This window comes from Armatimonadota bacterium, assembly GCA_031081675.1.
In the GTDB taxonomy this organism is placed as follows: domain Bacteria; phylum Sysuimicrobiota; class Sysuimicrobiia; order Sysuimicrobiales; family Kaftiobacteriaceae; genus Calidihabitans; species Calidihabitans tengchongensis.
The window spans coordinates 1-57,671 of the sequence record JAVHLZ010000013.1; the positions used below are offsets into that span (position 1 = coordinate 1).

Genomic DNA, 57,671 nt, shown 5'->3' on the forward strand with positions numbered 1-57,671 from the left:
CCCTAGCGCCGGGGGGGATCGACGAAGGACAGCTTCGTCAGAATCCCCTGGCCCTTCTGGAACACCCACCGGTCGAAGGCGGCGGGGCGGTACGCCATGATCACGTCCGGATAGAAGAGGACGTGCACAGGCAGATCCCGGGCGATCAGGCGTTGCATCTGCGCCACCAGGGCCTTCTGCCGGTCGGGATCCACCGTGACCAGCAGCTCCTCGCCCAGCCGGTCCAGTTCAGGGTTCTTGTACCCCCCGATGTTGATCGTCCCGATCCGGCAGTCGGAGTGGAAGAGGTCCACCAGGGCCGTGGGCCGGGTCATCACCGGGGCCGACCAGCCGAACATGGCCAGATCGAACCGCCGCCCCTTGCACACGTCGAACTCGGGCCAGACCTGATCGATCACCGAGGCATCGTCGGCCACACGCACATCCACGGCGATGCCGATGTCCTTCAGCCAGGTGCGCACCAGCTCCGCGCCGCGGATGCGGATGGGGTTCTCGGCCTGGGCCAGCAGGGTAAAGCGCAGGGGCGTCCCCTGGGGGGTTTCCCGGACGCCGTCGTTGTTCCGGTCCCGGTAGCCGGCTTCGTTGAGCAACGCCACCGCCCGGGCCTTGCTGGGCTCGAACGTCAGCCCCGGCGCGTAGAAGGGCGACGCCGGGTGGATGTAGCCGGGAGAACCGACCACCGCGTAGCCCAGCATCAACAGGCGGACCATCAGGGAGGTGTTGATGGCGTTGGCGATGGCCCGCCGCAGGCGGACGTCACCCAGCACCGGGTGCTCCACGTTGAACTGCAACAGGGTGGAGGCATAGCCCGGGCCGCGGACGACCTTAAGCCCTGGCTGCCGCTCGAACTGGACGACCAATTCGGGGGTGAGGGTCCGCACGTTGGCGTCGATCTCGCCGGCCTGCAGGGCGGTGAAGGAGACGGTGGCGTCGCGCACGATGGGCAGGACCAGCTCCCGGACCTTGACGGGCCCGGCGAAGTACTGGGGGGTGGCCACCAGCCGGTAGAACTGACCCGCCCGGACTTCCTCCACCCGGAACGGCCCGCTACCCACCGTGTTGGTGAACGCCCGTGCCGCCGCCACCGTGGTGACCGGCTCCCAGATGTGCCGGGGCAGGATGGGCACATCCGCCAGGGTGCGCAGCCGGAATCCGGCGTCGGGGGTCTTCAACCGGAAGACCACCGTCTGAGGGGTCGGCGCCTCGACGGCCTCCAGGTTGCGGGTCGCGGGCGTCCAGCGCGAGTGGGGGACCTTCTGCACGTACTCGAATGTGAACTTGACATCGTCGGAGGTCAGCGGACGGCCGTCGTGCCAGCGGATGTTGGGGTGCAGGGTGAGCGTCCAGGTGCGTCCATCGGGCGACACCCGTACGTCCCGGGCCAGCCAGGGGATGGGCTCGTTGTTCGCGTCGGGGTAAAACAGCGGGTCGTACACCAGCGTCATGAGGTTCCACCCCGGGTACCCGCTCTGGTAGGTGTAGGGGTTCAGATACCCTTCGTCCCTGGTGATCGCGATGCGCACCGTTCCGGTCTGCGCCAGACCCGCCCCCACCGCCGTCGTCAGCGCGGTGGCCAGGATGGCGGCCGCGCTCAGCACACGCTTCATGCACTGCCCTCCTTTTCCGCTTGCCCGATCCGCCCGAGCACTCCCCTACAGGGCGCACACCTTTCGCTGCGCGCCGTGACCAACGCTCCGGATGCCTGGGATTGCAGCGGGGACACGCGGAAATTTTGTGGCTAGGTTCGATCCGTCCTCGCGCCGTTCCTCCGCCGCCGGCGGCGGTCGTCCGGGTAATCGCATTGGATGAGGTACGCTAGAATTTCTCCGGGCAGAACGTACCGACCGCCGGCCGAACCGCGTCAGCCGGGAGCGCCGAGGGGTCGGGGTCCGCGCGCTTCTCCTCCGGGGCGAGAAGTTGGAGACTCTATCTCAAGCTCAGGGCCGACGGGCGACGTCGAGCAGGACAATGCGGTGAGTGGCCTCCCGCCCGGCGAACACCACCATCGTCGCGACCAGGCGGTCGCCCTCCCGGTTCCAGGCGGCGTCGGCGACGATCGTGCGGCCCCCCGCGTACTCGGGGGCGGTGGGCTCGTTGAAGTACGTCAGACGCCGCTGCCTCCCGTCGTCCCGGTCCATCAGCCAGTAGTCCGTGCGCAGCGTCCGGCCGTACTGGGAGAACTCCCGTGGCGGGATGGGGTACCCGCGGTTGGTCATCCACACGAGGGTGCGGCCGTCGGGGGAGAGCTGGGCATGCTCGTCCCACTCCCCCGGCGTGTTGGTCAGGTTGGTCAGGCGCCCGGTGGCGATATCCATGGTCCAGATATCCAGGTCAAAGGGGTGTCCCCGACCGATGCTGACCGAAAAGATGATGGTGCCACCGTCCGGGGTAAACCCGTGGCTTTCATAGAAGGTCTCGGCGTCCCCGCGGGGCCGCAGCGTCCGCTCGCCAGACAGGCGCGCACCACGGCCGTCGATAACCAGCTCCGCCAGCTTGAGGGCCCACACCTTGCGCCTCCCCTCCTGCACCCGCGCCGCCCACAGGACCCGGCGGCCGTCGGGCGAGATGTGGGCGTGCAGGCTCGCCTCGCCGGCACGCACGCGGGTCAGCTGCCAGGCGCGCCGGCCGTCGCGGGTGATCAGCCAGAGGTTATTGTTCAGGCCCGCTCCGCCTTGAGTGAGGTGCGCCTCCAGGCGCTCTCCGACGGGCAGATCCAGGCTCGGGTCCTGGGACTGGAATAGGATGTACTCGCCTCCGGGGTGCCACGCGGGAAGGTCGTTGTGCTTCTGAGGGACCTGCGGGTGGCCGCAGGTGAGGCAGACCCGCTCCGAACCGTCCGGACGCAGGAGCCAGATGTCGGCGTAGCCGTCGGACCCGAAGATGCCGGCGGCGATCCACCCGTGGGCGTGCGACCAGTCCACCCGTCCGCCCACGCGGTCCACGAGCACGGTGACCGCCCGCAGCTCCCGGGAGCCCGGCGGGTAGGCGGCCGCCTGCACCGCAGCCCACACCGTCACGGCGAGGATCCCTCCCGCGACGACGATGGCTCGCCGGGCCACTCGCCTGCCCCCTTTCTGCGGGGAATGTGCCCGGGGCAGGGGTCGGGCAGTCCGCGGCCCCCTACCCGTACCCTCTCTCCGCGGGGAAGAGGCATGCTCCGTCTACGGATCGTGCCTCTGCGCGTCCACGGGTCCGCAGGAGTCGAGGCGGGGACAGGGAAGGTGTGTGTCAATGCGCTCCGCCCTGCGGTGGGTGGATCTCTTCGCCGCCGCCCTCACGGCCTGGACCGGCATTCACGCCCTGCGTGCGTTCCTGTCCATGATCGTCTGGAACATCGGCCAGGATCGTGCGCCCACCCAGCTGGGGGCCATCGCACTGGGGTTCTGGACCGTGGGGTTGATGGCCTGGCCGGTCGCGCGCCGGCTGGGGGGCCGCCGGCCGGAGGTCCGCTTCGCGCTGATCTTCGGGATGCTGTATGCGCTGAACCAGTCTGTCGCCCATCCCTCCCTCACCCCGGCGCTGAGTGTGGCGGCGTGGGTCGCCTGGCTGTGGCTGTTTCCGTCGGTCGTCGCCGCGCTGGGTGGGCGCGGCACCGCCTCCGCGGTCCTGCCGGGTCTGTTGCTGGGGGTGGCGGCCCAGGTGGCGGTGCAGGCCGCGTTGCAGGGACTGGACCTGCCGGTCCTGCGGGGCCCCACGGCGGGGGGGGTGGCCTTGCTGCTGGCCGCGGCGCTGTACGGCAGTGTCCTCCCGCTGACCCCGGCCTCCGGCACGGAGAACCTGCCGGGGTGGGGCCTCGCAGCCCTGGGGCCCTATCTGGTCCTGCAGCTGACCCTCCTGGCGAATCCGGGGTGGGTGGCCGTTCTGGCAGGGTGGGACATGCTCCGGACGGCCACACTCATCCTCCTGGGCCTGGTGGCGGCCTGCGTGGCCGCAGCCTGGGATGCGCCGGCGTCCATCCGCGCGGTGGCGGCGGTCGCTGCGGTTGCGGCCCTCCTGCGGCCGGGCTGGCTGGCCGGGCCAGGGGTGTGGCTGGTCCCTGCGGTCCAGATGCTGCTGGTCATCTCGCTGGCGGGGGCGCTGGCGTCCCGGCCGACCGGCTCGGGCCCATCGGCTCGGCGTGCGAGTCACGGTACGGCCTCCGTGTACGGGTGGACGGCCGTGGCGGCCGTCCTGATCTTTGCGCTGTTGTTTTCCTTCTACTCCCACTACACGTGGCCACAGCTGTGGGCGGTCATGGCGGCAGTGGCCGTGGTCCCGACCTTCCTGCGCACGCGTGGTGCCGCGGTGGGCGCGCTGCGGGCGGCGGCTGCGGGAGGTGTTGTCGGAACCCTCGGTCTGATCGTCTGCGCGGCGGGGATCGCGCAGGCCCGCGCCGCGGGAGACCTGGCGGCTAGGGACCGCCCGGCGCCGCCCATTCTCAGCGTGGCCACCTACAACATCCACCAGGCGTTCACCTACCGGGGGGTGCCGGACCCCGAGGGCATCGCCCGGGTCATCGAAAGCCTGGACGCCGACCTGGTGGGCCTGCAGGAGGTCGGACGCGGCTGGAACGTCAACGGCGGCCCGGACCTGGTGGCGTGGCTGCGCTGGCGGTTGCCCCAGTACCGGGTGGTGTACGCGCCCATGCTGGGAGATCTGGTGGGCCATGTCATCCTCAGCCGCTACCCGATCTCGGACTACGGGTGGAGAGCCTACCCGCGGCGGACCAGCCCGCTGGCCTACGGCCTGACGTGGGTGGTGGTGCCGACGGCTGCCGGCGACCTGCTGTTTGTCACCACGCACTTCTCGCCCTATGCGGCCTACGCAGCAGACCGAGAAGCCCAGGCCGCCGACCTGCTGACGTTCTGGCAGGGACGGCCACGCGCGGTGATCGCCGGGGACTTCAACGCCACGCCGTCGGAGGCCACCATCCGGCGCCTGCTGGACGCGGGACTGCGCGAGCTGACCGTTCCCCACGGCCTGGGAGAGGCCTTCACCTTCGCGTCGGGCCGGCCCTACGAGCGCATCGACTACCTCTTTGCCAGCTCCGACGTGACGTCGGTGTCCGCGTCCATCCCCCAGACCACGGCCTCGGACCACCTCCCGGTGGTCGCGCAGGTGCGGCTGCGGTAGGAGGGATCCGGGGATAGCGAGGACGGAGGAGCGGTCTCGCCAGCGTCCCCCAAACGTGCGACCCTCACCTCTGCGATCCCTCCGGCGCGAAACGATGGACAGGGGTCTGACCCCAAAATTTCGGCGCGTCGAGCCGTCGGGTGGCGTGGCTGCCTCTGCCAGGACCTCACCCGGAGGGGAGAGGGAATGTGGGAGAACAGAGAAGGTGCGAAGAAGGCGTGATCCGCCATGGGTCTGAGTCACCCCAGAACCTCGAGGGTCTGACCCGGTGAACGGAAGAGGCGAAAGGGTGGCGGCGCATGGAGGCCATCTGGCAGTGGGGGCTGGCCGTGATCGTGTGGCTGCAACAGTACCGGTCGCCGGTGCTGGATGCGGCGATGCGGGGATTCACCTTCATAGGCGACGAGGAGTTCTACCTGGCCCTGCTGCCTTTCCTGGCCTGGTGCGTGGACTTCGGAATGGGCATGCGCGTCGGCGCGATTTTCCTGCTGTCGGTGATGGTCAACAGTGTCCTCAAGGACGCGCTGATGCAGCCGCGGCCGCCTGATCTCAAGCCCTCCGTGAAGCTGGTGGAGGCGGATGGATACGGCCTGCCCAGCGGCCACGCCCAGGCGGCGGCGGCCGTGTGGGGCACGCTGGGAGCGTGGGCCCGGACGAGGTGGGCGTGGGGGCTGGCCGCCACCATGGCGGTGCTGGTGGGCGTGTCGCGGGTCTATCTGGGCGTGCACTTCCCCACCGACGTGCTGGCCGGGTGGACGCTCGGGTCCCTCCTGGCCGCCGCCGTGCCGGCCGTTCTCCCCGCGATCCTGCCGCCGGTCCGCCGGATGGGGCCGCTGGGGCAGGTGACCGCTGCGGTGGTGCTGCCGGCGGTGGCGGCGGGGCTTCACCCGACACACGATTCGGTGGCCGCGGCGGGCGCGCTCGCGGGTCTGGGGGCGGGTCTTTCTCTGATGCGGAGATCCGCGGCCTTCAGCGCCCGAGGACCGTGGGGGCAGCGCATGCTGCGGTATGCCGTCGGCGCGACCGTGGCACTGGGCATCTACTTCGGCCTGCGCACCGTCCTGCCGGGCGAGCCCTCTCCCACCTTCTTCATCTTCCGCTTCCTCCGGTATGGCCTTGTGGGGCTGTGGGTGTCCTTCGGCGGGCCGTGGGTGTTCGGGAAAGTGGGGCTGGCCGGGCGAGGGGGGGCGACCCACTAGCTCCTGCCCGCACTCCCTCCCCGGGTCACAGGGCGAGGGGCATGCCGATCTGCGGCAGGCGGACCGGCGGGTGACCCCCCAGCAGGTGGGCGAACAGATCGGGCCGGGTGGTGTGCACCGGGATCACCTGGGCGGGGGCGATCTCCCGGACGAGGTCCACAAGCTCCGGCCCGCTGATGTGACCCGACGAGTGGTACGGCGACGGCGCGTCTCCCACCCCCAGCGGGCGCAGGTGAAACCGATCCAACCAGTTCCGCAGGCGGCCGAGTTCGAACAGCTGCTCCTCGTTATGGGGCTCGCTGGCCGAATAGATCCACACCCCACCGGACGGATCGATGTCGATCAACTCGGTAACCTCGAAAAAGGAGAAGCACAGGATGAACTCGCCCGGCCGCGCACCCACATCGGCGGCGGTTACCTGGGCGGGAAACCACTCGCGCACGAGTTCCACCCACCGATCGGGCCGCAGCAGGCGGCGGCGATAGACGACCAGGGCGGGCTCACTGGCCGGGGTGGGAATGGCCGGGTCCACGGCGCGCATCGCCCACAGGAGATAGGCGTCCTTGTCGGTGATCGCCAGGCGCCGCCCGGTGTGGCGGGCGATGTCCAAGAACGCCAGCAGTCGCTCCACGTTGCGGGGCCCGAAGTCGGCGACCACCAGCTCGCCGGAGGCTCCCTCCACCGCGGCCAGGGCGGCCTCGAACGCCTCCTGCTCGCTGGCACCGGGGCCGCGGTCGATGTTGGTCCCTTCGCAAACCAGCGCCACCGGCTGCAGGGCCCGGGCCTCCTGGACAAAGGCGTCGGTCACAGTTCGGAGGCGGCCGTGGCGGCGCAGGTCGCCGGTGTACACCACCCATCCGGCCGACGTCTGCACAGCGCACGCGGCGGCGCCGTAGATGGAGTGGTCCACCGGGAACACGCGCACCGGCATGCCGCCGGCGTCGGCGGCGGGCTCCAGCCGCTGGGGTGGGAAGTACCGGCCCCGGTCGGCGGCCGGAGAGAGGTTCCAGAAGTCGTAGGGGTCTGGCGGGACGGCGTCGGCCACCCGGTACGGACGGCGGACATAGGCGAAATCCTTGGGCGGGGCCGTCCCGATGGTGCCCTCGTCGTCGGCGATTCGCGGCACCGCGTAGGCCATCTCGCCCTCAAACTGGTGGGCGGCGGCATCCTGGATGGCCTTGACCAGATAGGCGGTCATGGCGGTGCAGATGATGGGGATGGCGGGGTCCAGAAACGAGATGTATCCGCAGTGGTCCACGTGGGCGTGGGACAGCAGGACGGCGGCCGCCGACAGCTCGCGGTAATGGGCAAAGCGCCGCGCCCGCTCCCACACGCGGCCCGCGGGATCCACCATGTCGGAGCGGTAGATCCCGCGCAGAGGAGGCAACAGGCCCATGTGGACCAGGTCCACCAGGCCCGCCCGGGAACGGGGCTGCAGGAACTCCTCAAAATAGCGGGCGCGGGTATCAAACGGTGTGCCGAAGTCCAGAAAGACACCCCTGCCGCCGTCTTCCACGAAGATCTTGTTGCCCCCGATGGCGGCGGCGCCGTCGTAGACGGTCACGGTGGCGGGCATCTGCTCACCTGATGAGTTCCGCGGCCGCGGACAGGGAGCCTTCCTTCGCCGTCCGCGTGGCGCCGATATCGGGGGGCGGAACCTAGCCGTGGCGGTCCTTCCACCGGCGCGCCAGGGCCCGTTCGTCGCCGCGGCGCTCGTAGCCCGCAGACGCGGGGAGATCGGCGCCCAGGTGCCAGCGGACTGTCTCGTCCAGCCACCGCGCCAGGGGCGTGGGACGGAAGCCCAGCTCGCTGCGAATGCGGGTGGTGTCCAGGACGAACCGGTGAGTGAACGGTGGGCGGTACCACGGGGCCTCCCGCCTCAGGACGTCTTCCGGGACCGCGACAACGGGATCGGGAACTCCGCACACTCCGGCGGCCAGCCGGACGAACTCCTCCAGGGCCACGATTTCGTCGGAGGCGACGTTGTAGGTCCGGCCGAAGGCCACGGGGTTGCCGGCGGCCAGCGCCAGGGCGGCGGCCACATCCCGACTGTAGGCCTGGCGCCAGATGGGCACCGGATAGCGGAGGGGAACCAGCACGGGCCCGCCATCGGCGATCCGCTGGTACCAGAACCAGCCCCGCAGGGTGGGGTCCCGCGGCCCTTGTACGATGGGCGGCCGGATGACGGTGAACGGGACGACCCGCTGATCCTGCAGGGCCTGCTCGCACTCCCGCTTGCCCTCGGCGTAGGCGCCGTCTCCCCGCCGGGAGAGGTCGGCGGCCTCTTCGGGGAGAGGACGAAATGCTTCGGGAGGCTCCAGATCGGGATACACGGCCCCGCTGCTGGTAAGCACATAGTGGCCGGCGCCCTCGCCCAAGGCCTCGAGCACGGCCTCCACGTCGCGGCGCTCGAACGCGATGTTGTCCATGACCACGTCGAACCGCCGCCCCCGCAGGGAGGCGGCCACAGCCCCGCGGTCCCGGCGGTCGCCACGGATGTGCTGCACCTGCTCCCAGAACGGGGGACGTCGCTGGCCGCGGCTGAAGACCGTAACGCGGTCGCCCCGGTCGAGCAATCGCTCCACCAGATCCCAGCCGAAGAACTGGGTACCCCCGATGATCAGGATGTCCATCGCGCCCCTCGCGGAACCGGCGCCGGCCGGCGGCCAATCCGGCCAGGACAGCGACGGATCGTCAGAAGGCGTCCGGCCGGACGGCGCGGTAGACTGCCTTCAGGCGCTCGAGGGAGAACTCCGGCGACCGGCAGGCTTCGATGATCCGCTGCTCTTCGGCGGCCAGGCGCCGGGCCGCCTCGGGAACCAGCGCAGCCAGCTCCGCGGGAATCACCACCACCCCGTGCTGGTCGCCGTGCAGCAGGTCGCCGGGCTGGATCCACACGCCGCCCACCTTCACCGGCACCCCGAAGTCCACCAGGTGCACGTTGGCGTGGGAGACACAAACGTGGGCGGCACACAGCTGAAACCCCCGCGCGCGTACTTCGTCCAGGTCGCGCACGGCCCCGTCGGTTACCACGCCCACGCATCCCAAAGCCTGGTGGATGGTGGCCTGGACCTCCCCCCAGAACGCCCCCTGGCCCTGCGGACGGTCCAGGTCGTGCATGACGACCACCCTCGGCGCCGGCAGGCTCGACAGATAGTCCCACCAGGCGAAGGTGCTGATCCGGCGGTCGGGCGCGGCCGGGCGCTCCGCCCGGATGAGGGCGGTTACCGCATAGCCCACCACCGGACCCAGATCGGCGAACAGCGCCCGGATCCCGGGGGCCAGGTAGCCCGACTCCCGGGGACGGATGCGGAACGTTTCGACGGCATTGGCCACCGTGGGACTGGACAGCGCCCGCAGGGCGTCGATCTGGTCGGCAGACAACATGGGGGACCTCCTGCGCGATGGCGTCGGCAGAAAACCTTTGGACGCGGGCACCGCCGACTCCTGGAACGATTCCAGGCAGCCGGGAGACGCGGGAAGGCGCGGGCGCAAGCCGCAGCGTCAGTCAGAACCGGGCAGGCTCGCGGGGAGCTCGACGGGAACCATCCTCTGGAGTCGTGCGAGCCTGGGGAGGCGGTCTGATCGTGAAGGGCATGGGCGTGGCGGCGGCGCTGGTGCTGGCGCTGGCCGCACCGGTTGAAGCGTTTGTCGTGCAGACCGGCGATGTGGTGACCATCTCAACCAGCCTGGCCGACGACCTCTACGCCGCCGGCACGGCGGTGTCGGTCACCGGCACCGTGGATGGAGACGTGGTGGCGGCGGGACAGAGGGTGGAGGTCATCGGCCGTGTGACCGGCGGAGTGCTGGCCGCGGCCCGGGAGGTCCGCCTGGACGGGCAGGTGGGCCGCGCCGTGCGGGCGGTAGCTCAGACCATGTCTTTGACCGGGACGGTGGGCGCCGACGCTGTAGTGGCCGCGGCGACGGTGACCGTGACGGAGGGGACGAGGGTCGGGCGGGACCTGGTGGTCGCGGGTGAAGACATCCAGGTGGCCGGAGAGGTGAGCCGCTACCTGCGGGCGGCGGGGGGGACCGTCGTCGTCGCCGGCCGGGTCGGCAAGGGCCTGCGGGTGGACGCCCGGCGCCTGACGATCATGCCCACCGCCGTGATCGGCGGCGACGTGCGCTATTCGGCGGACGCGGAGGCCGACATCAGACCCGGGGCGCGGATCAGCGGCTCGGTTCAGCGCGTTCCTCCCCCACCTCGCCGCCCGGTCCGGGTGCTGGGCCTGCCGGTTTGCCAGGCCCTGCGCGTGTGGGAGGGGCTGGGACTGCTGGTCCTGGGACTGGTGGCGGCGGTCGTCGCCCCGCAGGCGGTGCGAGACGGCGGGCGGGCGGCGATGCACAGGCTTCCGGCCAACCTGGCCGCGGGGGTGGCGCTGCTGGTCGTGATCCCCGTCCTCGCGATCGCGCTGGCCGTCTCCATCGTGGGGATCCCCCTGGCAGCCATCCTGGTCCTGCTGCTGGCGGCGGTCGCGTATGGAGCGCAGCCGGTGGTCGCTGCGGGCGTGGGGCAGGTGGTGCTGGCCCTGTTGCGGCGGACCCGGCCGCCGGCGCTGCCCCTGGCCGTGCTGCTGGGTACGGTGATCCTCACCGCGCTTTACGCCCTTCCCTACGGGTGGATCGTCCGCCTCACCGTGGCTGCGACTGGCGCAGGGACGGTGGGACTGGCGGCGTGGCGGGCGCGACGCTGACGGGGCCGACCGCGGAGCCGAGTCCGACCGCTCGCGCGCCTCCCGTCGCGGATTCCCTCCATCTTGTGACTTGCGTGAGATGGCGCCGGATTGATTTGTTTGTAGGGTTGGCTACCTCATCGGGTGACTGTCACCGGTGCACGGCACAGTGAGCGCTCGCCCGGTCGACTTGCGGTCGGGCCGTCATGTCACCCGTTGTAGCGTCCCCTATACGTGTGACTTGCCCGATGCCCCCAGGGATGGTTTCTTAGCAGTTCCCTGACCCCGGAGAGTGACTGTCACCGTGTTGTCGCATTCGAAGACCGAGCAGGCCCCCACTCCAGGATGGCCGTCACGTCGCCTCTTTGCGGGGTCCCCTCTTTCTGCGACTTGCCCTGGGCGAGCAAGAATAGTGTGTCAGGTGACTGTCACCTGTCACCTCACTGGCTCGAAGCGGTTGCGCCCCCTCGCCCGCACGGGAAGAGGGAATGCTGTGACGCCCTCTCCGCGGGCGCGGAGAAACCTGCGCCGGCAGGCTGAGCCTGGCACCGAGGGAGAGGGAAAAGCGGTGCCAGGACTCAGGGGCGGCCGCGGGCGCGCTCGCGGGCATCTGCGGCGCGCTCCAGACCCTCCGTCGAGCGTCCCTCGGACATCACGGCCGCGACGGCCTTACCCAGTTCGCCGGGGTGGATGCCCAGCGCGCGGGCGATCTCGCCGAAGCCGAGACCTCCGTCCCGCATGGTGAGGATCTGGTCCACGCTGCGGCCCGACAGGACCGCCAGGTGGAGCACGATGATGATCTCGCCCCAGCCCATCCCGGCAGTGCGCATTTTCTGAACGAGGCCTTCAAGGTCGTCAAACGCCGTCCCGTAAACTGCGTTGATGCGCTGCAGGATCAGGGTCTCTCCGGGGTTCTGAGGGAAAGCCGGCGTCGCCGTCGCCAGCGCCACCACGATGGCCGCCGCGCACGCCACCATGCGCATCGAGACCACCTCCCGCGCGTGATATCTGACAACCCCGACAACCCAAATACCAGAACGCGCTGTGGCTCGCAAGCGGTTCCACGCGGACCGCCTCAACACTGCACCCCCAGCGCGTCGGCCAGCAGTTCCACCAGGTGCACGGCCCGCCGGCCGGCCCCGTGGGCGATCTGCTGACGGCAGGACACGCCCATGGCCACCACCGGGACCTCAGGCGGCAGAGCGCGCACCGCCGGCAGCAGGCGGCGTTCGCCGATCGCCAGGGACAGCTCGTAGTGCTCCCGCTCAAAGCCGAAGGAACCGGCCATGCCGCAGCAGCCGGAGTCCACCTCCTCCACCTGGAATCCGGCGGCGCGCAGCACCTCTCGCGCCGGCCGGGTCCCCACCAGCGCCTTCTGGTGACAGTGGCCGTGCAGCAGGATCTTGCCCGGCGCGAGCCCGTTGGATTCTGCCGCGGATCCAGGCCACCCGTGCGCCTGAATGTGACCATGGAGGAACTCGTCTATCAGGACCGCGCGGCGCGCCACCGGGGCCGCCTGCTCCCCCGGGACCAGGTCGGGAATCTCGTCGCGGAACGTCAGCAGGCAGGAGGGCTCGCATCCGACGATGGGCACGCCCTCCGCCGCGTACGGCGCCAGACGGCGCAGATTCTCCCGGGCCCGGGCGCGGGCCGCCTCCAGCAGGCCCTTGCTGATCATCGGCCGCCCGCAGCAGGTCACCTCCGGCACCTCCACCCGGTACCCCAGGCGCTCGAGTATGCCCACGGCGGCGCGACCGACCTCCGGGTAGTGATAGCGCATGAACGTATCGGCGAACAGGACCACCCGGGGCCGGTCGGCCACGGCGGTTGTGCGCCGCGCGTTCCGTCGCCACCAGGCGTCAAACGTCGGCCGGGCAAACGGCGGCAGCGGCCGGCGACGGTCAATACCCCCCAGCCGATCCAGAAGCCATCGCGTGGGCGCGGCCTGCACGACCCACGTGGACGCCGGCGCGGCCTTCGCCCCCAGCCGGCTCAGATGGTGGATGTGGGCGAACAGCCGGGCCCGCAGCGGGATCCCGTGGACCCGGTAGTGGTGGGCCAGAACCTCGGCTTTGAGGCGGGCCATGTCCACGGTGGCCGGGCACTCGGCCCGACACCCCTTGCACTCCAGGCACAGGTCCAGTGCCTCGTACAGCGCCCGACCGGTGAGCTCTGCCGGGGGCAGCAGTCCCGACAGGATCGCCCGCAGCAGGTTGGCCCGGCCGCGGGTGGAGTGCATCTCCTCCCGGGTGACCATGAACGACGGGCACATGGTACCCGCGTCCAGCTTGCGGCACGCGCCCACGCCACTGCACATCTCCACGGCCCGGGCGAACCCGCCGTCCCGGCTCCAGTCAAACGTGGTGGGCACCTCCCGCGTGCGGTACCCGGGTCCATAGCGCAGATTCTCGGTCATGGGCGGGGCGTCCACGATCTTGCCGGGGTTGAGCAGGCCGTGGGGGTCGAAGGCGCGCTTGATGCGCCGGAAGACGCCATAGACCACCGGGCCGTAGTACCGCTCCAAGAACCACGAGCGCACGAGACCGTCCCCGTGCTCACCCGAAAACGCCCCGCCGAACTCCAGGACGAGCTCGCCCACCTCCTCGGCGATGGCGCGCATGGTGGCAATCTCCCGGGCGTCCTTCAGGCTCACGTAGGGTCGCACGTGCAGGCAGCCCACGCTGGCGTGGGCGTAGATCGCCGCCCGCACTCCGTGGCGTTCCAGGATCCCCATCACGCGGCGGATGTACGGCGCCAGGCGTTCCGGCGGGACCGCCGTGTCCTCGACGAAGGTGATGGGCTTGCTGTCGCCGCGGATACCCTGCAGCAACCCCTGGCCCGCCTTGCGCACCTGCCAGATGTTGTCCTGGGCGGCGGGGTCCTCCGCCCGCACCACCGCGTAGGCTCCCCGCACCCCCGCCAGCGCCGCCTCCAGGGCACTCAGGCGGTCCCGGACCTCATCGGGGTGGTCGCCGGAAAACTCCACCACCAGCAGCGCCGCCGGGTCGCCGCGGACAAAGGTCATGCGCCGGGCGTATTCCAGCTGCGCCCGGGTCATCTCCAGGACCTGGCGGTCGATCAGTTCCACCGCCGACGGGCGAAGGGGCAGGATGGCCGGTACCGCCTCCAGGGCCGCCAGCAGGTCGTCGAAGTGCACCACCGCCACCGCGGCGCAGGGCGGCCGGGGCACCAGGCGCACGGTGGCTTCGGCAACCACCCCCAGGGTGCCCTCGGACCCGACCAGCAGGCGCGAGAGGTTGAACGGGCGCTCCAGCAGCTCCGGCAGGTTGTAGCCCGCGACCCGCCGCAGCAACCGCGGATAGCGCCGGGCGATCTCCTCCCGGTGCGCATCCACCTCGTCCAGCACGACCCGATACAGTTCCCCTCCGCGGGTGCGCTCCTCCCGCCGGGCCCGCAGCGCGGCGTCATCCAGGGGGCCGGTGGCCAGCTCGGCGCCGTCCCACAGCAGCACCCGGAGAGCGACCACGTGGTCCACCATCTTGCCGTAGACCACCGAGCGCATCCCCGCCGAGTTGTTGCCGATCATTCCCCCCAGGGTGGCCCGGTTGCTGGTGGCGGTATCCGGGCCCAGGCGCAGGCCGTAGGCGGCCGCAGCCGCGTTGAGGGCGTCCTGCACGACACCGGGCTGTACCCGCGCCAGGCGCGCCGACGGATCGATCTCCAGGATGCGGTCCATCCACCGGGAGCAGTCGATCACCACCGCCCGCCCGATGGCCTGGCCCGCCAGGCTGGTGCCCGCGCCCCGGGGGAGGACAGGCACGCCCTCCTCCGCGCACAGGCGCAGGGTAGTCGCCACGTCGTCGGCGTCGCGGGGAATCACCACCCCCAGCGGCAGGACCTGGTAGATGCTGGCGTCGGTGCTGTACAGGACGCGGGTGACCTGGTCGAAACGCACCTCGCCCCGGACGGCGCGGGCCAGGTGGCGGGCCAGGCGCTGGAGACGGTCGGCGTCCTCGGTCACCGCACGAGACCCCTCACACCCTCGCCCCGAGCCGGGGCGTCGCTGGCGCCGACGACGGCCTGGGAAGGGACCACCGCTCGGGCATCGGTCCTATGCAAACAGGGCCTGCGGGAGGTAGGCTGTGACGATCCAGTTGGGCTTGTCCACCACCTCGCTGATCTTCAGGTCCACGGCCACGCTGCACAAGACGTAGGCGTCTTCCGGCGTCAGGTGGTGCGTCCGGGTCAGGTAGCCGATCATGTGGCGGACGGCCTTACGGGCGGCCTCCATCAGGTCCGGCGAGATGCCGGTGGTGGCATAGTAGCCCCGCTCGTCGTACCTGCGGGTCAGGGGGCCCGGGGTCATGAACTGCGGTTCCGGAACGGAGACGTTGGGGCGGGCCCACAGGCGTACCGCGACATGCATGGGGGCCTCAATGCCCGTCACGCAGACCTCGCCGTCGCCCTGGGCGGCGTGGCAGTCCCCGCAGGAGAACAGCGCTCCCTCCACCTGGACCGGCAGCAGCAGCCGCGTCCCCCGGGTCAGGTGGCGGATGTCCATGTTGCCGCCGAACTTCCCCGGCGGCATCACCGGGTGCTCTCCGGGCTCGGCCGGCGCGACGCCCATGGTGCCGCAGAAGGGATCCAGAGGGATGCGGATCTTCTCGTGCAGGGTGGTGTGGTCGCCGGCCGACAGGTCCCAGATGCGCAGATACGGCTTGGTGAACTCCTCCTCCAGCAGGCCGAAGCCGGGGATGATGCCGGTCCAGCCCCAGCCCTTGGGGTGCAGGTCCAGGATCTCCACCTCCAGCGTGTCGCCGGGTCGGGCGCCTTTGACAAACACCGGCCCGCCCAGGGGGTAGATCCGACTCCAGTCCAGCCGCGTCAGGTCGTCGGCGGTGGACTGGGGGGTGATCTGGTTGTCGGTGACCTCGCGCAGATCAAAGACCACCGTGTCGCCGGAAGACACCTCCAGCGCGGGAGGCAGGCGGTTGTTCCACGCGTAGTGCACCTTGTCCGAGGGCAGGAAATGAGTTCGGCCCATGGCGCTCACCTCCACCGTGCGGATTCACCCCGGAGATCGCAGGTCCACTTCGGCGGGGCCGGACCGGTCCCTCCGTCGGGCCTGCTGGTCCAGACCTACTCCTCCGTCACCTCCCAGGCGTGCTCGATGGCGACGCAGCCCCGCAGCGTCTGGGCCACCGGGCAGCCGCGCTCGAACACCGGCAGGATGCGCTCCACCTGTTCGCGCTGGCCGGCTGGAATCTTGAGATGGTACCTCACCCGGATGCGGGTCACTTTGAGCACGCCCTCGGGGGCTTCCACGGTCCCTTCGGCCTCGGTCCACAGCCTGTCGGGGTAGCTGGGTATCCCGCGCGCCTCCAGCGCGCCGGCCAGGGTGCCGGTCAGTCAGCCGGCGGCGGCGGCCACCAGGTAGTCCAGCGTCGAGGGCAGGGGCTCGTCGGGAGAGATCTTGTAGAAGGACGCCACCTCCGAGTGGACGCCGAAGACGATAGGCTGGTCAAAGGGCGCCACGTAGGCGCGCCGGCGGGGGCGCCTGTCCTGGTAGACCCTGACACGGGCGGTGTAGACCGGCTCGGCCATCGGACACCTCCGAGCGGGTTCCTTATAGAATGGGCGTGTGAGAGCCCTGCGGGAACGGATCCCCCTCTGGGTATTCGCCGCCGCGGTCGCTGGTCTTTCTGCGTCCTCCCCCGCGCCGGCCGCGATCCCCGGCGTCGGCGGGTTCCGGGTGATCTTTCAGACGGACAGCGTCTACCACCACATCGTGGTGGCCGAGGACAACGTCGCCCGCTACCTGCGGTTTGACCGGTCCTTCCAGAGCGGCATGTACCTGGCCGACCCCTTCGACAGCCCGTTTCTGTACTCCGCCTACGCCCACCTGGGGCTGATCTTCCAGCCCCACCCCCGGCGGGTGCTGGTGGTGGGTCTGGGCGGCGGGTCGATCCAGAAGCGTTTCTGGCGGGATTATCCCGAGCTGACCGTGGAGACCGCCGAGCTGGACCCCCTGGTGGTGATGGTGGCGCGGCGGTTCTTCGCCGTTCCCGACGATCCCCGCCTGCCGGTCGCAGTGCAGGACGGCCGCCAGTTCCTGCTGCGCACGACTCGCCGCTACGACATGATCATCCTGGATGCCTACTTTGCCGACTCGATTCCCTTCCACCTGACCACGGTGGAGTTCATGCGGCTGGTCCGGTCGCGCCTGGCGCCGGGCGGGGTGGCAGTGTCCAACATCATCGGGGCCCTGGAGGGTCCCCGCAGTGCCTTGTTCAGGGCCATGTACAGGACCCAGGGCCAGGTCTTCCCCGGGCTGTATCCGTTTCCCACCGCATTCCGGCCGTATCTGGACGCCGATGTCATCCGCAACATCCTGCTGGTGGCCACCGCCGAAGCCGGACTGAGCCGGGAGCAGATCCTCGCCCGTGCCCGCCAGGTGGCCCCGCGGGTCACCTACCGCGACTTTCTGCGCTATGCGGCCGACTACTACGATGCGCCCGTCGCCACCGGCGACGTCCCCTTGCTGACCGACGACTACGCGCCGGTGGACACGCTGCTGCCGGTCTGGCAGTGGACCCCGCCCCGGCGGTGAGACCCCTCGACTGGCTCCTGGGTTTGGCCCTCGATCCTGTCGGATCAATCTGCTACATCGGCCGGTCCCGACGTCGTTAATCATCAATCACCATAGGACAACCCTCGGCCTCGTCCCCTCGGGCAGACCGTTTTCCCCTCCGGCCTGCGGAGGAATCTCCTCTTCCTAGGCAGAAATCCAAAAAATCAAACCCGTCATGTGGGCATGATGTCATGTCCCCTCCCACGGAACGCGGGGTCTTGACGCCTTTTACCGGGCTATCGGCAACACCCCTGCGGTCGTCCCGGCCCGCGCCCGTCCCCAAATATTTCCTCGTGCGGACCGACCTGGAACGCCAGATCGGCGAAGGCCGGATCCCTCCGGGCACGTTCCTGCCTCCAGAACGGGTCCTTCTCCGCCACTATGGCGTCAGCCGCACCACGCTTCACGAAGCCCTGCGCCCCCTGCTGCTGGAGGGCACGTTGGTCTCGGTGCGCGGCAAGGGCATCATGGTGGCCCAGGCGGCCATCCGGCAGGCGGGAGATGTCCTGATGAGTTTCACAGATATGCTGCGCTCCCAGGGGCTGCAGCCTGGCATGGCCGCCGTGCGTGTCGCCATGGGACGACCTTCCCGGGAGGTGAGTGCGGCCCTTCGCCTGCCCCCCGGATCCCGGGTGGCTCGGATCGAGCGCGTGCGGACCGCCAACTCTCAGCCGGTGAACTTCAGTGTCTCGTATCTTCCGGCTCAGGCCGTTCCCGGGCTGTCGGCGCCCATGGTACAGGCAGCGGGGTCGCTGTATCTGCTGCTCCAAACCCGGTACGGGATCCGCATCGGCGCGGCTCAGGACGAGATGTGGGCCCGCCGGGCCAGCCGGCGAGAGGCGGAACTTTTGGGCATTCGCGAAGGAGATCCGGTCCTGATCCTGCGGAGGGTGTGCCTGCTGCACGACGGACGCCCGGTGGAATATGCGCTGTCGGTGATACGGTCCGACATCTACCGATACGTGGTGAAACTGACTCCTCCGCGACCGCCAGGCGTAGGAGCGAGACCATGAGCTCCACCGGCTTTTCGGAACTCCTTCGACAGCTACGGGCCGGCGAAGTGAGCGGAGGTAGCGCCATCGGGCGGGCGGCGGCCCAGGTGCTGGCCCTGTCGGTGGCGGAGTACACCGGGTCGGACTACGACGAGATGCGCCGCCGCCTCCGCGATACGGCGCGCGAGCTCCTCCTGCTCATGCCCGTCATGGCCACCGTCGCCAATGCCGTCCGGGCTGCCGAGGGGCTGCTGGAAGCCAAGATCGCGTCCCACGCGCCGGCGGAGGAAATCCGGGCAGCGCTGTCCGCATGGGCCCACGATACCGTACGCCGCTCGGAGGTCAACCTGGAGCGCCTAGCCGAGGCCGGGGCTCATCTGCTCGCCGATGGTGTGACGCTCGTGACCCACAGCCGGAGCGACTCAGTGATCCGCATCCTGCGCGCCGCCTGCCGCCAGCGGAAGACCCTCACCATCATCGCCACCGAATCCCGGCCGCTGCGGGAAGGCCGCCGGGTGCTGGAAGAGGCTGCCCGCCTGGGTTTTCGCGGTGAGCTCATCCCGGACGCAGCCGTCGGAGCGCGCATCAGAGAGGCGCACCTGGCGCTTGTTGGTGCCGACGCGATCCTCCCCTCGGGTGCGTTCCTGAACAAGACGGGGACTTTCCTGCTGGCGCTGGCGGCGCGGCACTTCGGTATCCCGCTGTATGTGGCTGCCGAAACGGCCAAGCTCGACCTCCGCGCGGTCCAGGGCCACCCGCCCGACGTCGGTAGCAGGCCTCCGGAAGAGCTGACGGAGGGATGGGTACCTCCGGACGGCATCACGGTCTGGAATCGGTTCTTTGAGGTTACGCCGGCACCGTTGGTCGAGGCCTACATCACCGAACGGGGGGTTGTGCCGGCGGGCGGCATCGGCTTGTGGGCCCAGCGTCTGCTGGAAAGCCACCCTGCGGAGGGAGTCAGGTGGTGACCGACCTGCACGACCGCATTCTCGGAAGCCTGGCAGCTGGCGTTATCGGCGACGCCATGGGGGCGGCCACCGAGCAGCGCAGCTACGAGGAAATCATCTCCCTCTTTGGCGGGCCGGTGCGGGAGTTCGTCCCCCCGCCCCCCGACAGCCCGTTTGCCGGAGGGCGCGACGCCGGCCAAATCACAGACGACTCAGGCCAGATGCTGGCCATGGCGGAGGCCCTGATTGCGACCGGCGGGCGGCTGACCGTGAACGCGGTGGCACAGCATCTTCTGCGATGGGCTGACGACCCCGAGGTCTTCCGACGGTTCGCGGGCCCCACCACTCGGGCGGCCATCGAGGAACTGCGACGGGGCACAGACCCCCGAGTGGTGGGGCGCCAGGGGAAGCTCACCAGCATGGGCACGTCCAACGGCGCGGCCATGCGGGTGGCACCGGCTGGGCTCGTCCACCCGGGGGACCTGGAGGGTGCCATCCGAGATGCCGTGACCATGTGTCTACCCTCCCACGCCACCCAGCTTGCCATGTCCGGTGCCTGTGCTGTGGCTGCGGGCGTGGCACGGGCTTTAACTCTGGACGCGGACGTCTACGCGGTGGTTCAGGCAGCATTCCACGGCGCCCTCCGGGGTGAAGAGATCGGCCGCCGGGAGGGCCGTGTGGTCGCCGGTCCATCCGTGTACCGGCGGATGGAGCTGGCCGTGGGGCTGGCGGTGCGACACCGAAGCGTGCTGGATGCCATCCGGGACATCCACGCCTACGTGGGTAGCGGCCTGCACATCGCGGAGGCCGTACCCGCCGCTATCGGCATTTTCGTGGCGGCCTGCGGCGACCCGCTGGAGGCGATCGTGGGCGGCGTCAACATCGGCGACGACACAGACACGGTGGCCATCATCGCGGGGAGTCTGGCGGGCGCCCTGCGGGGCACCCGTGCTATCCCCGGGCGCCTGATCGAGCAGGTCGAGCGCGCCAACCAGCTCAACCTGGACCGGGTGGCTGCGGCGCTGACGGCCATCGCCCGGGGCGGGAGCGCCTGAGGGCGACCGCCTGCTGAAGGGGGGTGAGGAACACACCGGGACGCATGTCGGCGGGATCCGACTCCAGACAGAGGAGGAGGATACAGAGCATGTGGGCACGGGTGTGGGCAGGACTCAGTGTTCTGCTCGTAATGGTTGTTGTGGCCGCCTCGCTCTTCAGCGGGATGCCTCGGCCGGCCCAGGCGTCGTCGCCGGCCCCCGCACCGGCACCGCAGGCGCAGGTGGCCCAGGCACGGCCAAAAGTCATCCTGAAGTTTCTCACGATCACGGACGATGCTCAGATCAACGCCTGGAAGGAGATCCTGGCCGAGTTCCAAAAGATCGACGGCGGCAAGTGGTCCTACGTGGACATCGCGTTTGAATCGGTTCCCTTCCAGGACCTGTTCCCCAAAATTGAGAGCGCGGTGGCGGCCGGAGCCGAGATGGACCTGGTGCAGTCCGACGGCCCCGACATGAAACACTACGCCTTCTACCGCAGCCTGCTCCCGCTGGGAAAGTACTTCACCGAGCAGGAGAAGAAGCAGTGGCTGCCCCAGTCGGTGGAGGAGGGAAGCTATCGGGGTGAGCTCTACGGTCCTCCCATGATGCAGTCCTGCTCTCTCATGATGTACAACAGGGAAATGACCGACGCGGCGGGGATCAAACCTCCGGACACCCTGGGAAAGAGCTGGACCATGGCCGAAGCCCTCAAGGCCTGGCAGAAGACCACCATCCGCCCCTCCGGCTCCAGTGTGCCCACGGTGTGGGGTCTGCGGTGGGGCCAGGGAACGTGGGTCGGCGACTACGAGCACGGCCTGTTCCGCCGGTCCAACGGCCGCAAGGGCAGCCCCACCTACGAAGGCGTCGGCCCCGACGGAATCACCTTCGTCGGCTACCTCGACACCCCGGAGGCCATCCAGGCCATGCAATTCTACCAGGACCTCCACAGGAGATACCGGGTGACGCCCATCGAACCGATTCCGCAGATCTTCGAGACCAAGAAGGCGGCCTTCATGGTCACTCCCGACAACCGGATCGGCGAACTGAACCGGCTTTACGGGGAGGGGAAATTCCCCTGGGGGGTGACCGGGATTCCCTACTTCAAGACACAGATCTGCCATACGGGGAGCTGGCACTACGGAATTTCACCAAACACCAAGCACTTTGACGAGGCCCTGGCCTTCGTGAAGTTCGCCAGCAGTGACGCCGGAGCACGCATCTGGTACAAGCACGTCCGCCAGTTGCCGGCCAACATCTCCCTGCTCAATACGCTGCCCGAGTACCGCCCCGGCGGGAAGCAGTACATGTGGGTCGAAGCAATGAACAAGATTGGCGTCCCGCGCATTCAGACCCCCGCGTACACCGAGTACCAGCAGGTGTTCGCCGAAATGACCCTCAACATCATCGCCGGAGCCAACGTGGCAGAGCAAATGAAGGCAGCAGCCAGGCGCGCACAGCAGCTGGCAGCCAAGTACAAAGGGTGGAAGTAAGCCTGCGGGCCCGGGGCTGCCTTTCACGACAGCCCCGGGCCCGCAGGCACAGCCGACGCCTGTGGACGCCGTAGCCGCTCGTGAGGTCGCGCTTCCCCGGAGCTGGTGGACCGCCCGTCGCCGGGGGTACCTCCTGGCGCTGGCCTTTATCCTGCCGGCCGTCGTCAACTTCGTCATCTTCCGATATCTGCCCATCTTTGCCGCCATCCGCAGTAGCCTGTGGCAGTACAGCCTCCTGGGGGGATACGGGGAGTTCATCGGCCTGCAGGCCTACCTGCGGATGCTGGAAGATCCGATTTTCTGGAAATCTCTGTGGGTCACCACGGCCTACGTGCTGATGAAGGTTCCCGCCCAGATTGTCCTGAGTATGGGGCTGGCGCTGCTGCTCCAACGGGAGAGTCGTTTCACCGCTGTCGTACGGTCGGCGATCTTCGCTCCCGTGGTAACGTCCATTGTCGTCATCTCGGTCATCTGGGCCCTGATGTACCACGTCCAGCTGGGACTGCTCAACAGCATCATCACCAGCGTCGGTCTGCCCCGCATCGCGTTCCTCTCCAACCCACGCCTGGCCCTGGTAGCCATTGTCATCATGATGGTCTGGAAGGAAATCGGCTTCAGCATGATCATCCTCATGGCCGGACTCAAGGGGATCCCCGACATGTACTTCGAGGCGGCACGGATCGACGGAGCCTCCGGGTGGCAGCAGTTCTGGCGTATCACGTTGCCCCTGCTGCGACGGGTCCTCATGTTCGTGGTCGTGACCCAGACCATCTTCTCGTTCCAGGTCTTCGTGCCTGTGTACACGATGACCCGAGGGGGTCCGCTGGATGCCACCAAGGTGATCGTCTACTACATCTACCAGAACGGCTTTCTATTTCAGGACATGGGCTACGCCGCCGCCATCTCCACAGTGACGCTGATCGTCCTGCTGGTGGTGAGCGCGGTGCAGATGTGGCTTCTGCGGTCAGAGGTGGAGTACTGAGGGTGACCACGATATGAGCCCACAGGCCGCCTTCCCTGCGGGTCTGACACCCACACCCTCTCGTAGCGTTTCCCGGTGGCTGAAAGCCGCGGCCCGCGAGACCTGGTTCCACGTCCTCGGGGCCGTAGTCCTGATCATCTACATTACTCCCTTCCTGTGGATGATCCTGGGCAGCCTACGCCGGGAGGTGGAGATCTTCCAGTACACCTATCCACTGACCTGGCGCACATTTGTGCCCGTCGAGTGGTCCCTCAAGAATTTCCAGGACGTCCTCGGACTGTCACCCGAGGGCCGGGCGTTCGGCCTCAACTTCGGACGCGCCCTTCTGAACACTGCCCTCGTCTCCGGCGCCGTGGTCCTGAGCTCCCTCATCTTCAACACGATGGGGGCCTACTTCTTCGCACGGCTGGACTTTCCGTACAAGGGCGTCCTGCTCCTTTTCGTCATCGCCACCATGCTGCTGCCCTTTGAGGCCGTGATGGTCCCCCTGTACATCGTGGTGCGCTCTCTGGGCCTGCAGGACTCCTACTGGGCATTGATCCTGCCGTGGTACGCCAGCCCCTTCGTCATCTTTGCCCTTGTGCAGTTCTTCAAGGAAATTCCCCGCGAACTGGATGAGGCGGCCATCATCGACGGTGCGTCATACTTCGGCGTCCTGCGACATGTCGTCGTTCCCAACGCCATTCCCGGCCTGGTCACGACCGCCTTGCTGGAATTTCAATTCATCTGGAACCTGTTCTATTGGCCGCTCATTGCCGTGGGGCGCAAGGAGCTCCAGACAATCCAGGTGGCCATCGCTCAACAGACCACCCAGACCCAGATCTACTGGGGACGTATCTTCGCGGGGTCAGTCCTGGCGTCAGTTCCGGTCATCTTGCTGTTCCTGGCCATGCAGCGCTATTACGTTAAGGGTGTCGCCATGTCCGGCCTTAAGGGCTGACGGCAGGACACATCGTCAGGGGGTAACGCTGTGGCGGATGTGCGTCGGGTGATCATCGATACCGATCCCGGCATCGACGACGCCATGGCCATCGTGCTGGCCTTGGCATCTCCCGACGTGCGGGTGGAGGGACTGTCCATCGTCTTCGGCAACACCAGCGCCGAACAGGGAGCGCGTAATGCGTTGGCCGTGCTGGAGACGGCTGGTCGGCCGGATATTCCTGTGGCGATAGGTGCGCGCAAACCTCTGGTCCGGCCCTACCACGGCAGGGGGGCCGTGGTGCACGGGAGCGACGGGCTGGGGGAAACCGGCCTGGGCAACGGGCGGCCGGTGCCCAATCTCCGCAGCATCGACTTTCTCATCTCTCGCATCGCCCAGACTCCCGGGGAGATCTCCATTGTCGCGCTGGGCCCCCTCACCAATCTGGCCTTGGCCGTCAGCGCTGAACCTCGCCTCGCCCAGTGGACCCGTGAAGTGGTGGTCATGGGCGGAGCAGTCAGCACCCGGGGTAACGCCACGCCGGTCGCCGAGGCCAACATTCACAACGATCCCGAAGCGGCCCGCATCGTGTTCCACGCCGGGTGGCCTGTGACTCTGGTCGGGCTGGATGTCACCCATCAAGTAGTGATGACTCCCGAGGATCTCCGTCGCCTGGCCGCCGCCCAGACCCCTGTCACGCGTCTCATCACGGCCATCACACCCTTCTACATGGAGGGCTACCGTCGTCGAATGGGCATCGACGGATTCTACGTGCACGACCCCACCGCCATGGTCGCCCTGATCGCTCCCGCCCTCTTCGACGTGGCCGCGGTGTACGTGGACGTCGTCACAGGCGACGATCGCGCCCTGGGTCAGACCATTGCCGATTTCCGCGGCCAGTGGAACATGGCCCCCAATGTACGCGTGTGCGTCCGGGTCGACGCCGCGGCAGTGGTGAACCTGTATTGCGATCGGGTGATCCGCTACCAGTCCCAGATCTGAGCACATCTTGGCTGCTATGGCCGACCCTCTCATTCGCACCGAGCACCTGACCAAGCGGTACGGAACATTCGTCGCCGTTCGCGACCTTGACCTGCAGGTGGAGCCCGGAGAGATCTTCGGCTTCCTCGGCCCCAACGGAGCCGGGAAGACGACCACCCTGCTGATGCTCCTGGGAATCCTGCAACCCACCAACGGTCAGATCTTCCTCTGGGGCCGCCCTCTGGAGCAGGACCTTCTGAAGGTCAGACAGCGAATTGGAGTGGTCGGTGAGCACGACTACATCCCCGACCACCTCACCGCCGAGGAATACCTGTTTTTGTTCGCCAAGCTGTACAATGTCCCCCGGCCCAGGGTGCGGATTGACGCCCTGCTGGAACGCCTGGGGCTGTCTGAGTTTCGCGCCCTGCAGGCCCGGGACTATTCGCGGGGAATGAAGCAGAAGCTGTGCCTGGCCCGGGCCCTGCTGCACAACCCGCAACTGCTCATCCTCGACGAGCCTGCATCTGGTCTCGATCCCCACGGAATTGTGCAGGTCCGCCGGCTCCTCCTGGACCTGAACCAGGACGGCGTGACCATCCTCATCTCCTCCCACCTTCTCTCGGAAGTGGAACGCACCGCTCACCGGGTGGGCATTCTGCACCGGGGTCGTCTGATCCGGCAGGATAGCATCGCCAATATCACCGCCCAACTGGCCACCGAACAGACGGTCGAGGTGGAGCTGCAAACCATTCCTCCTCACCTGGATGCCATTCTGGCAGACCTTCCCGCCATACGCCGCATCCGCACCACGGGCAACCGGGTGGCTATCACCGTGGCCGGTGGCACTGACCAGCGCGGCGCCATCTCGCAGGCCGTGACCGCCGCCGGAGGAGTGATCCTCGGCCTGCGTGTTGTGCGCCCCACGCTGGAGGAGGCGTTTCTCACCCTGACGGAGGAGGCCGTGGCATCGTGGGCATCATAGCCATGGCTCCGCCCCATCGGCCACCGCGCTCCCGAGCCCGCTGGGGCGTCGCGTGGCGGCCCGTGGCGGTCCTCTTGCGCGCGGAGGGTGAACACGCCCTGACCTCGATGGGTCCGTATACGACCGTCGCCGCAGCCGCTGCCCTGGCGGGATTCGTCCTGCAAAATCATCTGCACCGCGTTCAGGAGGACGGTTTGGTCGTTCTCTCCGACCCGTTCGCCCTCCCTCTCTATGCGGGCGTGATGCTTTTGTCGATCTTCGTGGCCGTGGCAGCAGCCACGGGAACAGCCCGGGACCGAGAGCATGGCGCCGTTGAACTGCTGTGCTACGGTCCGGTGACGCCTCTGTCCTACCTGCTGGCCAAGGTCGGCGCCCACACCCTCCTGTATGCGGCGATGCTGGGACTCCTCCTGGGAACGTACCTGCTGTTTGCCATAGTCACAGGGCTGCACGTGCGTACCGTGACCCTGCTGGCCGCAGTCCTCTCGCTGGGGCCGGCCGGGGCGTCCGCAGGCCTGGGGGTCTTGCTGGCCGCCTTCCTGCGGCGCGTGCGTTCCACAGTGCTGGTAACCCTGGGGGCGACCCTGAGCGCAGTGGGACTGCAGGTGGCCCGAGAGGTCCTCGCCCGCCTTCCGACTCCGGCCTTTCATGTCAACCCGGTCTCGGTGCTGCGATGGGCTGCCTTTGCCGTTTCCTCGGTGACCCAGTGGGTACTGCCCTTTGGCTACGTAGACCGCGAGGTGACGGCCATCCTGCGCGGTGACCTGGCCGGCGCAGGTCTGACCACCGGATTCTCCATTTTGTACGCGGCCGCCGTGGTGGCGCTGGCGGCGTGGGTCCTGGATGCCACGGGAGTCCGCCGATGAGGCACCGGCCGGGGGTCCTGCTGACGCTGTGTGTGGTCCTGAGCTCCGGCATGGCCGCGGCTCAGGTTCCGGCAAAACACCGCCAGTTCGTCTACGGAATTAACGCCTTCTCCTGGGAAGGATACGTGGGGGGTCTGTCGGCTACGCCGGCTCATACCATCTATCTCCTGGCCCACCACTCCAGCGTGATCTCTGCCAGGGAAACACTCGTGTACTACTGGCCGATCACCGGAGAGTACCGCGCCGACTGGTCCTCTCTCAATGTTTCCATCCCGGGGATGCTGGAGGTGGTCCAGGACGGCCGCGTGGTCGCCAGTTTCACCGCCCAGCCTTACGTGATCCAGTATCCGCAGGGCCCGGACCGCGGCCCCTCCATTCTGTACACGGGCTCGGAAGCCTGGGCGCGGTACGAGGAGTTTGTCGCCGCCAGAGAGCGATGGCGGCAGGCCATGGCGCAGTACCTCCGGGCCCGCCAGCGCCATCTGGAAACCCTGGCACGACTCAGACACGGACGCCCCGGTGGGACGACGAACGTCCCCCCGCCTCCCCGCGAACCGCCCCCGTTCCTCCGGTTCAGCACCGAAGTGCACGACGGCTTCATTGTCAGCGTTCCCGCGGGACGCTACACCATCCGGCTGCGGCAGCCCGACGGGCGTGTGCTGGCGGGGAGCCAGCGCACGCTGGTGAGCTTTACCCACCGGCGAGAGTCCATCGGGTTCACCATCGTTCCCCAGGCCCGCTGGACGGTGCCCGAGCGGGCCGATGACCCTCTCAGCGTCATCTACGCCCGAGCGGATCAGGTCCTCTACTTTCAGCCATTTGCCGAGCGCGAGTACAACGACCTGGCCTACGCCCGCCTGCTCAACCCTCAGAGCCGCGAAGGACGCCCGGACGCATGGCGCTGGCAGTATACCCACCCCCAGCCCGCGGCCTCCCTGGTCATCAGAGGGCCGGGCGGCGTGTCGCGGGTAGACCGCCGCGGCTTTCGTGTGGTGCAGACCCCGGGGGAGGCACTGGGGTACGAGGTGGTGGAGCCCACGCCTGGCCAGGACGCCGACTTTGATGCCTACCGGGTACGGGTGCAGGGGCGGATGGAAGTGGCTCTGATCGACGAGGCGGGCCGGATTCTCCCAGGAAGCTCGCGTAGCATTCGCATTCCTCGCTCAGGTCCCACCTGGCCCCTGACCCTCATCCCCGCGATCCCCCTCACCATCGGTGCGACAGCCGTCGCCCGGCGACGGCAGCGTCTACATGCATTCCGCCCCCGGGCTGCCCGTCGCCTCCCTGCGACTTCCTGATCGCACATGGCTTTCCCCTCTCCCTCGGGCACATTCATCGCCATCGGAGGACTCGTGGCCGACATCATCCTCCCCGTTCGCCGATTCCCTATCCTTCCCCAGGACCACCAGATTGCACAGGAAGTGATGGTGGAACCCGGAGGGCTGGGGAACTGCCTGGTGATGGCTGCGCGCCTCGGCATGCGGGCCATGGCGCTGGGGTGGGCGGGAACAGACGCGGTCGGAGAGGATCTGTGCCGTATGCTACGCACGGAGGGGGTGAACGTGGATGGCGTTCTTCGCCAACCTGGCCGCACGGCCTTATCCTGCGTCCTGGTGGACGACCAGGGACACCACGTGTTCGTCGGCGGCCTCGGGGTCCGTGGCCCCGACACCCTGCCCTCCGCATGGAGGGATGCTCTAACGCAGCCGGCGTGGGTGATGAGCGACGGGTGGGTGCTCTGGCACTCGCCGGCGCCTGTCACAGATGCGCTGGACACCGCCCGTGCCAGCGGGGGGAGAGTGGTCTTTGACCCGGGCCCGATGATCCACCGGGTCCCCGAGGAACTTGTCCACCACATCCTGCGCATCACCGACGTCCTTCTGCTGACCGAAGAGGAAGCCGGTCTGCTGGTCGGTCCGGGAGATGCGCCCACCCTGACCAGGGCCCTGCACACCCTGGGCCCATCCGTTGTGGCCCTCAAACAGGGTGCCGCCGGGGCCCTCGTCCTGGCCGGCGACGAGCTGGTCCGGCAGCCCGCGTTCCCCGCACGGGTCCGGGATACCACCGGGGCGGGAGATGCATTTGACACCGCGTTCGTCGCGGGTCTGGCCGTCGGCCTGTCCATCCCCCAGGCGTCAGCCCTGGCTGCCGCCGCGGGAGCTCTCGCCGTCTCCCGGTTGGGCACCGGAACAGCGCTACCGACCAGAAGCGAGCTGGAGGTGTTCCTCGCCGCCCGCGGACTGGATATTCGGCTCCCTCCACCCCCTGGCACACCGCTGACCGGAGGTGGATGATGTCCCGCAAGGTGATCCTTGACTGCGATCCCGGCCACGACGACGCCCTGGCGATTCTGCTAGCCGCCCGGCGACTGGAGGTGTTGGGCATCACGACGGTGGCCGGGAATCACAGCCTGGACAAAGTCACCCTTAACGCCTTAAAGGTGCTCGAACTGGCGGGCCTCACCCACATCCCTGTGGCCCGGGGAGCCCCCTTTCCCCTCGTCCGCCCGCCCCGCTATGCCCCGGAGATCCACGGCGAGAGCGGTCTGGACGGAGCTGCCCTGCCCGAGCCCACCCGGACACCCGTCGGCCAGCACGGGGTGGATTTCCTCATCGACACGGTCATGAGGACAGACAACGTGACTTTGGTCCCCACAGGTCCGCTCACCAACATCGCCCTGGCTCTGCGCAAAGAACCACGGATCGCCCAGCGTGTCTCCGAAATCTGCCTGATGGGAGGATCGTTGACCCACGGCAACGTGACGGCGGCAGCCGAGTTCAACATCTACTTCGACCCGGAAGCCGCCCACGCGGTCTTCAGCAGTGGCATCCCCATTACCATGGTGGGGCTCAACGTCACCGAGCAGGTCCTTGCCACACCCCAGCGCCGTAGCCAGGTCCGCGCACTGGGGACCCGCGTCGCGGTCGTGGTCGCCGATCTGCTCGAAGCCTACAGCCGCGCCGTCGAGCGGGCCTACGGGGTAGCCGGCGGAGCCCTGCACGATCCTCTGGCCGTCGCAGCTCTGATCGACTCCGACGTCCTGCAGTGTGAATCCATGCACGTCGCCGTGGAGCTGACGGGCACCCTGACCGCCGGCCGGACGGTATGCGATGACCGGTTCCTCCGGGCCGGCAGGCTGCGGGACGCAGGCGTCCGCCCCGGTGCTCCTCCCAACGCCCGGGTAGCCGTGGCCGTCGACGTCGATCGCTTCTTCGACCTGCTCCTGGCGAGCCTCCGGGAGTACCCGTGATCCCTGGCAACACCCTCTACTCGGGGAATGTGGCGAGGAGGCGGTGAGCCTGTTGCTCGACCTCGGTCGTGATCACGGGGACGCCCAACTGACCGATGGTCACCGCGGCCGAGATGGCTCCGTACCGCCCGGCCAGATCCGCCCGGCTCGTCTGGCAGTACCCCACCAGGAAGCCGCCGCAGTAGGCGTTGCCGGCTCCGGTGACGTCCACCGGCGGGCCCAGAGTGACAGCAGCGATGTGATGGACGATTGCTTCGCCGGACGCCTGGACCAGAGATCCCTCCCGACCCATACGGATGCAGGCCACGCGCACCCCCGCCTCCAGGTAAGCCGCCAGCCAGGACTCCGGGGGCCCATCTCCCAGCAGGACGGCAGACTCCTGGGCGCTGGGGGCGACAATATCCACCCGGGGAAGGAGCGACAACACACTCCTCCGGCGATCCCCCGTCATGTGCCAGGGGGCAGGCTCCCACAGGACCACGCGGCCTGCACCGCGCATGGCGTCGCACAGTGGGCCCACGGCGTCCAGATCGCCCGTCATCAGGTAGAAACCCCGAGCCTCCGGATAGGCTGCCACCTGCTCGAGGGTGGGGAGGAACCGGGGGACGTCGCCTTCCGGAGACCGGAAGATTTCGGTGCGGCGCTCGGTGGCATCGTAGATCTGCCACGCCCGAGGGGTCGGCAGGAGCAGACGCCGCACGCCTCGCAGGTCCACCCCCAACCGACCCAGCGCCGCCCAATGCTCATCCGGGAAGTCGGATCCGACCGCTCCCACCAGGCCAACGGAACGGGACCACACCCGCATCCCAGCCGCCGCGTGGGTGGCGGCTCCCCCCAACACATTCCAGAAGGTACGACCGTCGCTGGTCACGATGTCATCGATGATGATGGTGCCAGCCGAGACGAACACTATCGCGCCGCCCCCTTTCCAAGGCTTCTCCCCCGGGTGAAGACGACCCATGCGGCCAGGGCGGGAAGGGCGCTGGACGCGAACACCGCACGAGGCCCTGCCGCTTCGTACACTGCACCGGCTAGCAGGGTCCCGATTCCCGGTCCCAGGCCCATGAGGGCCGCTCCATATGTGGCCTGGGCGGTCGCCGCCCACCCCGGCGGGCTCAGATCGCGAACCAGCAGCACTCCGGCCACCTCCAGGCAGGCGATGGCTACACTGTGGAGGAGCTGCAGCGGCAGCAACGGCCAGACGGACGGGAGCACGCTGTACAGACTCCAGCGGACGGCCAACGCCATCAGGCCCATGCTGACCAGTCGGGGAGCGCCCACCCGGGCGATGAGCCTGTGCATGGCCGCCATCAGAGGAACTTCGCCTGCGGCAGCGATGGCGAACGCCGCACCAAGGGTCCAGGAGGGCCCGCCCAAATCGCGCACGAACACCGCGAGAAACGTATTGTTCACCCCCAGTCCGGTTCCGGCCAGGGCTGCCGCCACCACCACCCACCCCAGGCCCGGAACGAGAGCAAGACGATATCCACCTGCCCTCCCCACCTCACGCCGCGCGGGGCCGCCCGGAAGTCTGAGGGCGACGAGGAAGGCAGCGGCCACACACACGGCGTGGACAAGAAGCACAGCGTTGGGATCGGCGCCGCCGGCCATCCAGCCGGCGACCACCACCGCCAGCGAAAACCCCAGCGACCCCCACAGGCGAATGCGACCGAACCCGTGGCTCGCGGCGCCCAGGTGGTCGAGTGCCAGTGTAGTGACCAGAGGAAGAATTCCCGCCCGGCTGACAGCCACAAGCACTACCGCCGTCACCAGCCACGCCATCTGCGCAGCCGCCCACAGACCCAGGGAGCCCACCATCAGCCCGCCGCAGGCCACTAGCAGCAGGCCCTTGGTGCGTCCGGTGGTATCGGCGGCCATGCCCCACAGAGGCTGCACCACGACCTGCAGGACGGGCAGCACGCTGAGGAGGACGCCGGTCTGGGAAGGGGAGAGCCCACGGGCGAACAGGGCCAGGGCGACAAAGGTGAAGGCGGCGATGGCACTGTACAACGTGGCGAAGAAGACTACGAACGACACTATCCCCATTCCCATGGACTCCATGTTCGTGGCAGCAAGATGCCGCTCCTGGGGTGAGCCGCGATGACCCACGCTGCCGGGATACGGCTGGACGCTATTGCATGCGGAGCAGCTGCCGTGGACCTGGTCATCCGGGTGCCGCGTCTGCCGGCCTACGACGAAAAGGTGGTGGGCGCACCGGTGGGTCGCCTGCCGGGAGGGACTATGGCCAACTTCGCCTGCGCCCTCGCCCGCCTGGGCGGGCGAGCCGCGTGGATGGGCACCGTAGGCGCGGACCCCGACGGTGCCCTTCTGATGCAGGACTTCCGCCGCTTCGGCGTCGACACTCGACACGTCCAGGTGGTGCGCCACCAGCAGACCAACTTCACGGTGATTCTCCTGGGTCGGTCGGCAGAGCGCGCCATCGTCGTGGTCCCCTCTCTCCGGGAGCGGCTGCCCCCGAAACGGCCATTGCGCCAGTACCTGTCCACCGCCCGATTCGTGTACCTGTCGCCCCACGACCTCGCCCTGGCCCACCGCGTGGCGACCGAAGCGGCCGCCGCGGGGTGCCGGCTGGCCCTGGAAGTGGAACCCACAGCCGCCCTGACGCCCGCACGCGGCTCTGTCCTGCTTCCTCGCACCCACCTGGCCGTGTTCAACCGCGGCGGGCTGGCCAGTTTCTGGGGAATGAACGGCGTCCCGCGCGCAGGCCACGCGATTCGTGCGGCCCGCCGTGTTCTGGAACTGGGACCGCAGGTCGTCGCCGTGACCCTGGGCCGACACGGAGCCATTCTGGCCGACAGTACCCGGGTCGTGGTGCATCCCGGATTCCGCGTGCGGGCAGTGGATACCACCGGCGCAGGCGACTGCTTCAGCGCGGCGCTGGTGCTGGGACTCTGCCGCGGGTGGCCCTTGGAGCAGATTGCCGCCTACGCCAACGCGGCTGCAGCCCTCTCCACCACGGGCCTGGGGCCTCGCGGACACCTCCCCAGGCACCGGGAGGTGGTGCGATTCCTCCGATCCCACGGTTGTTCGTGGGGGGAGTATCGATGAGCTACACGACATCCCTGGCGTCCATGGACCTCCCGGAAGGGGAAAGCGGAGAACTGCTCATCCGGGGAGGACGGGTCGTGGATCCGGCCCGAGGTGTGGATGCCGTCGCAGACGTGGCTGTCGCCGACGGACGGATCCAGCAGGTGGCAGACGGCATCACGCCGGGGGCGAGAACACGGGTTGTGGAAGCCACGGGCCTGGTGGTAGCCCCCGGCCTGATAGACCTGCACTGTCACCTCTACGACCTGTTCGACGTCTCCACCACACCCGCCCCCGAAGCCGTCGCGGCCGGAGTAACCGTCGCCCTCACGCCGGGCGCCGGCAACACTCTCATGACCCCGGCATTGCTAGGTGCCGAGGTCGACCGCGGCCTGCCCCTGTCGGTCGGGTGCCTGCTGGGGGCCGCCGCCGTCCTGGGGACCCGGGCATCCGTCTCCCAACTGATCGCGTACTTCCGGGGCGAGCTGGCCGGCCCGGAGCAGGCCCAGGTGATCACCCGCAACCCTATCACCAATGCCACGGGCTCGCTGGTGGTGGGTCTGAAGGACCACATGGGGCACTGGATCCTCTCCGACGATGACCTGGAGGCCTGCTTCCAGATCACGTCGGCTGCCCGTCTGCTGTTCATGTCCCATTGCCAGGATCCTGAACACGCAGAGCGGGTGGTGCGTGCCAGCCGCGGGCGGACGGTCCTCCTGACCCATGCCACGGCCGCAGCCTCGGGAACCCACGGGAATCCGGTCGAGAGCCTGCAGCGGGTTCTGGCCCTGGCACGCACCCACCCCTGGATCCGGGTGGACTTCACGACGGCCCACCTGCGCCCGTCCCGGGGGCTCCGTGACGGACTGCTGATCGATGCCCGCGCCCAGGTCCTGGCGCTCCAGGCTGTGGCCGACCGACGGTGCCTGTTGCTGACATCCGACGGTCCATGCAATGCAACCATGAAGGGATTTGGGGACGTACGGGAAAATGTTCCGTGCCTGCTGGAGCTGGCAGAGCGCGGCGTGCTCTCACTCGCCGATGCGGTGGCCACTATGACCTGGCATCCGGCCCGCTTCCTGTCGGAGGTGACCGGAGAAGGGTGGTGGACGCGCGACCTGGGTCACCTGGGACCCGGAGCCCGCGCCAACGTCGTCTTGATCGAGCCCAGGGCCCGGCGAGTGGTCATGACCATCGTCAACGGCCGCATTGCGGCATTTGAAGGACGCCCGCTGCGCACGTCGTACGGGGCCGGACGGTGGGTGACGCGAACTGGTTTGATGCGCCTGGGGGTGGGTGATCTGCCGTTGTTCTCGAGACCGAGACAGGAGCCCCCTCGGCCGTGAGCGGGCTCGTCATCCGTAACGTGACCGTGGTGGACCCGCAGGGCAGCCGCACGGCGGTCCTGCCGGCCCACGACATCGTCGTCGCCGGCAACCGCATCGCCGACATCCGGCCGACGGCGCCGGGCGTGCCGGTGCCCCCGCCCGGCGATCAGGCCGGGGGTGCAGCCGAGGTCATCGATGGAACGGGTCTGGTGGCGCTGCCGGGGCTGATCAACTGCCACGCCCACGCCGCCATGGTCCTGTTCCGGGGCGCGGCCGAGGATGTCACCATCGAGGCGTGGTTCAACGACCACATCTGGCCCATGGAGAGCAACCTCACTCCTGACGACGTCTACTGGGGGGCGCTGCTGGCCGCCGCCGAGATGATCCAGAGCGGCATCACCACCGTGGCCGACCACTACTTCCACATGGATCGGGTGGCCCAGGCGATGGCGGACGCCGGGCTGCGGGCGCACCTGGCGCCCACCATGTTCGGCCACAACCCCCGCCAGGAGCTGGACGCCGCCGCCGACTTCGCCGCCACCTGGAGTGGAGCCGCCGGCGGCCGGATCACGGCCTGGCTGGGGCCCCACGCGCCCTACACCTGCCCTCCGGACTTCCTCCGCGAGGTGGGCGGGGAGGCGCGCCGGCTGGGGCTGGGGGTCCACATCCATGTGTCGGAGACGGTGCAGCAGGTGCTGACCAGCCTGCAACGCCACCGGCGGACGCCCATCGGCGTGCTGGAAGACGCCGGGCTACTGGAGGTCCCGCTGCTGTGCGCCCACGCCGCCCACGCCACGCCCGAGGACGTGACCCTGCTGGCGTCCAGCGGGGCCGGCGTGGCCCACTGTCCCAAGACGTTCCTCAAGCTGGCCGCCGGCATCGCGCCGGTGGTGGCGATGCGCCGCCACGGGATCCCGGTGGGGCTGGGCACCGACGGAGCCGCCAGCAACAACACCCTGGACATCGTCGAGCAGATGCGGCTGGCCGCGCTGCTGCAAAAGCACACCCAGGGCGATCCCCGGGTGCTCACGGTGGACGAGGCGCTGGCCCTGGCCACCGGGGAAGGCGCGCGGGCTCTGCGGCAGGGAGAGACGCTGGGCCGGCTGGCGCCGGGCTTCCTGGCCGACATCATCCTGGTGCGCGTCGACGGGGTACACACCCGGCCGTCCCACGACCTGCGGGCGGCCCTGGTGTACGGCGTGCGCGCCAGCGACGTGGACACGGTCATCGTGGACGGGCGGGTGCTGATGCGGGGGCGGCGGCTGCTGACGGTGGATATCGAGCAGGCGCTGCGGGAAGCGCAGGACCGGATGGCCCGCCTGGCCGAGCGGGGCCACGGCCGCCGGATGCACACCTACGACGTCAACGGGTGAAGGTCCGGGGAGAAGCGGGCGTGGTGGCGGTCACCATGTCTGACGGGCCGCCTGCACTCCCCGGCCGCCAACGGGAAGAACGACAGGAGGCTGAGGGGATGGTGCGGCGGTTCCTCATCGACACGGACACGGCCAGCGACGACGCGGTGGCGATCCTGATGGCCCACCGGTGGCCGGACGTGCAGGTGGACGCGGTCACCATCGTGGCCGGCAACGTGCCGGTGGAGATGGGCGCCCGCAACGCCGGCTACACCATCGAGCTGTGCGGGAAGGACACGCCGGTGTATGTGGGCTGCGACCGGCCGCTGATGCGCGAGCCCCGCTGGGCGTTTTTCTTCCACGGGCCGGACGGCATGGGCGGGATGAACTATCCCGCGCCGTCGCGCCCGCCGCAGCCCGAGCACGCCGTGGACGCCCTGATCCGGTTGATCCGGGCGCGGCCGGGCGAGTACACCCTGGTGACCCTGGGACCGTTGACCAACATCGCCCTGGCCCTGCGCCGCGCGCCGGAGATCGCCCGCCTGGTCCGCCAGTGCTACGTCATGGGCGGGGCGGCCTGCACCGTCGGCAACATCACTCCCGCGGCGGAGTACAACATCTGGGTGGATCCCGAGGCCGCCCGCATCGTCTTCCACTCGGGCATGCCCATCCTGATGGTGGGCTGGGAGCACTGCCGCGGCGAGGCGGCGTTCGACGATGCCGGGATGGAGGAGCTCCGCCGCCTGGGCACCCCCTACGCCCGCTTCGTCCTGGACTGCAACCGCACGGCCATCGAGGTGGCCCGCCGGTGGCTGGGCGATCCAGGGCTGACCCTGCCGGACCCGGTGACCATGAGCATCGCCCTGGACCCGGCGGTGTGCATCTCCCGCAGCCGGCATTTCGTGGACGTGGAGACCGCCAGCGACCTCACCAGGGGCATGACGGTGGTGGACCGCCACGGCGTGCTCAACCGGGATCCCAATGTGGAGGTGTGCTGGGCCATCGACGTCCGGCGGTGGAAGGACACACTGTATGCGACACTTCGCTGACATGTGGTCGCGGTGACACCGTGGGCGGACGATGAAACGCCTGCGGCTGACAGTGGTCAACGAAGTGGGACTGCACGCCCGCCCGGCGGCGGTGTTCGTCTCCGAGGCGGCGCGGTTTGCCTCCCGGATTCGGGTGCGCAATGCGACCACCGACAGCGGGTGGGTGGACGCCAAGAGCATCCTCAGCGTCCTCACCCTGGGGGTGGAGCAGAACCACGAGATCGAGATCGCCGTGGAGGGGCCCGACGAGGACCAGGCGGCGGCGGCGCTGGAGCGGCTGGTTGCCTCCGACTTCGCCGGCAGGCTGTGAGTGACCCCAGGCCCCCGTGCGCAGGAGGCCAGTCTGCGGACTCGAATGGACTGGGCCGGGACTCACCGTGGAGCGCGCGCTGTCCCTGTCCGAGTTGCTGCCCCCCGGCGCCATCCGGCTGGGCGTCTCCGCCCGCGACTGGCGGGAGGCCATCGCGGCCTGCGGGGAGGCGCTGGTGGCGGCAGGGATTACGACGCCTGCCTACACGGCGGAGATGATCGCCACCGTCGAGCAGCTGGGCCCCTACATCGTCATCGCCCCGGGGATCGCCCTGGCCCACGCGCGGCCGTCGGCGGCGGTCCTGCGGCCCGGGCTGGCGTGGGTGACCCTGGCGGAGCCGGTCCCCTTCGGCCACCGGGAGAACGACCCGGTGGTCCTGGTGGTGGGGCTGGCGGCACCGGACAGCTCTTCCCACGTGCGGGCCCTGGCCACCCTGGCGGGATTGCTGGAAGACGGCCAGCGCCGACAGGCCCTGCTGGCCGCGCGGTCGGCCGAGCAGGTGCGCGCGATGATCAGTGCCTACGAACGGTCAACATCCGGCCTGGCAGGACCACAGGCCGCCGGCGGGTAAGGAGAGAGGCGATGCGCATTCTGGCGGTGTGCGGCATGGGGCTGGGCAGCGGGCTGCTGCTGCGCATGCAGGCGGAAAAGGCGCTGCGCCAGCTGGGGGTGGAGGCCGACCTGGAGGTGGCCGACATCAACGTGGCCCGCGGCCTGGCCCAGAACGCCGACCTCATCATCACGTCCAAGGAACTGGCCGAGCAGCTGGGGCCGGTCCGGGCGCGGGTGGTGACCATCACCAACTTCGTGGACCTGTCGGAGATGGTGGACAAACTGCGGGCGGCGCTGGCCCCCTCCTAGGGGCGGGCCGGCGGCGCGGGGAGGGGGTGAGAGCGGCACGGCCTGCGGGCAGGTCACTGCGAGCCCCCGGGCGCGTCGGTCGCCCGGATGCGGGCCAGAGGGGGGAGAAGCATGCAGGTGATCGTGGCCATCATCAAGTTCTTCGTCGACGAGATCTTCAGCAAGCCCTACTACCTGGTGGGGCTGATGACCGCCGTGGGATTGATTGCCCTGCGGCGGCCCTGGAGCCAGGTGATCGGCGGCACCGTCAAGGCCACCATGGGGTTCCTGATCCTGGTGGTGGGGGCCGTCACCGTCATCAATGCCCTGGATCCTCTGGGCAAGCTGATCCTGGGCGCCACCGGAGCCCGCGGCGTGGTCCCCACCAACGAGGCCATCGTCGCGCTCGCCCAGCGGGAGTACGGGGCGCTGACGGCCTGGCTGATGTTCGTCGGCTTCTTCGCCAGCCTCCTGATCGCCCGGCTCACCAACCTCCGCTACGTCTTCCTCACCGGCCACCACATCTTCTACATGGCCACCATGCTGGCCGTGATCCTGGTGACGGTGGGCATCGGCGGCACCGTGGCCGTCATCGTGGGGGCGTTTCTGCTGGGCACCATCATGGTCATCATGCCGGCCTTCGCCCACCCGTGGATGCGGGCGGTCACCGGCGGCGAGAAGATCGCCATGGGCCACTTCGGCTCTCTGGGCTACATCGCCGGGGGCCTGATGGGCCAGCTGGTCACCCGGGTGACCGGGCGCAAGGGCCGCAGCACCGAGGAGATTGAGTTCCCGGCCAGCCTGCGCTTCCTGCGGGAGCCCATGGTGGGCACCGCGGTGGCCATGTTCATCATCTACCTGGTCTTCGCCCTGTGGTACCTCGCCCGGGTGGGAGCCGCCATGGCCATCAAGGGCGTGGGCCTGGCCGAAGGCACCACGGTGGCCGCGTACCTGATGGCCCAGGTCCTCAACGCCCTGAACTTCGGCGTGGGCGTGGCGGTCATTCTGCTGGGCGTGCGCACCATCATCGGCGAGATCGTTCCGGCGTTTGCCGGCATCGCCGAGCGGGTGGTGCCCGGCGCCCTGCCGGCCCTGGACTGCCCGGTGGCGTTCCCTTACGCTCCCAATGCGGTCCTGATCGGCTTTCTCACCAGCGTGCTCGGCGGGCTGGTGAGCCTGGGGCTCATCGCCGTCTGGCTGGGCAGCGCCTGGGCGCTGGCGCTCATCCTGCCGGGCATGGTGCCCCACTTCTTCACCGGCGGCACCGCCGGCGTGTTCGGCAACGCCACCGGCGGCCGGTGGGGGGCCGCGTGGGGCGGATTCGCCAACGGCGTGCTGATCACGTTCCTGCCGGCATTCCTGCTGAAGGTCCTGGGAGCGCTGGGGTTCGCCAACACCACCTTCGGCGACACCGACTTTGCCTGGTACGGCATCGTGGTGGGCAACCTGGCCCGGAGCATTGGCATCATCGGAGTGGTGGTGGCAGCCCTGGTCCTGATCGCCCTGGCCAGCTGGTTCCAGCGGGCCTACGTGGAGCGAGGCTGGTCGCCGGTGAAGGCATCGGCAGGCGGCCGGTCGAAGTAGCAGGGAGGCTGGATGCGGCGCCGGCGGCCGCGGCCGCCGGCGCCGCCGCATGCCACTGATCCTGCGTGTCTTCCTCCCGCACCCTCACCGGCATCGCCGCCGCCCCGGGACTGGCCTCGGGGCCGGCCGTGCTGTGGGAAGAGGTGCCCGTGGAGATTCCCCGCCGGACCGGCTGCCGGCCGGAGGACGAGCGCGCGCGCCTGGACGCCGCCCGGGCCGCCGCCCGGGACCAGATCCGCCGGCTGCGGGAGAAGGTGGCGACGGAGGCGGGGCCGGCGGAGGCGGCCATCTTCGACGCCCACCTGCTGTTCCTGGACGACAGCGCCCTGCTGGGCCTGGTCCAGGCCGCGCTGGAGAGGGGCGTCAACGCCGAGGCGGCCTGGATGGACGCGGTGGAGCACTTCGCCCGCCAGCTGCAGCAGCTGCCCGATCCGACCCTGCGGGCCCGGGCGGCTGACGTGCGCGACGTGGGCTGGCGCGTGCTGGACCACCTGCTGGGGCGGCAGCGGGCCGGGCCGCTGCCGGCGGCCCCGGCGGTGATCGTCGCCCGTGACCTGGCACCTTCCCAGCTGGCCGCGCTGGACGTGGCGCGGGTGCGGGCCTTCTGCACCGCCGAGGGCGGCCCCACCTCCCACACCGCCATCCTGGCCCGCGCGTGGGGCAAACCGGCGGTGGTCGGCATCGGCCCGGCGATCCTGCAGGTGCGTGAGGGGACCCGGCTGCTGGTGGACGGGACGCGCGGCCAGGTGGTGGTGGACCCGGATGCGGCCGCGGTGGAGGAGTTCGCCGCGCGCGAGGCGGCCGACAGCCGCCGCCGGCAGGACGAGGTGCGGGCGGCCGCAGAGCCCGCCCGCACCCGCGACGGCCGCCGGGTCGAGGTGGTGGCCAACGTGGGCGCCGTCGAGGAGGCGGCCGAGGCGTTGCGCCAGGGCGCCGAAGGCATCGGCCTGGTGCGGACCGAGTTTCTGTACCTCAACCGCCGGACCCCTCCCTCCGAGGAGGAGCAGCTGGCCGCCTACCGGGCCATCCTGGAGGTCATGGGCACCCGGCCGGTGGTGATCCGCACCCTGGACATCGGCGGAGACAAGCCCCTGCCCTACCTCCCGATGCCCGCCGAAGCCAACCCCTTTCTGGGCTGGCGGGCCATCCGGATCAGCCTGCAGCGGCCGGACCTGTTCCTGCCCCAGCTGCGGGCGCTGCTGCGGGCGAGCCCGGGCCACGACCTGCGCATCATGTTCCCCCTGATCGCCACTCCCGACGAGCTGCGCCGGGCCCAGGCGGCGCTGGCCCAGGCGGCCCAGGAGGTCCGCGCCGCCGGTCATCCGGTGGCCGAGCGCGTCCAGGTGGGGATGATGGTGGAGGTGCCGTCGGCGGCGATTCTGGCGGACATCTTTGCCCGGGAAGTCGACTTCTTCTCCATCGGGACCAACGACCTGACCCAGTACACCCTGGCCGCCGACCGGGGCAACGAGAGGGTGGCCGCGCTGGGCGACGCCATCCACCCGGCGGTCCTGCGCCAGATCCAGCGGGTGATCGAGGAGGGACACGCAGCCGGCCGGTGGGTCGGCCTCTGCGGAGAGCTGGCCGGGGATCCTGAGGCCATCCCGATCCTGCTGGGGCTGGGGCTGGACGAGTTCAGCATGGCCCCCCAGGCGATCCCCGCGGCCAAGGCCGTCATTCGCCGGTGGTCGCTGGATGTGGCCCGCGACCTCGCCCGGCGCGCCCTGCAGATGGATTCGGCGGAGGCGGTGCGCGCTCTGGTGCGGCAGACGCCCCCGGCCTGAGTCCCGGAGGTGAGCCCCGCGGCGTGGCGTGACAACGGGTACGGGGCCGCCGCGCAGGCCTTTCCTCCGGGCCCGGAGGCCCGCCACCGGCCCGGGCGCCTCCTTACAGGTCGTCGGGCAGCTCGGTGGGCACCGCCACCACCGACAGGCGCCTGCCATCCCGCAGGATCTCCAGCTCCAGGGACTGGCCCACGGGGTGGCGGCCCAGGATCCGCTGAAGATCGTCCGGGGAGGCGGTAGGCGTCTGCCCTGCCCGCAGGATCACGTCGCCCGGCCGCAGGCCGGCCGCCTCGGCCGCGGTCCCCGGCTGGACCTCCACCACGCGTACGGCCGCCGCCGGCGCGGGCCCGCCAGCGCCCGGCGGCAGGCGGACCGCCTGCCCGGCCACGCCCAGGTAGCTGCGCCGCACGCGACCGTCGCGAATCAGCTGGCCGGCCACCCAGCGGGCGGTGTTGCTGGGGATGGCGAAGCAGATGCCCTGGGATCCCAGGATGATGGCGGTGTTGATGCCCACCACCCGTCCCCGGAAGTCCACGAGGGGCCCGCCGGAGCTGCCGGGGTTGAGAGCCGCGTCGGTCTGGATGACGTTCTCGATGAGCCGGCCGGTCTGGGCCCGCAGGGTGCGCCCCAGGGCGCTCACGACCCCGGTGGTGACCGTCGCCTGGAACCCCAGCGGGTTGCCGATGGCGATCACCAGCTGGCCGACCCGCAGCGCGGACGAGTCTCCCAGCTCCGCGCAGGGCAGTCCCGTGCCCGGGACGCGCACCACGGCCAGGTCGGTGTGGGGGTCATCGCCGACCAGCTCGGCGATCATCTCCTGTCCGTCGGGCAGGCGGACCTCGATCCGGTCGGCTCCCCGCACCACGTGGCTGTTGGTCAGGATGTAGCCGTCGGGGGCGATGAGGACGCCGCTGCCGGCGCCGCGCATCTCCGGCAGGCCGCGCCGGCGCCAGGGATCCGGAGCCCGGCGGGCCATCCCCACGCTGACCACCGCCGGACCGACGAGCTCCACCGCGGCCACCACGGCGCGGGAGTAGGCATCCAGGGCTTCCCCGTCGTCCACCTGGCGGCCGGGGGACGGCTGGTGCGCGTCGTCGGTGAAAGCTAACGGTACGATCCGCACCCTGTCACCTCCACACCCGTCTTAACGCGGGGCGTCGTCGCGCTATTCCGTGGCATTGCGCCCGACGCCACAGGGAGGGTCCCCGGTGGCAGTCGGCCCGCGCCGGCCCTCCCCCCGTGATCCGACCCGGCTATACCATCGGGAAATTGGGGTCAGACCCCGATGTCGCGTCTGCGGCGGCGAGGGGCGATGCCGGAGGAACGGGCCTGCTGGCCGGCGCCTAGTCCCGCTGTTCCTCTTCCACCGCTACTCGCTCGCTGACCAGGACGGGCACGCCGCCCTCCACCCGGTACTCCCGCACCACCCGCCGACGCAACCCGCCCCACGCCGTGACCACCTCTTCCCGTCGCGCCACCAGCCGGCCCCCGCGGAAGGTGTCCACGGTGCGGACGACGGTGTCGCCTTCCACGACGACCGACTCGACGGTCGTCGGCCCCTCCGATCGGCCCCCCGCCGGGCCGGACCGGCTGCTGGCGGACGTCGCAGCGGGTCCCGGAACCGGAGGCCGACCTGCCAGGTAGGGCGACGGGTCCACCGCCCGCCCCCGGACCCGGATCTCAAAGTGCAGGTGGGACCCGCTGCACCGGCCCGTGCACCCCACCCGGGCGATGGGCTGCCCCGCGCGCACCGCGTCTCCCGCCCGCACCAGCAGCGACGACAGGTGGCCGTACAGGGTCTGCAGACCATCCCCGTGGTCGACGATCACGGTGAGCCCGTAGGCGTAGTACCACCCCGCGTGGGCCACGCGCCCGGCCCGCGCCGCCACCACGGGCGCGCCGTGCTCTCCCGCGATGTCGACCCCGTCGTGGCGGGCGCCGCCCCGCGCGCCGAAGCCCGACAGGACCTCCCCGCGTAGCGGCCACACAAAGTCCGCCGGCGCGGTCCCGCGGTCGGGCGGGAGGCGCGCCGGGACCGGGATGGCCAGCCGCTGGCCGACATAGATCCGGTGGGGGTCGGACAGGCCGTTGGCGCGGACGATGGCCTCCACCGTGACCCCGTACCGGCGGGCGATGCTCCACAGGGTGTCCCCGGGACGCACGACCACGGTGATCAGGTAGACCGCAGGCGGGGAAGCGGGCTGGGCGCGAAGGCCCGCCGGGGCCAGCAGGATCACCAGCGCCGACGCCGCCACCGCGAGGCCCGCGCGGTACGACCTCATCCGTCCGCCTCCACCCACTCCCATGCCCGCGCCCGGCCGACCCCACACCCGCCGGTCTACGAGGGTCAGAAGAGGGGGCACATCCGCTGCGGAGGCGCAGGCCCCGGTACGGCCGGGCCCCCCGCGGCAGGCGGCCGCGGGCGACCGGCGAACTACCACCCAGCGTCCGATGACGATCCCCGGCTCCGTGGTCCACACCCGGAGGTGGCGGCTCCCGCCGCTTCCTCCCCGGCGGCGCCGCCTCATCCTGGCGGCCGCGGCCCTCGTCGCCGTGGTGGCCGCGGCGGGGTCCGGGCTGCTGGTGGGCGTGATCCTGGGGCTCGTGCGCCACCTGCCCGACATCTCGCCCATCTACACGCCGCCCGGGGAGGCCACGCGCGTCTACGCCCGCAACGGAGAGCTCATCGCCAGCCTGTACCGGGAAAACCGCGTGGTCCTGCCGCTGGGCGAGATTCCCCTGACGCTGCGCCGGGCCGTCATCGCCATCGAGGACGAACGCTTCTACTCCCACCCCGGGGTGGACATCCGCGGCACCGTGCGCGCCGTGTGGCGCAACCTGCTGGCCCGCGAGATCGTGGAGGGCGGCAGCACCATCACCCAGCAGCTGGCGCGGTCGCTGTTTCTGACCCGGCGCCGTGCCCTCAGCCGCAAGCTGGCGGAGATGGTCCTGGCGGTGGAGATCGAGCGGCGGCTGACCAAGGACGAGATCCTGGAACGGTACCTGAACGAGGTGTACTTCGGCCACGGCGCCTACGGGGTGCAGATGGCCGCCCGCATCTACTTCGGCAAGCCCGCCGGGGACCTGACCCTGGCCGAAAGCGCCTTCCTCGCCGGGCTGATCCGGGCCCCGTCGGCCTACGACCCGTTCCGGGACCCTGTCCCCGCCCGGCGGCGCCAGTCCCTGGTCCTCCAGCGCATGGCCGCCCTCGGCTACATCACCCGCCAGCAGGCCGCCGCAGCCGCCGCCGAGCGGCTGCGCCTGCAGCCGGAAGGCAACGCGGGTCTGGTGGGCGTGCGGGCCCCCTACTTCATCTCCTACATCCTGCCCCAGCTGCTGGAGCGGTACGGGGAGGAGACGGTCTACACGGGCGGGCTGAGGGTGTACACGACCCTGGACCCGGCCCTGCAGGCCGAGGCCGAGCGGGCGGTCCGCCGGGGCATTGAGGCGGCCCGGACCGCGCAGCTGAACGTCACCCAGGGCGCCCTGGTGGCGCTGGACCCCCAGACGGGGCACATCCTGGCCATGATCGGCGGCTACGACTTTGCCCACAGCCAGTTCAACCGGGCATGGCAGGCCCGCCGCCAGCCGGGCTCGGCCTTCAAGCCCTTCGTGTATCTGGCCGCCCTCATGCAGGGCATGCCGCCGACCACCATCATCGTGGACGAGCCCATCGAGTACGACACCCCCCAGGGGATCTGGAAGCCCAAGAATTACACCGAGGAGTTCGCCGGCCCGGTGCGCATGCGCCAGGCCCTGGAGCGGTCCATCAACATCCCCGCCATCCGCACCCTGGAGCAGGTGGGGCCGGTGCGGGTGGCCCGGCTGGCCCAGAAGATGGGTATCCGCAGCCCCCTGCGGCCGGACCTGTCCCTGGCTCTGGGGTCCTCCGAGGTCACCCCACTGGAGCTGACCTCCGCCTATGGCGTGCTGGCGGCCCTGGGAGTCCGCGCCGAGCCGCTGGCCATCCTGCGGGTGGAGGACCGCCTGGGCCAGGTCCTGGAGGAGCACGCGCCCCGGCGGGAACTGGTGGTGCCGCCCGAGTACGCCTACGTGATGACCGACATCCTCAAGGGGGTCATCCTGCGGGGGACCGGCCGGGGAGCTGCCCTGGGGCGGCCGCTGGCGGGCAAGACCGGCACCACCGACGACTACCGCAACGCCTGGTTCATCGGATACACCCCGTACCTGGTGACCTCGGTGTGGGTGGGTAACGACGATAACTCCCCCATGGTGAAGGTGGTGGGGGCGACGGTGCCCGCGCGCATCTGGCGGGCGTTCATGCAGGCGGCTGTCGGGCGCTATCCGCCCGACGACTGGCCCGAGCCGCCGGGCGTCGTGACGGTGACCGTGTGCGGCACCTCGGGCCTGCGCGCCACGAGCAGCTGCGACGACCCGCGCCGGGAGGCATTCATCCGGGGCACCGAGCCCACCGACTACATGACGGCCCAGCCTTCGGAGACCCGGCTCGCCCGCCAGTGGACCCGGCAGCAGGCCGCTGCTCCGCCCCCGCCGCCCTCACCGCCGCCGGCCGAGGAGGTCTCCCCCGCGCCGCCCGAAGCCTCCGCGGCCACCCCGGCCCCGAGTCCCCCGCCACAGTCTCCCGGCACAGGCGCGGCTCCGGCCGTCCGGCCGCGGCTGGTCCTCCTGGCGCCGCGGGACCGGGAGGTGGTCCGGTCGCCCTTCACCATCGAGGGCCGGACGGAGCCGGGGGCGGTGGTGTACGTCACCGTGCAGTACGCCTCCGGAGCGACGCCGGTCAGCGTGGCGGACATGGTGCGGGCGGGTGACGACGGGCGGTTTTCGTACACCTTCGGGCCGGCGGACGTGGTACCCGGGGTGCGCTACATCGTCACCATCACGGTGGTGTTCGCCGACGGCCAGCAGATGTCCGGGTCGTTCACCGTGGTGGAAGCCTCCGGCCCGGCCGGGGATGGACTCCGCTGACGCACAGACGACTGGGGGCCGGCTCCCCGGCCCCCCGTCCACCCCTCTTCCTTCCTCCCTTTCCCTCTCAGTCACGCCGCCTTCCGTTCGGGCGCGCGGGACCGGGCACCCCACCGGACGAAGGCAGGCCCCGCCTCGGCGCGCATGACGAGCGCGCTCCAGACGAACCACACCGTCATCAGGGCGAAACTGGACACGAACAGCACCACGTGGGGGATGAACCCGCCCAGGAACATGGTGGTGCCGGCCACGGCGCTGAGGTAGCCCACGCCGGCGTAGTTCTTGGTGCGCAGCATCACCACCCCCAGCACGATGGCGCCCAACCCCACGGCCACTTGGCCCAGCGCGAACATGGACATCTCCACGCCCTGCAGGGACCGGAACATGTTCGCCGCTCCCGCCTGGTTGCCGCGGTAGATGGCGGCCGCGGCGCTGTAGCCCACCTGACGGATCAGGGCGGCCGCGCCGAATCCCACGGCGCCTCCGATGCCGAACAGGGGGCCGATCCGGGCGCTGGCCGGCGCCTCGTCCCCGAACCGGTCCCCCAGCGCCAGGAACAGGACGGCGCTCATCAGGGCGGCCAGCAGGCCTCCCAGGACATTCACCAGCCAGAACAGGACCTGGTGCTTGGTGATGAAGGCGATGTACTTGTGGGGGTTGGTCTGGTCGGCCAGAGGCAGCCCGGCCTGGGGGAAGAACCATACCAGGCCCACAAACAGCAGGGCCGTGGCGATTCCCGCCAGCACCCCGGCCTCCCCGCCGACGCGGCGAAGGTTCTCCATCGGGATCCCCTCCCAGGCAGCCGGCGGCAGAGTCCGGGACAGGCCGGCTGCCGACAGTAGTCTGCCCCGCCGCGGGGGATCCTAGTCGGCCTGCCCCCGCCGAAAGGGCCGCGGCGCGGGTGGTCCCGCGCCGCGGGTACGCCCGTCCGATCGGCAGCCGTCAGTGGCTGCCCGAATTGCTGCCGCTGCGGTCGTCGTCATGGTCGTCATCGGCGTCGTGATCGTCGTCATCGTCGTCGTCATGATCGTCGTCCTCGTCATCCCGGTCGCCGGAGCCCGCCCCGCCCGGCCCGCGGCCGCCGGAGTCCGACAGAACCCGCCGCTGTTCCTCCACCAGGACCAGCACGCCGTTGCGCAGGCGCCACTCCCGCCGGATCTCCACCCGCTGGCCGTCCTGGACCACCAGGAGGCGTTCCTCCATCTCGACCACCTGGCCGGCGGCGTCGAACCCGGTCTCGACCTTGTGGATCGTCTCCCCCCGGGCGTTGAGGACTTCGCGCTCCTCCCCCACCAGGACACCGTTTTCGAATTCCTGTTCCACCTTCGTGGTCACCCCGTTGGAAACGGTGACCACCTCCCGGCTGACCACCTGGCCGTTCTGGAACACCTCCTCGGTCTTGCTCAGGAGCACACCCTGCGGGCTGAAGACCTTGACCTCGACCTTCACCAGCGCCCCGTCCACAAAGGTCCGCTCGGTCACCACCCGGTTCCCCTGGGGATCGGTGGTCACCGACTCCTCCACGGTGACCCGGGGTTGGGCCGTCGCCTGGACCGCCGGGGTCAAGGTCCCGGCCACCGCCACCAGAACCACCAGCAGCCGCAGGCCGATCCACGTCCACCTCATCTCCGTCACCTCCACGGCAGGATGGGCTGCCTGCCCTCCACGGGCGATTCTTCCACGGCCGCAGGCGGCGTGCGCTTACAGGTGCGTGAGGGCGCCCTTACATCTGTGTGAGCGACCCGGGCGGGGGGCACAGGGACGGTCGGGGGGCGACCCGAATACCCCTATGTGGCCATTGACCTGCACGAGACCGAGGTACGCCCGTCGGTGGTGGTGTACACCGCCGGAGGAGACGGGATGGCCACCGCCTACGGCGCCAACGCCGTCGCCCTCATCGGCGCGGACGCCGTGCTGGTGGTGGACCCCCTGATCTCCCCGGCGCTGGGCCGGCAGATCGCCGAGGCGGTACGGGAGCGCACCGCGGCGCCGGTGCGGTTCGTGGCCTTCACCCACCACCACACCGACCACACCTGGGGCGCGGCGGCCTTTCCCGGCGCGGCCGTCCTCGCCCACCGGGCCTGTCGGGAGCGCATGGCCGAGGAGCACCCGGCGCTGCTCAGCAGTCGCCGCGCGGACCCCACCCTCGCACCCCTGTTCGCCGACGCCTCGCCGGTTCTGCCCCAGGTGGTCTACGACGAGGGGCTGGTGGTGCACCTGGGAGGCCTGGAGGTGGAACTGTGGCACCCCGGATGGGGACACACCCCGGGCGACACGTTCCTGTTCCTGCCCGACGAGCGCGTGGCCATCTGCGGGGACCTGGTCTTTGCCGGCTACCACGTCAACTACGAGCACGCCTCCCTGCCCGGCCTCCGCCAGGGGCTGCGCGCGCTGGCGGCCCTGGACGCCGACGTGTTCATCCCGGGCCATGGCGCGCCGGGCGGGGCCGAACTGCTGGACGCCCAGGCCCGCTACCACGACGAGGTGGAACGGGTCGTGCGGGAGGGTGTGGCGGAGGGGCTGGACGACGACGCGCTGGTCGAGCGCATCGCCGGCCGGTTCCCCGACCACCGCCTGCGGATGGTCCTGCCCACCACCGTCCGCCGCCTCCGCGAGCACGTCCAGCCGGCCCGCTGAGGATCCCTCCCGGGGCGGCCGCGCGCAGGGAGCGGCCCCCACCGGCACGTCCCACCGCTCGCTCAGCACAACCAGGGCAAAAAGCGCCGCGTGGCGCGCCGGTAGTCGTCGTACTCCGCGTAGTGCCGGGCCAGCCAGCGTTCCTCCCGGGACGCCTTCGCCCCGAAGAAAGCCGCCACCGCCAGGGCGAGGGTCAGGTGGAGCGCGCTGCCCCGATACACCGCCCACCCGCCGGCCAGCAGGATCACTCCCGTGTAGATGGGATGGCGCACCTTCCGGTAGATGCCGTGGCGCACCAGCCGCGCTCCCGGGCGCGGCACCGGCAACGGGGACAGCGATCGGCCCAGGGCGCGCGCCCCGGCAACCAGAAAGACGACCCCGCCCGCCGCCAGCAGGAAGGCGGCCGCCACCGCCCAGGGGGCCCGGGGCACCAGACGCGGCCCCAGCGGCGGGGCCGCCGCCAGGGATACCAGCAGGACTCCCTGGGCGACCACCCACCATTCGCCGCGGGATCCCCGCCACCAGGGAGCGCCGTTCATCGCCGGGCACTCCTGAGCGCGGCGCGGACGAGCAGTGCCACGCCCACCGCGGCCGCGTTCACGACCAGATCCCCAACCTCCGCCGACCGGGAAGGCGTCACGCCCTGCAGGAGCTCCAGCAGCAGCCCGTACCCCCAGGCGAACGCCGCCGCCCGCCCTACCGGCTGCCAGGTCGCCAGCAGCACCGCCAGAACGCCGTACCCGACCACATGCCAGACGGCGCCGCCCCGCCCGCCCAGGGAGGGGGGCAGCAGGGAAGCCACCAGGACGGCCGCCATCCACACCCCCGTGGCGGCGCGGAGGAGAAGCGGCCGACTCTTGCGGGCGGGGACGGCCTGAGGGGCGCGCATCGTGTGCGAGTTCTACCGGTCGGGCCGGGCAGCCACCGCGGCTTCAGGCCGACCTCCCGCAGGTCGTCGGCTGGCCCGTCAGCCGCCGGCGAGACTGCGCGCGTATGCGCCCCGGCCCCGACGATCGGAGGACGAGGGAGTCGCGGCCTCCCGGGTCCCGTGTTCCCCCGCGTCCCCCGGAGAGCGCGCCCGACGTCCCGCGCGCCGCTAGCGGACCTGGGCCACCAGCTTGGTGGCCTCGCCCTTGGCGGGAAAGCGTCCGGCCTCGCGCTTGCTGAAGACTTCCCGGCCGTTCACCTTCACCACGAACCGGCCGTCGGTGAAGGGCACGATCTCCAGCCGGCTGATGTGTTCCCAGTGGTCTGTGAGGATCTCCTCCGCCACACGGGCGGCGTGTCCCTGATACCCTCACTCGGCGCAGTATTCGATCAGCACGTGGAGCCTGTCGGCCATCGCGTCCTCCTCCCCGGGGCGATCGATGCGAATGATTGTCCGCCGGAGCCGGCGGTTCCTCCCCGTCCCCGCGGACGCTAGGCTTCCGCCGGCCGAAACGCCGCCAGGGCCGCCACGCAGGTGACCGCGGCCACGCCGGCCACCACCGTCAGGTCGGCCGCGTACGGGTGGGCCACGAGGGCCGCCGCCAGAGCCGACCCCTCGTACAGCACGCCCCGCAGGGCGTCCACTCCGTAGGTGAGGGGATTCACCCGCATCAGGGTCGCCATCCACCCGGGGACCCCCCGTAGGGGGAAGAAGGCTCCCGACAGCAACCACATGGGCACCACCAGGAAGTTCATGACCACCTGGAAGCCCTCCATGCTGGACATCCGCGCCGCAATGGCCAGTCCCAGGCTGGTCAGCGCGAACGCCATCACAAACATGACGACCCACAGGCGCACCAGCTGGCCCGGGGCGACCTGGATGCCCACCAGCGGCGTCAGCGCCAGCAGCAGCGTCCCCTGGACCCACGCCACCGTGGCGCCTCCCAGGGCCTTGCCCAGGACGATGCTGGCCCGGGACACCGGGGCCACCAGGATCTCCTTGAGAAAGCCGAACTCCCGGTCCCAGATCACCGACACGGCGGAGAACAGCGCTGTGAACAGAACCGTCATCCCCAGCACCCCCGGGAAGATGAAGGTGCGGTAGTCAAACCCCGCCGGCGCGGCCGCGGCGCGGAAGGTCGCCCCCACACCCGTGCCCATGACCACCAGGTAGATCAGGGGCTGCCCCAGCGCGCCCACCAGGCGGACCCGCTCGGCGGTGAAACGGATCACCTCGCGCAGCCACACCGCGAACACCGCCCGCACCTCGTGGCGCCAGGTGCCGATCTCGGACCCATCCGAGTCCCTGCGAGCTTCCATCACGACCGCCTCCAGACCCGGGCGTGCAGGCGCATCCGGTCCACGGGAGACGCTTCCTCGTCCCGGATGGCATGCCCGGTAAGCTTGAGAAACACGTCCTCCAGGGTCGGCCGCTGCACCGTCACCGCCTCCACCCAGCGCGGGAAGGCGCGGACGACCTCGGGGACGAAGGACGCGCCGTCAGACCTCTCCAGGATCACCTTCCCGTCGGTCACCCGGGCATCGGTGCCGAAGCGCTCCCGCAGGGCGGCCGCCAGGGCGGGAGGATCGGGAGCGGTCAGGGTGATGACGTCGCCGCCCACCCGGGCCTTGAGGGCCTCGGGGGTGTCCAGTGCCACCACGCCCCCGTGGTCGATGATCCCGATGCGGTCGCAGTGTTCGGCCTCGTCCATGTAGTGGGTGGTCATGAACACCGTGACCCCCTCCCGCCGCCGCAGGTCCCGCACATACTCCCAGATGCGGGCGCGGGTCTGGGGGTCCAAACCCAGGGTGGGCTCATCCAGGAACAGGACCCGGGGATGGTGCAGCAGGCCCCGGGCGATCTCCAGCCGCCGTTTCATCCCACCCGAAAACGTCGCCACCAAGGCGCGGCGGCGGTCGGCCAGATCCACCATGGCCAGGACCTCGTCGATCCGCCTCGCCGCCACCGCCGGCGGGACCCCGTACAGCATGGCGTGGAAACGCAGGTTCTGCTCGGCCGTCAGCCGGTTGTCGAGGCTGGGGTCCTGGAAGACGATGCCGATGGACCGGCGCACCTGCTGGGGCTGCCGGACCACGTCGTAGCCGTTGAGGACTGCACGGCCGGCCGTCGGCCGGGCGAGGGTGGCCAGGATCCGGATGGTGGTGGTTTTGCCGGCGCCGTTGGGACCCAGAAAGCCGAAGATCTCCCCCTCCTCGACCGCAAACGTCACCCCCGCCACCGCGGTGACCGGCCCAAAGCGCTTGACCAGGTCCTCGACGTAGATGATGGCCACCTGAGCCTCATTCGTACCGCAGGGCCACGATGGGGTCCAGGGCCGCCGCCCGGCGGGCGGGGTAGTAGCCGAAGAAGACGCCCACGGCCACCGCGAACGCCAGGGCCAGCAGGACGCCCCCGGGGGCGAGGACCGTCGCCCACCCGAACGCGCGGGTCAGCATCCGCGCGCCTGCCACCCCCAGGGCCAGCCCCGCCACCCCGCCGCCCGCGGCCAGCAGGACCGCCTCCACCAGAAACTGCAGCAGGATGTCCGCCCGGGTGGCGCCCACGGCCTTGCGCAGGCCGATCTCCCGGGTGCGCTCGGTGACCGAGACCAGCATGATGTTCATGATGCCGATCCCGCCCACCAGCAACGAGACCGCGGCGATCCCGCCCAGCAGCAGCGTCATGGTGCGGCTCACACCCTCCAGGGCGCCCAGGATGTCCGCCTGGTTGAAGATGCGGAAGTCGTTGTCCTCCCCCGGGCGGAGGCGGTGGCGCGCCCGCAGGACCTCCTCCACCCTCGCCTGGGCGGCCGACATCTGGTCGGCGCTGCGGACCTTGATGTAGATCTGGCGCACGTTGGTCACGCCGAACAGCCGCTTCTGGGCCGTCGACAAGGGAACCAGGACCACGTCGTCGCGGCTGCCGCCGGGGCCGGGGGCGGCCCCTTTGGCCTCCAGAACACCGATGACGGTGAACGGGACGCGGTTGATGCGGATCCGGCTGCCCACGGGGTCGGCGTCGGCCGAGCCGAACAGGGTCTCCACCACCGCTGGGCCCAGCACCGCCACCCGGGCCCGCGTGCGCATGTCCTCGTCGGTGAAGAACGCTCCCCGGACCACGTAGTGGTTGCGCACCTCCTGGTACGACGGGGTGACGCCGATCACCTGGGTGGCGGTGTTGGCGGACGCGGCCACCACCTGGGCGGTGCGGCCGAACTCTGCGGTCACGTCCTCCACCTGGGGGACCTGTTCCCGCACGGCCAGGGCGTCCTCCCAGGTGAGGGTCTGGCCGGCCCCCAGACCCAGCTGCACCCCGCCCAAGCCCACGCTGCCCGGGAACACGACCAGCAGGTTGCTGCCCAGCGCCTGCACCTGTCGGGCCACCGCGGCGCGGGCACCCGTCCCCAGGGCCAGCATGGCCACCACCGCGGCCACCCCGATGATGACCCCCAGGGCCGTCAGGGCGCTGCGGAGGGCATTGGCCCGGATCGCCCGCAGGGCCACCTTCACGATGGCGGCGACCATGCCACGTCCTCCCGCCGCCGGCGCCGGTCGCGCACCGGCTCATCGCCCACGACCCTCCCGTCCCGGAAAGACACCACCCGCTGGGCGTAGCGGGCCACCTCGGGGTCGTGGGTGACCAGGACGATGGTCTGCCCGCGCTCGTGCAGCTCCTGCAGCAGGCCCATGATCTCCTCCCCGGTGCGGCTGTCCAGGTTGCCGGTGGGCTCGTCGGCCAGGATCACCTGCGGCCGGGTCACCAGGGCGCGGGCGATGGCCACCCGCTGCTGCTCTCCGCCTGACAGCTGGGAGGGCAGGTGGTGCATGCGGGCTTCCAGTCCCACCGCCCGCAGGGCCTGCTCGGCCAGCGCCCGCCGGTTCGGCGCCCGGGCGTAGATCAGGGGCATCTCCACGTTCTCCAGGGCGGAGGTGCGGGGCAGCAGGTTGTAGGTCTGAAAGACAAAGCCGATCGTGCGGTTGCGCAGGCGCGCGAGCTGCGCGTCGGTGAGCCCCCGGGTGTCCTGGCCGTCCAGCAGGTAGACGCCGGCGCTGGGCCGGTCCAGCAGGCCCAGGATGTGCAGGAAGGTGGACTTGCCCGACCCGGACGGCCCCATCACCGCCACGAACTCGCCCGCCCGCACCTCCAGGGAGATCCCCCGCAGGGCGTGCACCTCCACGCTGTCCATCCGGTACGTCTTGTGGACATCCCGCAGGACCAGCAGGCTCACCGCCGGCTCCCTCCCGGGGCCTGCCGCGGACCGAACTGCGGGGTGAACGGCGACCGCCCCTGCACCTCGGGGGACTGCGGCCGGCCGTAGCCCAGGAACACCACCTCGCCTTCGGCCAGCCCCTCGCGCACCTCCACCAGGCGGCCGTCGGACAGCCCGGCGCGGACCCGGCGAGGCTCCAGACGCCCGTTGCGGACGACGGTCACAGTCGTCCCCCGCACCGCCTCCCGGGGCACCACCAGCACGTCGGCGGCCCGGGCGACCACAAACTCGGCGTCCACGGTCATCCCCAGCCGCAGAGCCGGCGGCGGATCCTCCAGCGCCACCTTTACCGCGAACTGGGTGACGTTCTGGTTCACCACCGCCCGGGCGGCGATCCGCACCACCCGGCCGCGGACCGCCTGTTCGGGCAGCGCGTCGGCGGTCAGGGTGACCGGCATGCCGGGGCGGATGCCAGCCACGTCGGCCTCGTCCACGTACACGGTGGCGTACAGGGGATCCACCCGGGCCAGGACGATGACCAGGGTGCCTCCCACCCCGCCGCCGCCGATCACGGTCTGGCCCACGTCCACCGCCTTCTGCACTACCACCCCGTCGATGGGCGCGGTGATCCGGGTCTCGCCCAGACGCTCCTCCGCCTGGCGCAGGGTTGCCCGGACCTGTTGAACCTGCGCGGCGGCCTGCCGCACCGCCGCCTCGGCCTGCGCCACGTCCTCCGGGCGGGGCGTCGCCCGCAGATCCGCCAGCCGCGCCCGCGCCGCCCGGAGCTGGGATGCGGCGATCTCGACCTCCGCGCGGGCCTGGTCCACCACCGCCTGCGCCACATAGCCCTCGGCCAGCAGCCGCTCCTGCCGCGCCAGCGTGTCCCGCGCCCGGGCCAGAGTCGCCTCGGCCTGGGCCACGGCCTCGGCGGCCTGGGCGATCTCGGCGGCCGAAGGACCGGCCCGCAACTGCGCCAGCCGCGCCCGCGCCGACGCCTCCGCCGCCAGGGCCGACTGCAGCGCGGCCCGGGCCGCCTCGGCCGCCGCGCGGGCGTCGGGGTCGTCCAGCTCGACCAGGACCTGCCCGCGGCGCACCGGCTGCCCTTCGTCCACCGCGACCCGGGTGACCCGCCCCGTGGCCCGCGAGCGCACCTCCACCAGCGCCGCCGGCTCCACCGTGCCGGTCCCGGTCACGGTCACCGTCACCGTTCCCCGGGTCACCGGCGCCGTCCGCATGGGGGGCGCGGCGGACTGGTCGCTCCGTCTCCGGGCCAGGGTCAGCGCGGACGCCGCCACCAGCACCATCACCACGCCCGCCACCCACCACCGCCTCATGGCTCGCCTCCCACCACCGGCCTCCCGATCGCGTGGCGCAGCCGCGCGGCGGCGGCCTGGACGTCGAACTCCGCCTGGATGCGCGCCAGGACGGCGGACTGGAACGTCGCGCGGGCGGCCAGAACCTCCACGATCGTCCCCACCCCGGCCTGATAGCGGCCTTCGGCCGCCCGCAGGGCCTCCCCCGCCGCAGCCTCGCTGACCCGGGCCGCGTCCACCCGCGCGCGGGCGTCGGCCAGCGCCACCCACGCGGTCAGCGCGTCCAGCTCGGCGGCCTGACGCGCCTGAGCCAGCCGGGCCTGGGCCGCCGCCAGGTTGGCCCGCGCCTCCACCACGGCGGCCTGCGCCCGGCCGCCGTCCACAAGGGGATACGACACGGTGGCCGCCACTTGCCAGGTCAGCGGGCTCCCGTTCAGCAGCCCGGCGGAGGAGGTGGCCGCCACCACCACGGCCGGACGCGCCTGGGCCTCGGCCAGGGCCAGGGCGGCGCGGGCCGCCTCCACGTCACACTCGGCCCGGCGCACGTCGGGCCGGTCGCCCGAGCGCGCCACGGCCTCCTCGCGGGTGAGCACAGGCACCGAGGGAGGCTCGGACGGTGCGACCTCCACCGGCTCGGTCAGGGGCACTCCCACCGCGGACCGCAGCTGCGCCACAGCGGTGTCCACCTGATTGCGGGCGGCGATCAGATCCACCTCCGCCGCCGCCAGCGCCGCCCGGGCCTGCAGGACGTCGGCCCGCGCGGCGACGCCGGCTGCGGCCTGCGCTTCGGCCTGGCGCACCTGGGCCTCGGCGCGCTCCACGGCGGCCTCCCGGGCGGTCACCACCGCCCGCGCCCGCAGCACGGCAAAGTACGCCTGGGCGGCGGCCAGGGCAACGTCCTGCCGGGCCTGCTGCACCGCCGCCTCCGCGGCGCGCACCGCGGCCTCGGCCTGCTCGACCTGGTAGCGGACCAGCAGGTTCACCAGCTCCAGCGACGCCCGGACCTCGCCGGTGGCGGTCCACGTCGGCGCCGACGGAGCTGCCCGGGTCGTGCCGTAGGCCGACTCCACCACCACGGCCACCTGGGGGGCGCGGCCGGCGCGGATCTGAGCGAGCCGCGCCCGCGCCGCCTCCAGCGCCTGCCGGGCGGCCGTCACCGCGGGATGCCTGGCCACCGCCATCTCCACCGCGGCCTGCAATGACACCGCCGGCTGCGCGTGCGCTCCTGACGCCGCCAGCGCCACCACCACGGCGACCCCCAGACCTCTGTGCCTCACAGCCCCTCCCACTCCACGGCCTCGACCACAGAGGCGGCGGGCGGGGCCGCTCCGCCCGCGCCCGCCGACCCGTATCGTCAGGACGCCCGGGCAGGTAGCCGCACGGTGAAGCGGCTGCCCCCTCCCGGCCGGTTCTCCACGGACACCTCCCCGCCGTGGACCTCCACCAGCCTCTTCACGACGGCCAGCCCCAGCCCGCTCCCTCCGGTGGCGCGGGAGCGGGACGGGTCCGCCCGGTAGAAGGGCTCAAAGACGTGGTCCAGATCGGCGGGCGGGATGCCGGGGCCCTCGTCATCCACCACCAGCGTCACCCACCGCCGGTCCGCCCGCACCCCATCCCCGACGGTCATCGTCACCTGCCCTCCCGGAGGCGTGAACCGCACGGCGTTGTGCAGCAGGTTCTGCACCACCTGCCGCATCCGCGCCGGGTCCACGTCGGCGGTCGTGTCGCCCGCGGTCCGCACGTCCACCCGGACCTGGCGCTCGCCGATCCACAGCGCCATGGCCTCCACCGACTCCCGGCACAGGTCGGCCAGGTCCACCGGGCGACGGTGCAGCTGCAGCTGTCCCGCGTCGGCCAGGGTCAGGTCCCGCAGGTCGGTGATCAGCTGGTTGAGCAGGGCGCTCTGGGTGTGCAGCATGGCCACCAGGTCGGGCGTGGGCTCGCGCACGCCGTCCAGGATGGCCTCCAAATTCCCCTCGATGATGGCCAGGGGCGTGCGGAGCTCGTGGGCGATGGCGGCCAGCAGCTCCCGGCGCTGCCGCTCGCTCTCCCGCAGCCGGCGGGCCATCCGGTTGAAGGCCGCGGCCACGTCCTCCAGCTCACCGCCGCCGTGCAGGCGCAGCTCCCGGTCCAGGTGGCCGGCGGCGACCGCCACCACTGCGTCGTGCAGATCCCGCAGGGGGCGGGACAGGCGGCGCGCCAGAATCACGCCCGCCACGACGGCCAGCAGGCCGGCGGTGCCTCCCGCCAGCCACAACGACCGGTTGAAGTTGGCCAGAAACACCCGCTGGGACGCGGCGAACAGGGCGGGCTTGACCCCCC

52 protein-coding genes and 1 pseudogene (1 of these 53 running past the window's edge) are annotated in these 57,671 nt (G+C 70.5%); 27 read left to right on the top strand and 26 right to left on the bottom strand.

What is annotated here, in order from left to right:
• Positions 1-2: 2 nt before the first annotated feature.
• Both RB150_06395 and RB150_06400 read right to left on the bottom strand, forming a co-directional pair.
• Positions 3-1,607, bottom strand: coding sequence for an ABC transporter substrate-binding protein (locus tag RB150_06395; protein MDQ7820162.1), 1,605 nt, complete (start codon positions 1,605-1,607; stop codon positions 3-5).
• A 330-nt stretch (positions 1,608-1,937) separates the two neighbouring features.
• The gene (locus RB150_06400) at positions 1,938-3,059 is read right to left on the bottom strand and encodes a hypothetical protein (protein MDQ7820163.1); all 1,122 of its coding nucleotides are present in this window, start codon (positions 3,057-3,059) and stop codon (positions 1,938-1,940) included.
• Positions 3,060-3,231: 172 nt separating this feature from the next.
• Here RB150_06400 and RB150_06405 point away from each other — a divergent pair, with 172 nt between their 5' ends.
• Both RB150_06405 and RB150_06410 read left to right on the top strand, forming a co-directional pair.
• Positions 3,232-5,112, top strand: coding sequence for an endonuclease/exonuclease/phosphatase family protein (locus tag RB150_06405; protein MDQ7820164.1), 1,881 nt, complete (start codon positions 3,232-3,234; stop codon positions 5,110-5,112).
• A gap of 299 nt (positions 5,113-5,411) precedes the next feature.
• Positions 5,412-6,311, top strand: coding sequence for a phosphatase PAP2 family protein (locus RB150_06410; GenBank protein ID MDQ7820165.1), 900 nt, complete (start codon positions 5,412-5,414; stop codon positions 6,309-6,311).
• Positions 6,312-6,336: 25 nt separating this feature from the next.
• On the opposite strand, the gene RB150_06415 is transcribed toward RB150_06410, so the two are convergent.
• The 3 genes from RB150_06415 to RB150_06425 form a co-directional block, all read right to left on the bottom strand.
• Positions 6,337-7,887 carry an exonuclease gene (locus RB150_06415; GenBank protein ID MDQ7820166.1) on the bottom strand — a complete coding sequence of 517 codons (1,551 nt, stop codon included), beginning with the start codon at positions 7,885-7,887 and terminating at the stop codon, positions 6,337-6,339.
• Between the two features lie 82 nt (positions 7,888-7,969).
• On the bottom strand, positions 7,970-8,944 hold the full coding sequence (locus RB150_06420) for an NAD-dependent epimerase/dehydratase family protein (protein MDQ7820167.1): 975 nt from the start codon (positions 8,942-8,944) through the stop codon (positions 7,970-7,972).
• A 61-nt stretch (positions 8,945-9,005) separates the two neighbouring features.
• Positions 9,006-9,698: an RraA family protein gene (locus RB150_06425; protein MDQ7820168.1), complete on the bottom strand. Its 693-nt coding sequence runs from the start codon at positions 9,696-9,698 to the stop codon at positions 9,006-9,008.
• Positions 9,699-9,898: 200 nt separating this feature from the next.
• Here RB150_06425 and RB150_06430 point away from each other — a divergent pair, with 200 nt between their 5' ends.
• On the top strand, positions 9,899-11,005 hold the full coding sequence (locus RB150_06430) for a polymer-forming cytoskeletal protein (GenBank protein MDQ7820169.1): 1,107 nt from the start codon (positions 9,899-9,901) through the stop codon (positions 11,003-11,005).
• A 557-nt stretch (positions 11,006-11,562) separates the two neighbouring features.
• Here RB150_06430 and RB150_06435 read toward each other — a convergent pair.
• The 5 genes from RB150_06435 to RB150_06455 form a co-directional block, all read right to left on the bottom strand.
• Complete coding sequence (locus RB150_06435; GenBank protein ID MDQ7820170.1) at positions 11,563-11,967, bottom strand: hypothetical protein; 405 nt, start codon at positions 11,965-11,967, stop codon at positions 11,563-11,565.
• 92 nt (positions 11,968-12,059) lie between these two features.
• A complete protein-coding gene (locus tag RB150_06440; GenBank protein ID MDQ7820171.1) occupies positions 12,060-14,966 on the bottom strand; it encodes an FAD-linked oxidase C-terminal domain-containing protein in 2,907 nt (968 codons plus the stop codon).
• Positions 14,967-15,056: 90 nt separating this feature from the next.
• The gene (locus tag RB150_06445; GenBank protein MDQ7820172.1) at positions 15,057-15,989 is read right to left on the bottom strand and encodes an acetamidase/formamidase family protein; all 933 of its coding nucleotides are present in this window, start codon (positions 15,987-15,989) and stop codon (positions 15,057-15,059) included.
• A 95-nt stretch (positions 15,990-16,084) separates the two neighbouring features.
• A complete protein-coding gene (locus RB150_06450; GenBank protein MDQ7820173.1) occupies positions 16,085-16,354 on the bottom strand; it encodes an OsmC family protein in 270 nt (89 codons plus the stop codon).
• Positions 16,355-16,549: a hypothetical protein gene (locus RB150_06455; GenBank protein MDQ7820174.1), complete on the bottom strand. Its 195-nt coding sequence runs from the start codon at positions 16,547-16,549 to the stop codon at positions 16,355-16,357.
• A gap of 148 nt (positions 16,550-16,697) precedes the next feature.
• Between RB150_06455 and RB150_06460 the strand changes: the two genes are divergently transcribed.
• The 13 genes from RB150_06460 (at position 16,698) to RB150_06520 (ending at position 30,019) form a co-directional block, all read left to right on the top strand.
• Positions 16,698-17,555, top strand: a complete 858-nt coding sequence (locus RB150_06460; protein ID MDQ7820175.1) for a fused MFS/spermidine synthase — start codon at positions 16,698-16,700, stop codon at positions 17,553-17,555.
• 314 nt (positions 17,556-17,869) lie between these two features.
• Positions 17,870-18,589 (top strand): GntR family transcriptional regulator, encoded by a 720-nt coding sequence (locus RB150_06465; protein MDQ7820176.1) that lies wholly within the window; start codon positions 17,870-17,872, stop codon positions 18,587-18,589.
• Positions 18,586-19,536 carry a translation initiation factor eIF-2B gene (locus RB150_06470; GenBank protein MDQ7820177.1) on the top strand — a complete coding sequence of 317 codons (951 nt, stop codon included), beginning with the start codon at positions 18,586-18,588 and terminating at the stop codon, positions 19,534-19,536. The genes RB150_06465 and RB150_06470 overlap by 4 nt, the downstream gene beginning before the upstream one ends.
• Positions 19,530-20,570 carry an ADP-ribosylglycohydrolase family protein gene (locus RB150_06475; GenBank protein ID MDQ7820178.1) on the top strand — a complete coding sequence of 347 codons (1,041 nt, stop codon included), beginning with the start codon at positions 19,530-19,532 and terminating at the stop codon, positions 20,568-20,570. Before RB150_06470 ends, RB150_06475 begins: the two co-directional genes overlap by 7 nt.
• 221 nt (positions 20,571-20,791) lie before the next feature.
• The gene (locus RB150_06480; GenBank protein ID MDQ7820179.1) at positions 20,792-22,039 is read left to right on the top strand and encodes an extracellular solute-binding protein; all 1,248 of its coding nucleotides are present in this window, start codon (positions 20,792-20,794) and stop codon (positions 22,037-22,039) included.
• A gap of 61 nt (positions 22,040-22,100) precedes the next feature.
• Positions 22,101-23,021 carry a sugar ABC transporter permease gene (locus RB150_06485; GenBank protein ID MDQ7820180.1) on the top strand — a complete coding sequence of 307 codons (921 nt, stop codon included), beginning with the start codon at positions 22,101-22,103 and terminating at the stop codon, positions 23,019-23,021.
• A 13-nt stretch (positions 23,022-23,034) separates the two neighbouring features.
• On the top strand, positions 23,035-23,961 hold the full coding sequence (locus RB150_06490; protein MDQ7820181.1) for a carbohydrate ABC transporter permease: 927 nt from the start codon (positions 23,035-23,037) through the stop codon (positions 23,959-23,961).
• Between the two features lie 48 nt (positions 23,962-24,009).
• Positions 24,010-24,942: a nucleoside hydrolase gene (locus RB150_06495; protein ID MDQ7820182.1), complete on the top strand. Its 933-nt coding sequence runs from the start codon at positions 24,010-24,012 to the stop codon at positions 24,940-24,942.
• A gap of 16 nt (positions 24,943-24,958) precedes the next feature.
• Positions 24,959-25,903, top strand: a complete 945-nt coding sequence (locus RB150_06500) for an ABC transporter ATP-binding protein (GenBank protein ID MDQ7820183.1) — start codon at positions 24,959-24,961, stop codon at positions 25,901-25,903.
• A gap of 107 nt (positions 25,904-26,010) precedes the next feature.
• The gene (locus RB150_06505; protein MDQ7820184.1) at positions 26,011-26,769 is read left to right on the top strand and encodes a hypothetical protein; all 759 of its coding nucleotides are present in this window, start codon (positions 26,011-26,013) and stop codon (positions 26,767-26,769) included.
• A complete protein-coding gene (locus RB150_06510; GenBank protein MDQ7820185.1) occupies positions 26,766-28,067 on the top strand; it encodes a hypothetical protein in 1,302 nt (433 codons plus the stop codon). The genes RB150_06505 and RB150_06510 overlap by 4 nt, the downstream gene beginning before the upstream one ends.
• A 6-nt stretch (positions 28,068-28,073) precedes the next feature.
• Positions 28,074-29,063, top strand: coding sequence for a carbohydrate kinase family protein (locus RB150_06515; GenBank protein ID MDQ7820186.1), 990 nt, complete (start codon positions 28,074-28,076; stop codon positions 29,061-29,063).
• Positions 29,063-30,019, top strand: a complete 957-nt coding sequence (locus RB150_06520) for a nucleoside hydrolase (protein MDQ7820187.1) — start codon at positions 29,063-29,065, stop codon at positions 30,017-30,019. Before RB150_06515 ends, RB150_06520 begins: the two co-directional genes overlap by 1 nt.
• A gap of 16 nt (positions 30,020-30,035) precedes the next feature.
• Here RB150_06520 and RB150_06525 read toward each other — a convergent pair whose 3' ends face one another.
• Both RB150_06525 and RB150_06530 read right to left on the bottom strand, forming a co-directional pair.
• Positions 30,036-30,929, bottom strand: coding sequence for a PfkB family carbohydrate kinase (locus RB150_06525; protein MDQ7820188.1), 894 nt, complete (start codon positions 30,927-30,929; stop codon positions 30,036-30,038).
• Entirely contained in the window at positions 30,929-32,056 is a 1,128-nt protein-coding gene (locus RB150_06530; GenBank protein MDQ7820189.1) for an MFS transporter, read from the bottom strand. Before RB150_06530 ends, RB150_06525 begins: the two co-directional genes overlap by 1 nt.
• 63 nt (positions 32,057-32,119) lie before the next feature.
• On the opposite strand from RB150_06530, the gene RB150_06535 reads away from it, so the two are divergent.
• The 9 genes from RB150_06535 to ptsP all read left to right on the top strand — a co-directional run bounded on the left by RB150_06535 (position 32,120) and on the right by ptsP (position 41,314).
• On the top strand, positions 32,120-33,088 hold the full coding sequence (locus RB150_06535; protein ID MDQ7820190.1) for a carbohydrate kinase family protein: 969 nt from the start codon (positions 32,120-32,122) through the stop codon (positions 33,086-33,088).
• Complete coding sequence (locus RB150_06540) at positions 33,085-34,413, top strand: amidohydrolase family protein (protein ID MDQ7820191.1); 1,329 nt, start codon at positions 33,085-33,087, stop codon at positions 34,411-34,413. Before RB150_06535 ends, RB150_06540 begins: the two co-directional genes overlap by 4 nt.
• Positions 34,410-35,768, top strand: coding sequence for an amidohydrolase (locus RB150_06545; GenBank protein MDQ7820192.1), 1,359 nt, complete (start codon positions 34,410-34,412; stop codon positions 35,766-35,768). Before RB150_06540 ends, RB150_06545 begins: the two co-directional genes overlap by 4 nt.
• A gap of 98 nt (positions 35,769-35,866) precedes the next feature.
• Positions 35,867-36,796 (top strand): nucleoside hydrolase, encoded by a 930-nt coding sequence (locus tag RB150_06550; protein MDQ7820193.1) that lies wholly within the window; start codon positions 35,867-35,869, stop codon positions 36,794-36,796.
• A gap of 31 nt (positions 36,797-36,827) precedes the next feature.
• Positions 36,828-37,106, top strand: coding sequence for an HPr family phosphocarrier protein (locus RB150_06555; GenBank protein ID MDQ7820194.1), 279 nt, complete (start codon positions 36,828-36,830; stop codon positions 37,104-37,106).
• A 67-nt stretch (positions 37,107-37,173) separates the two neighbouring features.
• Positions 37,174-37,677: a PTS sugar transporter subunit IIA gene (locus RB150_06560; protein MDQ7820195.1), complete on the top strand. Its 504-nt coding sequence runs from the start codon at positions 37,174-37,176 to the stop codon at positions 37,675-37,677.
• Positions 37,678-37,688: 11 nt separating this feature from the next.
• A complete protein-coding gene (locus RB150_06565; GenBank protein ID MDQ7820196.1) occupies positions 37,689-37,967 on the top strand; it encodes a PTS sugar transporter subunit IIB in 279 nt (92 codons plus the stop codon).
• 111 nt (positions 37,968-38,078) lie between these two features.
• A complete protein-coding gene (locus tag RB150_06570) occupies positions 38,079-39,530 on the top strand; it encodes a PTS ascorbate transporter subunit IIC (protein MDQ7820197.1) in 1,452 nt (483 codons plus the stop codon).
• A 65-nt stretch (positions 39,531-39,595) separates the two neighbouring features.
• A complete protein-coding gene (ptsP, locus tag RB150_06575) occupies positions 39,596-41,314 on the top strand; it encodes a phosphoenolpyruvate--protein phosphotransferase (protein ID MDQ7820198.1) in 1,719 nt (572 codons plus the stop codon).
• 103 nt (positions 41,315-41,417) lie between these two features.
• Here ptsP and RB150_06580 read toward each other — a convergent pair whose 3' ends face one another.
• Positions 41,418-42,437 carry a trypsin-like peptidase domain-containing protein gene (locus tag RB150_06580; GenBank protein ID MDQ7820199.1) on the bottom strand — a complete coding sequence of 340 codons (1,020 nt, stop codon included), beginning with the start codon at positions 42,435-42,437 and terminating at the stop codon, positions 41,418-41,420.
• A gap of 220 nt (positions 42,438-42,657) precedes the next feature.
• Positions 42,658-43,596, bottom strand: a complete 939-nt coding sequence (locus RB150_06585) for a LysM peptidoglycan-binding domain-containing M23 family metallopeptidase (GenBank protein ID MDQ7820200.1) — start codon at positions 43,594-43,596, stop codon at positions 42,658-42,660.
• 169 nt (positions 43,597-43,765) lie between these two features.
• On the opposite strand from RB150_06585, the gene RB150_06590 reads away from it, so the two are divergent.
• Positions 43,766-46,261 (top strand): PBP1A family penicillin-binding protein, encoded by a 2,496-nt coding sequence (locus RB150_06590; GenBank protein MDQ7820201.1) that lies wholly within the window; start codon positions 43,766-43,768, stop codon positions 46,259-46,261.
• 71 nt (positions 46,262-46,332) lie between these two features.
• On the opposite strand, the gene RB150_06595 is transcribed toward RB150_06590, so the two are convergent.
• Both RB150_06595 and RB150_06600 read right to left on the bottom strand, forming a co-directional pair.
• On the bottom strand, positions 46,333-47,043 hold the full coding sequence (locus tag RB150_06595; GenBank protein ID MDQ7820202.1) for a hypothetical protein: 711 nt from the start codon (positions 47,041-47,043) through the stop codon (positions 46,333-46,335).
• 160 nt (positions 47,044-47,203) lie between these two features.
• Positions 47,204-47,887 (bottom strand): hypothetical protein, encoded by a 684-nt coding sequence (locus tag RB150_06600; GenBank protein MDQ7820203.1) that lies wholly within the window; start codon positions 47,885-47,887, stop codon positions 47,204-47,206.
• A gap of 165 nt (positions 47,888-48,052) precedes the next feature.
• Here RB150_06600 and RB150_06605 point away from each other — a divergent pair, with 165 nt between their 5' ends.
• Positions 48,053-48,898, top strand: a complete 846-nt coding sequence (locus tag RB150_06605; GenBank protein MDQ7820204.1) for an MBL fold metallo-hydrolase — start codon at positions 48,053-48,055, stop codon at positions 48,896-48,898.
• A 62-nt stretch (positions 48,899-48,960) separates the two neighbouring features.
• On the opposite strand, the gene RB150_06610 is transcribed toward RB150_06605, so the two are convergent.
• From RB150_06610 to RB150_06655, 10 genes and pseudogenes are all read right to left on the bottom strand, one after another.
• Positions 48,961-49,437, bottom strand: coding sequence for an isoprenylcysteine carboxylmethyltransferase family protein (locus RB150_06610; GenBank protein MDQ7820205.1), 477 nt, complete (start codon positions 49,435-49,437; stop codon positions 48,961-48,963).
• Positions 49,434-49,787 carry a hypothetical protein gene (locus RB150_06615; GenBank protein MDQ7820206.1) on the bottom strand — a complete coding sequence of 118 codons (354 nt, stop codon included), beginning with the start codon at positions 49,785-49,787 and terminating at the stop codon, positions 49,434-49,436. Before RB150_06615 ends, RB150_06610 begins: the two co-directional genes overlap by 4 nt.
• A 207-nt stretch (positions 49,788-49,994) precedes the next feature.
• A pseudogene (locus tag RB150_06620) lies at positions 49,995-50,183 on the bottom strand (Rdx family protein).
• Positions 50,184-50,317: 134 nt separating this feature from the next.
• The gene (locus tag RB150_06625; protein ID MDQ7820207.1) at positions 50,318-51,145 is read right to left on the bottom strand and encodes an ABC transporter permease; all 828 of its coding nucleotides are present in this window, start codon (positions 51,143-51,145) and stop codon (positions 50,318-50,320) included.
• Entirely contained in the window at positions 51,145-52,119 is a 975-nt protein-coding gene (locus tag RB150_06630) for an ATP-binding cassette domain-containing protein (protein MDQ7820208.1), read from the bottom strand. Before RB150_06630 ends, RB150_06625 begins: the two co-directional genes overlap by 1 nt.
• Before the next feature lie 7 nt (positions 52,120-52,126).
• Positions 52,127-53,350, bottom strand: coding sequence for an ABC transporter permease (locus tag RB150_06635; protein ID MDQ7820209.1), 1,224 nt, complete (start codon positions 53,348-53,350; stop codon positions 52,127-52,129).
• Positions 53,332-54,048, bottom strand: coding sequence for an ABC transporter ATP-binding protein (locus tag RB150_06640; GenBank protein ID MDQ7820210.1), 717 nt, complete (start codon positions 54,046-54,048; stop codon positions 53,332-53,334). Before RB150_06640 ends, RB150_06635 begins: the two co-directional genes overlap by 19 nt.
• 2 nt (positions 54,049-54,050) lie before the next feature.
• Positions 54,051-55,370 carry an efflux RND transporter periplasmic adaptor subunit gene (locus RB150_06645; protein ID MDQ7820211.1) on the bottom strand — a complete coding sequence of 440 codons (1,320 nt, stop codon included), beginning with the start codon at positions 55,368-55,370 and terminating at the stop codon, positions 54,051-54,053.
• Positions 55,367-56,626: a TolC family protein gene (locus RB150_06650; GenBank protein ID MDQ7820212.1), complete on the bottom strand. Its 1,260-nt coding sequence runs from the start codon at positions 56,624-56,626 to the stop codon at positions 55,367-55,369. Before RB150_06650 ends, RB150_06645 begins: the two co-directional genes overlap by 4 nt.
• Before the next feature lie 77 nt (positions 56,627-56,703).
• Positions 56,704-57,671 carry the 3' portion of an ATP-binding protein gene (locus tag RB150_06655; GenBank protein MDQ7820213.1) on the bottom strand. Its footprint extends 208 nt past the window's final position, so the window shows 968 of its 1,176 coding nt (coding positions 209-1,176); the start codon falls outside the window, past its right edge; the stop codon is at positions 56,704-56,706.

Coding starts and splice junctions, on each gene's coding strand:
- RB150_06455 (MDQ7820174.1), bottom strand. CDS start 16,549: ATGGCCGAGCCGGTCTACACCGCCCGTGTCAGGGTCTACCAGGACAGG.
- RB150_06410 (MDQ7820165.1), top strand. CDS start 5,412: ATGGAGGCCATCTGGCAGTGGGGGCTGGCCGTGATCGTGTGGCTGCAA.
- RB150_06645 (MDQ7820211.1), bottom strand. CDS start 55,370: ATGAGGCGGTGGTGGGTGGCGGGCGTGGTGATGGTGCTGGTGGCGGCG.
- RB150_06470 (MDQ7820177.1), top strand. CDS start 18,586: ATGAGCTCCACCGGCTTTTCGGAACTCCTTCGACAGCTACGGGCCGGC.
- RB150_06405 (MDQ7820164.1), top strand. CDS start 3,232: ATGCGCTCCGCCCTGCGGTGGGTGGATCTCTTCGCCGCCGCCCTCACG.
- RB150_06610 (MDQ7820205.1), bottom strand. CDS start 49,437: ATGAACGGCGCTCCCTGGTGGCGGGGATCCCGCGGCGAATGGTGGGTG.
- RB150_06625 (MDQ7820207.1), bottom strand. CDS start 51,145: ATGGAAGCTCGCAGGGACTCGGATGGGTCCGAGATCGGCACCTGGCGC.
- RB150_06490 (MDQ7820181.1), top strand. CDS start 23,035: ATGAGCCCACAGGCCGCCTTCCCTGCGGGTCTGACACCCACACCCTCT.
- RB150_06565 (MDQ7820196.1), top strand. CDS start 37,689: ATGCGCATTCTGGCGGTGTGCGGCATGGGGCTGGGCAGCGGGCTGCTG.
- RB150_06570 (MDQ7820197.1), top strand. CDS start 38,079: ATGCAGGTGATCGTGGCCATCATCAAGTTCTTCGTCGACGAGATCTTC.
- RB150_06585 (MDQ7820200.1), bottom strand. CDS start 43,596: ATGAGGTCGTACCGCGCGGGCCTCGCGGTGGCGGCGTCGGCGCTGGTG.
- RB150_06600 (MDQ7820203.1), bottom strand. CDS start 47,887: ATGAGGTGGACGTGGATCGGCCTGCGGCTGCTGGTGGTTCTGGTGGCG.
- RB150_06445 (MDQ7820172.1), bottom strand. CDS start 15,989: ATGGGCCGAACTCATTTCCTGCCCTCGGACAAGGTGCACTACGCGTGG.
- RB150_06520 (MDQ7820187.1), top strand. CDS start 29,063: ATGTCCCGCAAGGTGATCCTTGACTGCGATCCCGGCCACGACGACGCC.
- RB150_06395 (MDQ7820162.1), bottom strand. CDS start 1,607: ATGAAGCGTGTGCTGAGCGCGGCCGCCATCCTGGCCACCGCGCTGACG.
- RB150_06500 (MDQ7820183.1), top strand. CDS start 24,959: ATGGCCGACCCTCTCATTCGCACCGAGCACCTGACCAAGCGGTACGGA.
- RB150_06510 (MDQ7820185.1), top strand. CDS start 26,766: ATGAGGCACCGGCCGGGGGTCCTGCTGACGCTGTGTGTGGTCCTGAGC.
- RB150_06540 (MDQ7820191.1), top strand. CDS start 33,085: ATGAGCTACACGACATCCCTGGCGTCCATGGACCTCCCGGAAGGGGAA.
- RB150_06415 (MDQ7820166.1), bottom strand. CDS start 7,887: ATGCCCGCCACCGTGACCGTCTACGACGGCGCCGCCGCCATCGGGGGC.
- RB150_06420 (MDQ7820167.1), bottom strand. CDS start 8,944: ATGGACATCCTGATCATCGGGGGTACCCAGTTCTTCGGCTGGGATCTG.
- RB150_06635 (MDQ7820209.1), bottom strand. CDS start 53,350: ATGGTCGCCGCCATCGTGAAGGTGGCCCTGCGGGCGATCCGGGCCAAT.
- RB150_06590 (MDQ7820201.1), top strand. CDS start 43,766: ATGACGATCCCCGGCTCCGTGGTCCACACCCGGAGGTGGCGGCTCCCG.
- RB150_06505 (MDQ7820184.1), top strand. CDS start 26,011: ATGGGTCCGTATACGACCGTCGCCGCAGCCGCTGCCCTGGCGGGATTC.
- RB150_06615 (MDQ7820206.1), bottom strand. CDS start 49,787: ATGCGCGCCCCTCAGGCCGTCCCCGCCCGCAAGAGTCGGCCGCTTCTC.
- RB150_06535 (MDQ7820190.1), top strand. CDS start 32,120: ATGACCCACGCTGCCGGGATACGGCTGGACGCTATTGCATGCGGAGCA.
- RB150_06550 (MDQ7820193.1), top strand. CDS start 35,867: ATGGTGCGGCGGTTCCTCATCGACACGGACACGGCCAGCGACGACGCG.
- RB150_06555 (MDQ7820194.1), top strand. CDS start 36,828: ATGAAACGCCTGCGGCTGACAGTGGTCAACGAAGTGGGACTGCACGCC.
- RB150_06595 (MDQ7820202.1), bottom strand. CDS start 47,043: ATGGAGAACCTTCGCCGCGTCGGCGGGGAGGCCGGGGTGCTGGCGGGA.
- RB150_06435 (MDQ7820170.1), bottom strand. CDS start 11,967: ATGCGCATGGTGGCGTGCGCGGCGGCCATCGTGGTGGCGCTGGCGACG.
- RB150_06425 (MDQ7820168.1), bottom strand. CDS start 9,698: ATGTTGTCTGCCGACCAGATCGACGCCCTGCGGGCGCTGTCCAGTCCC.
- RB150_06515 (MDQ7820186.1), top strand. CDS start 28,074: ATGGCTTTCCCCTCTCCCTCGGGCACATTCATCGCCATCGGAGGACTC.